At 72.1% G+C, this 57,113-nt stretch carries 50 protein-coding genes and 1 pseudogene; 27 read left to right on the plus strand and 24 right to left on the minus strand.

What is annotated here, in order from left to right:
- A partial coding sequence (locus tag Asi02nite_RS23515; RefSeq protein WP_203716121.1) for an SMP-30/gluconolactonase/LRE family protein occupies positions 1-316 on the minus strand: 316 nt, incomplete at its 3' end.
- 66 nt (positions 317-382) lie between these two features.
- Here Asi02nite_RS23515 and Asi02nite_RS23520 point away from each other — a divergent pair.
- Both Asi02nite_RS23520 and Asi02nite_RS23525 read left to right on the plus strand, forming a co-directional pair.
- Positions 383-817 carry an Lrp/AsnC family transcriptional regulator gene (locus Asi02nite_RS23520; protein WP_203716065.1) on the plus strand — a complete coding sequence of 145 codons (435 nt, stop codon included), beginning with the start codon at positions 383-385 and terminating at the stop codon, positions 815-817.
- Between the two features lie 50 nt (positions 818-867).
- Positions 868-2,193, plus strand: coding sequence for a hypothetical protein (locus Asi02nite_RS23525; protein ID WP_203716066.1), 1,326 nt, complete (start codon positions 868-870; stop codon positions 2,191-2,193).
- Positions 2,194-2,518: 325 nt separating this feature from the next.
- On the opposite strand, the gene Asi02nite_RS23530 is transcribed toward Asi02nite_RS23525, so the two are convergent.
- Both Asi02nite_RS23530 and Asi02nite_RS23535 read right to left on the minus strand, forming a co-directional pair.
- A complete protein-coding gene (locus tag Asi02nite_RS23530) occupies positions 2,519-3,562 on the minus strand; it encodes an SRPBCC family protein (RefSeq protein WP_239126979.1) in 1,044 nt (347 codons plus the stop codon).
- Positions 3,559-3,900 (minus strand): hypothetical protein, encoded by a 342-nt coding sequence (locus Asi02nite_RS23535; RefSeq protein ID WP_203716067.1) that lies wholly within the window; start codon positions 3,898-3,900, stop codon positions 3,559-3,561. The genes Asi02nite_RS23530 and Asi02nite_RS23535 overlap by 4 nt, the downstream gene beginning before the upstream one ends.
- A 133-nt stretch (positions 3,901-4,033) precedes the next feature.
- On the opposite strand from Asi02nite_RS23535, the gene Asi02nite_RS23540 reads away from it, so the two are divergent.
- On the plus strand, positions 4,034-4,693 hold the full coding sequence (locus Asi02nite_RS23540; protein WP_239126981.1) for an HAD family hydrolase: 660 nt from the start codon (positions 4,034-4,036) through the stop codon (positions 4,691-4,693).
- Here the strand turns inward: Asi02nite_RS23540 and Asi02nite_RS23545 are convergent.
- Positions 4,665-5,144, minus strand: a complete 480-nt coding sequence (locus Asi02nite_RS23545) for an NUDIX domain-containing protein (RefSeq protein ID WP_203716069.1) — start codon at positions 5,142-5,144, stop codon at positions 4,665-4,667. The genes Asi02nite_RS23540 and Asi02nite_RS23545 overlap by 29 nt on opposite strands.
- Positions 5,145-5,262: 118 nt before the next feature.
- On the opposite strand from Asi02nite_RS23545, the gene Asi02nite_RS23550 reads away from it, so the two are divergent.
- The 3 genes from Asi02nite_RS23550 to Asi02nite_RS23560 all read left to right on the plus strand — a co-directional run bounded on the left by Asi02nite_RS23550 (position 5,263) and on the right by Asi02nite_RS23560 (position 9,217).
- Positions 5,263-6,894, plus strand: a complete 1,632-nt coding sequence (locus Asi02nite_RS23550; RefSeq protein ID WP_203716070.1) for a chitinase — start codon at positions 5,263-5,265, stop codon at positions 6,892-6,894.
- A gap of 105 nt (positions 6,895-6,999) precedes the next feature.
- On the plus strand, positions 7,000-8,703 hold the full coding sequence (locus Asi02nite_RS23555; RefSeq protein ID WP_203716071.1) for a PHP domain-containing protein: 1,704 nt from the start codon (positions 7,000-7,002) through the stop codon (positions 8,701-8,703).
- 4 nt (positions 8,704-8,707) lie between these two features.
- On the plus strand, positions 8,708-9,217 hold the full coding sequence (locus tag Asi02nite_RS23560) for a hypothetical protein (RefSeq protein ID WP_203716072.1): 510 nt from the start codon (positions 8,708-8,710) through the stop codon (positions 9,215-9,217).
- On the opposite strand, the gene Asi02nite_RS23565 is transcribed toward Asi02nite_RS23560, so the two are convergent.
- The 5 genes from Asi02nite_RS23565 to Asi02nite_RS23585 all read right to left on the minus strand — a co-directional run bounded on the left by Asi02nite_RS23565 (position 9,214) and on the right by Asi02nite_RS23585 (position 16,241).
- Positions 9,214-12,312: a hypothetical protein gene (locus Asi02nite_RS23565; protein ID WP_203716073.1), complete on the minus strand. Its 3,099-nt coding sequence runs from the start codon at positions 12,310-12,312 to the stop codon at positions 9,214-9,216. The two genes, Asi02nite_RS23560 and Asi02nite_RS23565, sit on opposite strands and share 4 nt — an antisense overlap.
- Positions 12,309-13,454, minus strand: coding sequence for a VWA domain-containing protein (locus tag Asi02nite_RS23570; RefSeq protein ID WP_203716074.1), 1,146 nt, complete (start codon positions 13,452-13,454; stop codon positions 12,309-12,311). The genes Asi02nite_RS23565 and Asi02nite_RS23570 overlap by 4 nt, the downstream gene beginning before the upstream one ends.
- Positions 13,451-14,206: an AAA family ATPase gene (locus Asi02nite_RS23575; RefSeq protein WP_203716075.1), complete on the minus strand. Its 756-nt coding sequence runs from the start codon at positions 14,204-14,206 to the stop codon at positions 13,451-13,453. Before Asi02nite_RS23575 ends, Asi02nite_RS23570 begins: the two co-directional genes overlap by 4 nt.
- Before the next feature lie 180 nt (positions 14,207-14,386).
- Positions 14,387-15,331, minus strand: coding sequence for a hypothetical protein (locus Asi02nite_RS23580; RefSeq protein WP_203716076.1), 945 nt, complete (start codon positions 15,329-15,331; stop codon positions 14,387-14,389).
- The gene (locus Asi02nite_RS23585) at positions 15,321-16,241 is read right to left on the minus strand and encodes a 5'-methylthioadenosine/S-adenosylhomocysteine nucleosidase family protein (RefSeq protein WP_203716077.1); all 921 of its coding nucleotides are present in this window, start codon (positions 16,239-16,241) and stop codon (positions 15,321-15,323) included. The genes Asi02nite_RS23580 and Asi02nite_RS23585 overlap by 11 nt, the downstream gene beginning before the upstream one ends.
- 110 nt (positions 16,242-16,351) lie before the next feature.
- Here Asi02nite_RS23585 and Asi02nite_RS23590 point away from each other — a divergent pair, with 110 nt between their 5' ends.
- The 5 genes and pseudogenes from Asi02nite_RS23590 to Asi02nite_RS23610 all read left to right on the plus strand — a co-directional run bounded on the left by Asi02nite_RS23590 (position 16,352) and on the right by Asi02nite_RS23610 (position 20,356).
- Entirely contained in the window at positions 16,352-16,915 is a 564-nt protein-coding gene (locus Asi02nite_RS23590) for a hypothetical protein (protein ID WP_203716078.1), read from the plus strand.
- An 81-nt stretch (positions 16,916-16,996) separates the two neighbouring features.
- Positions 16,997-17,734: pseudogene (locus Asi02nite_RS23595) on the plus strand (ABC transporter ATP-binding protein); the annotation flags it as partial.
- Positions 17,730-18,473 (plus strand): ABC transporter permease, encoded by a 744-nt coding sequence (locus Asi02nite_RS23600; RefSeq protein WP_203716080.1) that lies wholly within the window; start codon positions 17,730-17,732, stop codon positions 18,471-18,473. The pseudogene Asi02nite_RS23595 and the gene Asi02nite_RS23600, both read left to right, overlap by 5 nt.
- 9 nt (positions 18,474-18,482) lie before the next feature.
- Entirely contained in the window at positions 18,483-19,730 is a 1,248-nt protein-coding gene (locus tag Asi02nite_RS23605; protein WP_203716081.1) for a sensor histidine kinase, read from the plus strand.
- The gene (locus Asi02nite_RS23610; protein ID WP_203716082.1) at positions 19,727-20,356 is read left to right on the plus strand and encodes a response regulator; all 630 of its coding nucleotides are present in this window, start codon (positions 19,727-19,729) and stop codon (positions 20,354-20,356) included. The genes Asi02nite_RS23605 and Asi02nite_RS23610 overlap by 4 nt, the downstream gene beginning before the upstream one ends.
- Positions 20,357-20,453: 97 nt before the next feature.
- On the opposite strand, the gene Asi02nite_RS23615 is transcribed toward Asi02nite_RS23610, so the two are convergent.
- From Asi02nite_RS23615 to Asi02nite_RS23650, 8 genes are all read right to left on the minus strand, one after another.
- On the minus strand, positions 20,454-20,819 hold the full coding sequence (locus Asi02nite_RS23615) for a DsrE family protein (RefSeq protein WP_203716083.1): 366 nt from the start codon (positions 20,817-20,819) through the stop codon (positions 20,454-20,456).
- A gap of 38 nt (positions 20,820-20,857) precedes the next feature.
- On the minus strand, positions 20,858-23,443 hold the full coding sequence (locus tag Asi02nite_RS23620) for an ATP-binding protein (RefSeq protein ID WP_203716084.1): 2,586 nt from the start codon (positions 23,441-23,443) through the stop codon (positions 20,858-20,860).
- A 78-nt stretch (positions 23,444-23,521) separates the two neighbouring features.
- The gene (locus Asi02nite_RS23625; protein WP_203716085.1) at positions 23,522-24,067 is read right to left on the minus strand and encodes a hypothetical protein; all 546 of its coding nucleotides are present in this window, start codon (positions 24,065-24,067) and stop codon (positions 23,522-23,524) included.
- A gap of 25 nt (positions 24,068-24,092) precedes the next feature.
- Positions 24,093-24,704, minus strand: coding sequence for a hypothetical protein (locus Asi02nite_RS23630; protein ID WP_203716086.1), 612 nt, complete (start codon positions 24,702-24,704; stop codon positions 24,093-24,095).
- A complete protein-coding gene (locus Asi02nite_RS23635) occupies positions 24,701-25,462 on the minus strand; it encodes a carbohydrate ABC transporter permease (protein WP_239126991.1) in 762 nt (253 codons plus the stop codon). The genes Asi02nite_RS23630 and Asi02nite_RS23635 overlap by 4 nt, the downstream gene beginning before the upstream one ends.
- Positions 25,463-25,545: 83 nt before the next feature.
- A complete protein-coding gene (locus tag Asi02nite_RS23640) occupies positions 25,546-26,529 on the minus strand; it encodes a carbohydrate ABC transporter permease (RefSeq protein ID WP_203716087.1) in 984 nt (327 codons plus the stop codon).
- A gap of 3 nt (positions 26,530-26,532) precedes the next feature.
- The gene (locus Asi02nite_RS23645) at positions 26,533-27,891 is read right to left on the minus strand and encodes an ABC transporter substrate-binding protein (RefSeq protein WP_203716088.1); all 1,359 of its coding nucleotides are present in this window, start codon (positions 27,889-27,891) and stop codon (positions 26,533-26,535) included.
- Between the two features lie 6 nt (positions 27,892-27,897).
- The gene (locus Asi02nite_RS23650; protein ID WP_203716089.1) at positions 27,898-28,950 is read right to left on the minus strand and encodes a LacI family DNA-binding transcriptional regulator; all 1,053 of its coding nucleotides are present in this window, start codon (positions 28,948-28,950) and stop codon (positions 27,898-27,900) included.
- 238 nt (positions 28,951-29,188) lie between these two features.
- Between Asi02nite_RS23650 and Asi02nite_RS23655 the strand changes: the two genes are divergently transcribed.
- The 11 genes from Asi02nite_RS23655 to Asi02nite_RS23705 all read left to right on the plus strand — a co-directional run bounded on the left by Asi02nite_RS23655 (position 29,189) and on the right by Asi02nite_RS23705 (position 44,815).
- Positions 29,189-30,499 (plus strand): Gfo/Idh/MocA family protein, encoded by a 1,311-nt coding sequence (locus tag Asi02nite_RS23655; RefSeq protein WP_203716090.1) that lies wholly within the window; start codon positions 29,189-29,191, stop codon positions 30,497-30,499.
- A gap of 14 nt (positions 30,500-30,513) precedes the next feature.
- Positions 30,514-31,920 carry a glucuronate isomerase gene (gene uxaC, locus Asi02nite_RS23660; RefSeq protein WP_203716091.1) on the plus strand — a complete coding sequence of 469 codons (1,407 nt, stop codon included), beginning with the start codon at positions 30,514-30,516 and terminating at the stop codon, positions 31,918-31,920.
- Entirely contained in the window at positions 31,917-33,206 is a 1,290-nt protein-coding gene (locus tag Asi02nite_RS23665; RefSeq protein ID WP_203716092.1) for an enolase C-terminal domain-like protein, read from the plus strand. Before uxaC ends, Asi02nite_RS23665 begins: the two co-directional genes overlap by 4 nt.
- Entirely contained in the window at positions 33,203-34,669 is a 1,467-nt protein-coding gene (locus Asi02nite_RS23670) for a mannitol dehydrogenase family protein (RefSeq protein WP_203716093.1), read from the plus strand. Before Asi02nite_RS23665 ends, Asi02nite_RS23670 begins: the two co-directional genes overlap by 4 nt.
- A complete protein-coding gene (locus Asi02nite_RS23675) occupies positions 34,666-35,895 on the plus strand; it encodes a Gfo/Idh/MocA family protein (RefSeq protein ID WP_203716094.1) in 1,230 nt (409 codons plus the stop codon). Before Asi02nite_RS23670 ends, Asi02nite_RS23675 begins: the two co-directional genes overlap by 4 nt.
- A 155-nt stretch (positions 35,896-36,050) precedes the next feature.
- Positions 36,051-37,361: a pectate lyase family protein gene (locus Asi02nite_RS23680; RefSeq protein ID WP_203716095.1), complete on the plus strand. Its 1,311-nt coding sequence runs from the start codon at positions 36,051-36,053 to the stop codon at positions 37,359-37,361.
- Between the two features lie 9 nt (positions 37,362-37,370).
- Positions 37,371-38,942: a pectate lyase family protein gene (locus Asi02nite_RS23685; protein ID WP_203716096.1), complete on the plus strand. Its 1,572-nt coding sequence runs from the start codon at positions 37,371-37,373 to the stop codon at positions 38,940-38,942.
- Positions 38,943-39,063: 121 nt separating this feature from the next.
- Positions 39,064-40,674, plus strand: coding sequence for a pectate lyase family protein (locus Asi02nite_RS23690; protein ID WP_239126983.1), 1,611 nt, complete (start codon positions 39,064-39,066; stop codon positions 40,672-40,674).
- 11 nt (positions 40,675-40,685) lie between these two features.
- Positions 40,686-42,236, plus strand: coding sequence for a pectate lyase family protein (locus Asi02nite_RS23695; protein ID WP_203716097.1), 1,551 nt, complete (start codon positions 40,686-40,688; stop codon positions 42,234-42,236).
- 57 nt (positions 42,237-42,293) lie between these two features.
- Positions 42,294-43,835: a pectate lyase family protein gene (locus Asi02nite_RS41780; protein ID WP_239126985.1), complete on the plus strand. Its 1,542-nt coding sequence runs from the start codon at positions 42,294-42,296 to the stop codon at positions 43,833-43,835.
- Positions 43,835-44,815 carry a pectate lyase family protein gene (locus Asi02nite_RS23705; protein WP_239126986.1) on the plus strand — a complete coding sequence of 327 codons (981 nt, stop codon included), beginning with the start codon at positions 43,835-43,837 and terminating at the stop codon, positions 44,813-44,815. The genes Asi02nite_RS41780 and Asi02nite_RS23705 overlap by 1 nt, the downstream gene beginning before the upstream one ends.
- On the opposite strand, the gene Asi02nite_RS23710 is transcribed toward Asi02nite_RS23705, so the two are convergent.
- The 4 genes from Asi02nite_RS23710 to Asi02nite_RS23725 are packed head-to-tail and all read right to left on the minus strand — an operon-like array spanning position 44,812 to position 48,678.
- Positions 44,812-45,600: a DUF6807 domain-containing protein gene (locus Asi02nite_RS23710; RefSeq protein ID WP_203716098.1), complete on the minus strand. Its 789-nt coding sequence runs from the start codon at positions 45,598-45,600 to the stop codon at positions 44,812-44,814. The genes Asi02nite_RS23705 and Asi02nite_RS23710 overlap by 4 nt on opposite strands.
- Positions 45,597-46,403 carry a sugar phosphate isomerase/epimerase family protein gene (locus tag Asi02nite_RS23715; protein WP_203716099.1) on the minus strand — a complete coding sequence of 269 codons (807 nt, stop codon included), beginning with the start codon at positions 46,401-46,403 and terminating at the stop codon, positions 45,597-45,599. Before Asi02nite_RS23715 ends, Asi02nite_RS23710 begins: the two co-directional genes overlap by 4 nt.
- The gene (locus tag Asi02nite_RS23720) at positions 46,400-47,530 is read right to left on the minus strand and encodes a dihydrodipicolinate synthase family protein (protein ID WP_203716100.1); all 1,131 of its coding nucleotides are present in this window, start codon (positions 47,528-47,530) and stop codon (positions 46,400-46,402) included. Before Asi02nite_RS23720 ends, Asi02nite_RS23715 begins: the two co-directional genes overlap by 4 nt.
- On the minus strand, positions 47,527-48,678 hold the full coding sequence (locus Asi02nite_RS23725; RefSeq protein ID WP_203716101.1) for a Gfo/Idh/MocA family protein: 1,152 nt from the start codon (positions 48,676-48,678) through the stop codon (positions 47,527-47,529). Before Asi02nite_RS23725 ends, Asi02nite_RS23720 begins: the two co-directional genes overlap by 4 nt.
- Positions 48,679-48,803: 125 nt before the next feature.
- On the opposite strand from Asi02nite_RS23725, the gene Asi02nite_RS23730 reads away from it, so the two are divergent.
- From Asi02nite_RS23730 to Asi02nite_RS23740, 3 genes are all read left to right on the plus strand, one after another.
- A complete protein-coding gene (locus tag Asi02nite_RS23730) occupies positions 48,804-49,802 on the plus strand; it encodes a LacI family DNA-binding transcriptional regulator (RefSeq protein WP_203716102.1) in 999 nt (332 codons plus the stop codon).
- Positions 49,803-49,807: 5 nt separating this feature from the next.
- Entirely contained in the window at positions 49,808-50,329 is a 522-nt protein-coding gene (locus tag Asi02nite_RS23735) for a hypothetical protein (protein WP_203716103.1), read from the plus strand.
- A 425-nt stretch (positions 50,330-50,754) separates the two neighbouring features.
- The gene (locus Asi02nite_RS23740; RefSeq protein WP_203716104.1) at positions 50,755-50,919 is read left to right on the plus strand and encodes a hypothetical protein; all 165 of its coding nucleotides are present in this window, start codon (positions 50,755-50,757) and stop codon (positions 50,917-50,919) included.
- Positions 50,920-50,928: 9 nt separating this feature from the next.
- On the opposite strand, the gene Asi02nite_RS23745 is transcribed toward Asi02nite_RS23740, so the two are convergent.
- The 3 genes from Asi02nite_RS23745 to Asi02nite_RS23755 form a co-directional block, all read right to left on the minus strand.
- The gene (locus Asi02nite_RS23745) at positions 50,929-51,558 is read right to left on the minus strand and encodes a fasciclin domain-containing protein (RefSeq protein WP_203716105.1); all 630 of its coding nucleotides are present in this window, start codon (positions 51,556-51,558) and stop codon (positions 50,929-50,931) included.
- Between the two features lie 91 nt (positions 51,559-51,649).
- Positions 51,650-53,686, minus strand: coding sequence for a M14 family zinc carboxypeptidase (locus Asi02nite_RS23750; protein ID WP_239126987.1), 2,037 nt, complete (start codon positions 53,684-53,686; stop codon positions 51,650-51,652).
- A 254-nt stretch (positions 53,687-53,940) separates the two neighbouring features.
- The gene (locus Asi02nite_RS23755; protein WP_203716107.1) at positions 53,941-55,368 is read right to left on the minus strand and encodes a GGDEF domain-containing protein; all 1,428 of its coding nucleotides are present in this window, start codon (positions 55,366-55,368) and stop codon (positions 53,941-53,943) included.
- Positions 55,369-55,604: 236 nt separating this feature from the next.
- Between Asi02nite_RS23755 and Asi02nite_RS23760 the strand changes: the two genes are divergently transcribed.
- The gene (locus Asi02nite_RS23760; RefSeq protein ID WP_373312319.1) at positions 55,605-55,838 is read left to right on the plus strand and encodes a DUF397 domain-containing protein; all 234 of its coding nucleotides are present in this window, start codon (positions 55,605-55,607) and stop codon (positions 55,836-55,838) included.
- An 88-nt stretch (positions 55,839-55,926) separates the two neighbouring features.
- Positions 55,927-56,790 (plus strand): Sco1979 family transcriptional regulator, encoded by an 864-nt coding sequence (locus Asi02nite_RS23765; RefSeq protein WP_203716108.1) that lies wholly within the window; start codon positions 55,927-55,929, stop codon positions 56,788-56,790.
- Positions 56,791-57,113: the final 323 nt, after the last annotated feature.

Below are 57,113 nucleotides of genomic sequence, written 5' to 3' on the forward strand. Positions count from 1 at the left end.
TCACCCGGCGGTTGCCCTGCTCGCAGCTGACCAACCGGCCGGTGCGGTCGACCGTGTGGCCGTTGGTGTAGCCGGCGGGCTGGCGCAGCGCGCCGACTGCGCCCGTGGTCTCGTCCCAGCGCAGCAGCCGGTCGTTGGGGATGTCGCTGAACACCAGGTAGCGGCCCGCGGGGAAGTAGGCCGGGCCCTCGGTCCACCGGCCGTTGCCGAACAGCCGCTCGAGGAACGCGTCGCCGTCGGTGCGGCCGAACCGCTCGTCGAGGGACTCGAACCGGGCCGGGACCTGATCGACGTCACGTCGAACGTCGTGTGGCATCAGCATGGTCGTACCGTATCCTGTTCGGTGTTGGGTGGGAAACCCCGGATGGGAGTCGGAAGCCGGATGGACCAGGCGGATGCGATCCTGCTCGCCGAGCTGCAGCGTGACGCGGCGCAGCCCTACGCGGCGCTCGCGGCGGCCGCCGGGTTGTCAACGGCGGCGACCCACGAGCGGGTACGCAAGCTGCGCGAACGAGGGGTCATCCGGCGCACCACGATCGAGGTCGATCCCGCCGCCGTCGGCGCCCCGGTGCTGGCGTTCGTGCTGGTCCGCAGCGAGCGCTGGGTGGGCGACTCCCGCGCGGAGCTGGCGGAGATCGAGGAGATCGAGGAAGCTCACGTGATCGCCGGCACGGCCTCGCTGCTGCTCAAGATCCGCACGGCCGGGACGGTGGAGCTGCAGGACGTGCTGCGCCGGCTGCACGGGGTGGGCAGCACGGAGACGATCGTGGTGCTGGAATCGTTCTTCGCGCGCCCCGTCCGCATCACCCGTCCCTAGCTGGGCCGAAGCGGGTGTGCGGTGGGGTGCACCCCTGAAATGCTGAAATCATGGCAGAAAATGGGGTAAGCCCGGCTTCGCCCAACGGCCAGGAGCCGAACGGGAACGGGCACCGGCAGGCTCCCATCAGCGGCCAGGAGGACGTGTTCCTCGACGTGCCGCAGCTCGAGATCGACAAGATCGAGATCAAAGTGGCCAACCTGCGGGCCCGGGTGTCGTTGAACGCCGAGGTGCTCCAACTGCTGAAGCTGAACGTGGGCGTGGACGCCTCGATCGACGAGGTGCAGCTGCTCATCCAGGGCGTGGGCGCGCAGGCGCAGCTGAAGGTCAGGTTGGAGAACGTCGCCCACATCATCGACAGCGTGCTCGGCACGATCGACAACCACCCGGAGATCATCACGCCGCTGATCCAGGGCGCGGGCCAGGCGATCGAGGGCGCGGGGCGCGGCCTGGAGTCGGCGGTGACCGACGTGGGCGGCGGCGCGAGCGACGCGGTCCGCGAGGTGGGCAGCGGCGCCGGGGGCGCGGTCAAAGAGGTCGGCGGCGGCGCGGGCGAGGCGGTCAAGGACGTGGGCGGCGGCGCGGGCGAGGCCGTCAAGGACGTGGGCGGCGGCGCGGGCGATGCGGTCCGCGACGTGGGCGGCGGCACGGGCGAGGCCGTCAAGGACGTGGGCGGCGGCGCCGGCGAGGCGACCCGCGAGGTCGGCGGGGGTGCCGGTGAAGCGGCGCGCGAGGTCGGTGGCGGCGCGGGCGAAGCGACCCGCCAGGTCGGCGGCGGCGCCGGTGAGGCGACGCGCGAGGTCGGCGGCGGCGCCGGTGAGGCGACGCGCGAGGTCGGAGGCGGCGCGGGCGAGGCGGCGCGTGACGTTGGCGGCGGCGCGGGCGAGGCGGCCGGGTCGGCGGGCAAGGGCGCGGGCGAAGCGACCCGATCCGCCGGCGAGGGCGCCGGCGCGGCAGCCGGAAAGGCCGGCGGCGCCGCGGGCGAAGCAGCCGGCAAGGCCGGTGAGGCCGCGGGTGGTGCCGCGGGCGAGGCAGCCGGCAAGGCCGGTGAGGCCGCGGGTGGCGCCGCGGGCGGTGCGGCCGGCAAGGCCGGTGAGGCCGCTGGTGGCGCGGCGAAGGACGGGGGCGGTGCGGCCGGCGATGCCGAAGACGACCGGTTCAGCGACCTGGTCGGCGAGGGCGCGGGCGACGAGGCCGGGGACGCGGCTGACGGCGCCGGTAGGCAGGTGACCGAGCACGCCGCCGAGGCCGACGTGGGCGACGACGATGAGCCCGACATCTCGGCGCAGTCGACGGTCGCCAAGGATCACGAGGAGGAGCGGCCCCGCCCGCGCCGCAACAGGGGCCTACCGCGGCGCAAGCCACGGGAGTGGTGACGATCTAGCCCGGCCGTGGCTCGCGGTCCGCGGCATGCGTTGGGCGGCCTTCGTGGCCGCCCTTCGCGTTCTGGCAGGACGTTACCTTCGCCTTTCACCGGCACGCCCCGCTGACGCGGTCCGAGGCACAGCGCCGACCTCGCGGCCACACGCCTCGCTGACCCGGTCCGAGGCACGGCGCCGACCTCGCGGCCACGCGACCTTGCGGGACCGCCCGCCCGCTGCGGCCGTTCTGTCGAGCCTGGACTCGCCGGTCACCGCTTGCCGCAGAGGACGAAAGCCAAGGCGCGCCGCGAGCGGTTGGTCGCCGCGCTTTCGGCGGGCGTCAGCGGCGTGAGGTGGCCCTGGCGGCCTTGCGGGGCGCGGCCTTCTTGGCCGCCTTCGCGGCCTTGGCCGGCTTGTCGTCCTCCGCGTCTTCGTCCTGGTCGCCTTCGTCCTCGTCGCCCGTGTCGTCGTCCGTGGCGTCCTCGGGTTGCTGGTCCTCGGCCTGGGCGTTCTCGCCCCCGTCGCCCTCGTCCCCGTTGCCCTCGTCGTCGCGGTCGTCCTCCGCTACCACCTCGCCGTCGCGGATTTCGCCGCGCCAGCCCTTTACGTCGTCCGGGTTGAGGATCGTGTCGCGCATGACGTGGCGGACGAAGTGCTTGAGCTCCAGGCGGGCCCGCCGCCCGGGTGCGCGCCACAGGTTGCCCGTGCGTTCGACGAAGCCCTGCGGGTGATATTCCAGGACCACCAGGATCCGGGTCAGGTCCTGGGTCACCTCGTGGAACGTCACCGTGCCGTCGACGGAGCCCTTGTCGCCCTTCGAGGTCCAGACGATCCGCTCGTCCGGCACCTGCTCCGAGATCGTCGACTCCCAGGTGCGGTGCGACCAGAAGACCTGGGCCTTCCACTTCATCTTCTCGTCGGACTCCTGCTCGATGTCCTCGACCTTCTTCATGAAGCTGGGGAACTGCTTGAACTCGGTCCACTGGTTGTAGGCGACCGAAACCGGCACCCCGACCTCGATCGACTCGACGATGTTGGTGACCTTGAGGTCGTTCTTGCTCTTTCCGTCACCGTTTCCGCCGCCGCCGAAGGCCTGCTTGACCTGCTCCTTACCGCCTTCCAGGCCGGCGCCCATCACCGCCTTCACGGGTGACTGGCCCTCCTTGAGGCCCTGCAGGCCCTTGGCCAGCGCGGCCTGCCGCGGACCGCCCTCGCCGCCGGCCTCGGTGAGCCGGTCGGTCAGGTCGCCGAGCCGCTCGTTGAGGGTGGCCATGGCGCGGTCGGCCATCGCGCCGGCGATGTCCTGCAGGCCGGAGACCAGCTTGCCGGTGACGGACGCACTGCCGCCGTTGCCGTTACCGTTGCCGTTCGTACCCTGACTCACTTGTCTTCCTTCCCGGAGCCGCCTCCCCGCATCGACGCCGCGCGCTCGGTGAGGCGCTCACCGAGGCGGTCGGCGGAGCGGGTGAGCACGCCGATCGCGGCCGTCTTCCCGGCGCCGCCGAGCTTGCCGACCAGGCCGCCGCTCGACGGCTTGGCACCGCCGCCCTGCGCCTCGTCGCCGCCCTGACCGCCCTGCTGGTCGCCGCCCTGCTGCCTGCGGGCGGCCATCCGCCCGCCGGCCGCGGCCGCGCCGAGCATGAGTGCCGTGCGCAGCTTGTGCTGCCGGCCGAGCACGTATCCGACGCCGATCGCCAGCGCCGCACTCCCACCAGGCTTCATGACGTTTCCCTTCCTCTCCGGGAGTCCATTGATGCCGTCTACCCGCAGGGCCTGCGGCGAAACGCGGCTTACGTCACGAAGGCCACGTTTGTCGATTCCCGTCGATCTCTGTGGCGACGATAGAGTCCTGGGAGTGCCGCATACCGCCGTTGTCTTTGACCTGTTCAACACACTCGTTCCGGGCGGCGACGGTGCCCGCGACCGGGTGCTCGAGGAGATGGCGGCAGTCGTCGGGGTCGATCCCGCGGCGTTCGTCCGCGCCCACCACCGCAGCTGGCGGGACAGGCTGGTCCGCCGGGACCCCGCGGCCACGATCCGGATCATCGCGGGGCAGCTCGGTGCCCGGCCGACCGACGCCGAGGTCGCCCGCGCGCTGGCCCTGCGGTGTGCGATCGGCGCCCGCCTGCTCGCCGACGTCACCCCGGTGACCCTGGCCGCCCTCGACGCATTGCGGGCGGCCGGCTTCCGGCTCGCGCTGGCCAGCAACACCACGGCCGAGACCGTCGGCCTCTGGCCCGCCGGCCCCCTGGCGGCGCGTTTCGACGCCGTGGCCCTGTCGCCCGAGGTCGGCGCGGCCAAGCCCGATCCGCGGATCTACCTCGCCGCCGCCGCGCGCCTGGGCGTGCGGCCCGACCAGTGCTGGTTCGTCGGCGACGGCGCCGACGGCGAGCTCGCGGGCGCGGCGGCCGTGGGCATGGCGGTGATCCGCACGACCGAGTTCCAGGACACCGACCCGGCCTGGCCGGGCGCGCCGATCACGGCGCTCACGGAGCTGGTGGCCCGCTTGGGGTGAGGTCCGGCACCGCGATGTGGTCGAGGAAGCGCGACTGGTCGAGCCAGCTCGTACGCAGCAGCGGGCCGGCCTCGGCCAGCGGCACGAACCGGCAGGCGACGGGCAACCCGGTGTCCCAGGCGGCCGGATCGCCGATCATCGTGTGCGTCCAGGCATCGCGCGGCTCGTCGGTGCGCAGGTGGAAGTAGAGCGAGATGAACGGGGATCCGTTGCCGTAGCGGCCCATCTCGGTGCCGAGCAGGCCGGCGAGGGTGAGCGGGCCGGCGATGCCGGTCTCCTCGACCACCTCGCGCACGGCACCGTGGTCGGGTCGTTCGCCTTCGTCGACACCGCCGCCGGGGACGTGGACGCCTTCGTCCGGCAGCTCGGCGTAGTGGAAGACCAGCAGCTCCGGCCCCGTCGGACCGGTGCGGGTCACATAGGACGCCGCCCGTACGCGCGGTTTCTCCATCGGTCGGGTCTATCGCGCCGCGGCCGTACACGGCAATCCGGTTTCCCCGGACGAGGGTCTGGACAGCAACAGTTAACAGTCTTAATAATTGGGCATCCATCGATATGTGGAGGCCCGCATGCGTCGTACCAGATCGATCGTCATGGGTGTGGTCGCGGTCCTGGCCGCCGCCGGCGGCGCCATCGCGGTCGCCGGCAGCGCCTCGGCCGCCGGACCGACCGCCACGTTCACCAAGGTGTCCGACTGGGGCAGCGGCTGGGAGGGGCGCTGGACGGTCAGCAACGGCGGCACGACCGCGCTGACCTCGTGGGCGGTCGCCTTCGACCTGCCGGCCGGCGCCAACGTCACCACGTTCTGGGACGCCGACCTGACGCGGTCCGGGCAGCGCTTCACCTTCCGCAACAAGTCGTGGAACGGCTCGGTCGCGCCCGGCGCCTCGGTCTCCTTCGGTTTCAACGGATCGGGTACGGCGACGCCGAGCAACTGCACGTTGAACGGCGCCTCCTGCGGCGGTGGCGCGCCGACCGGCACCGTCACCGGCTACCGGGTCTACGAGGGCAGCGCGGTGCGGGCCACGGTCACCGGGACCAGCGCCACGATCGGCGGCCTGGGTGCGAGCACGACGCACACCTATGCCGTCGCCGCGTACAACAGCGTCGGTGAGGGTGCCCGCAGCGCGACCGTGACCGGCACGACCAACGGGACCACCCCGCCGCCGACCGGTCTGCCGAAGCACGCGCTGATCGGCTACCTGCACGCCAGCTTCGCCAACGGCTCCGGCTACCTGCGGATGGCCGACGTGCCCGCCGACTGGGACATCATCAACCTGGCGTTCGGCGAGCCGACCAGCGTCACCTCGGGCGACATCCGGTTCCAGCTCTGCCCGGCGGCCGAATGCCCCGGTGTGGAGACCGAGGCCGAGTTCATCGCGGCGATCCGGGCCAAGCAGGCGGCCGGCAAGAAGGTGCTCATCTCGATCGGTGGCCAGAACGGCCAGGTGCAGCTCACCACGACCGCGGCCCGCGACCGGTTCGTCAGCTCCGTCGCCGCCATCATCGACCGGTACGGCCTCGACGGGCTCGACATCGACTTCGAGGGTCACTCGCTGTCGCTCAACACGGGCGACACCGACTTCCGGAACCCGACCACGCCGGTGATCGTCAACCTCATCTCCGCGGTGCGCACGCTCAAGCAGCGGTACGGGTCGCGGTTCGTGCTCACGATGGCGCCGGAGACGTTCTTCGTCCAGCTCGGCTACCAGTACTACGGCTCCGGGCCGTGGGGCGGGCAGGATCCGCGCGCCGGCTCGTACCTGCCGGTCATCCACGCCCTGCGCGACGACATCACCGTGCTGCACGTGCAGGACTACAACTCCGGGCCCATCATGGGGCTGGACAACCAGTACCACACCATGGGCGGCGCCGACTTCCACATCGCGATGACCGACATGCTGCTGGCGGGCTTCCCGGTCGCGGGCAACACGGCCAACGTGTTCCCGCCGCTGCGCGAGGACCAGATCGCGTTCGGCACGCCGTCGTCGGTCAGCGCCGGCAACGGGTACGTGGCGCCGGCGGGTGTGCAGCAGGCGGTCAACTGCCTCGTCCGCGGCCAGAGCTGTGGTTCCTATACGCCGCGCAGCGGGACGAACCCGAACTTCCGGGGTTTGATGACGTGGTCGATCAACTGGGACAGGTTCTACAACTGGGAGTTCCGCCTCGCTCACGAGCCGTTCCTGAACTCGTTGCCATAGCTAACTATGTTGAACTGTTCATGTAAGGAGCGCCCAGGGAACACGTGACGTTTCCCGTCCTCCGTGATGTTGCGCTCGGCACGCCATTCACCAGGAGGACACCACATGGGACCCCACCATGGGCATCACCACCACCACGACGAGGTCGAGATCGGCGGCAGTGACCTGCCCGCCGCTCTCGACCTGTCGACCCCCGACGAGGAGCTTCGTCCCGAGGACCGCAGCCGGCGCAGCTTCCTGCGTCGGGCCGGTCTGCTGGGTGCCGGCGTAGCCGCTGCCGGGGCGTTCGCGGGTGCGGGCGCGGGTGCCGCGCCGGCCGCCGCGCACGGCAAGGACGAGGACAAGAAGGACAACGGCGACTTCAAGTGGCTCGCCGGTGACCACCACATCCACACGCACTACAGCGATGACGGCCTCTACCGGGTCATCGACCAGGTGCAGCACGGCCGGGCGTACGGCCTGGACTGGATGGTCATCACCGACCACGGCAGCAACGCGCACGCCAAGATCGGTGTCGACAAGGTCAACCCGGAGATCCTCGCAGCCCGTGAGGCGCTCAAGGACACCCTGATCTTCCAGGGCCTCGAGTGGAACATCCCCGGCGCCGAGCACGGCACCGTGTTCGTGCACCCCGGCAGGAACGAGCTGTCGGTGCTCAAGAAGTTCGAGAACGACTACGACGCCAACGTCAACGGCACGGGCGCGTCGACCCCGGCCAACGAGGCGTTGGCCATCGCCGGCCTGAACTTCCTGTCGGACCAGGTCAAGCGGGGCAAGGTCGAGCACGCGCTGTTCCTGGCCAACCACCCGGCCCGCAACGGCATCGACTCGCCGCACGAGATCCGCAACTGGCGCGACGCCGCCCCCGGCATCGCGATCGGCATGGAGGGCGCGCCGGGTCACCAGGCCGGCGGCATCTCCAAGGACAACGGCGGCCCGGGCGCGTTCCGCGGCTCGTACGGCAACAGCCCGTCCGCCAACTCGTTCCCGTACCCGCTGGAGAGCTACCGCACCTGGGGCGGCTTCGACTGGTTCACCTCGACGGTCGGCGGCCTCTGGGACAGCCTGCTCGCCGAGGGCAAGGCGTGGTGGATCACCGCGAACTCCGACGCGCACACCGTGTTCCTGGAGACCGCGGTCCGCGGCAACAAGGACTTCAACGAGCTGGGCTACTGGGCCGACCCGGTGCACGGCGGCAAGGTCACGTCGTCCTACGTGGACTTCTTCCCGGGCTACTACAGCCGGACCCACGTCGGCGCCAAGACCGACTCGTACCTCGCGGTGATGGACGGCCTGCGCCTCGGCCGCGTCTTCGTCGATCACGGCGGCCTGATCGCCGGCCTCGACATGCGCGTCCGCAAGGCCGGCGACCGCGACGGCGGCACCCCGCTCGGCGGCACCCTGAGCGTCAAGAAGGGCACCGCGCTGGAGCTGGTCGTCTCCGTGGACCTGGCGACGCTGCCCAACTGGGCGTCGTTCATCCCGCGCCTGGCCCGGGTCGACGTGATCCGCGGCAAGGTGACCGGCAAGCCGGCCGACAAGGACGCCTTCACCGCCCCGAACACCCGGGTGGAGAAGTCGTTCGAGGTGGGCACGGGCCAGAAGAAGGCCACGTTCACCTACAACCTGGGCCGGGTCGACCACTCGTACTACGTGCGGGTGCGCGGCACCGACGGCAACCGCCAGTCGCCAGGCTACCTCGGCGCCTCGGCGGACCCGCACGGCCCGTCGATCGACGTGCAGGGCGCCACCGACCCGTGGACGGACCTGTGGTTCTACACGAACCCCATCTTCGTCGAGGCGCGCTGATCCGATGACCGTCCACGTCGGATTCGACCGCGGTGACAGTGACGTGCGGGCGGCGGAGCACTGGTTCGCCGAGCTGTTGGGCGACCAACGGGACCGCGTCGTCGCCTGCACCCATCTGTTGCGCGTACCGAGCCCGCACGTGGCGTTCAGCGTCGCGCTGCCGTCGGGGTTGTCGGTGGATCTGCCGCCAACCCCCGCGGAACTCGCGGAAGCGGCTTCCCTGGCCCGGGAGGAACACCTCTCGGGCCAGGGCGGCCGGGCCTTCGCCTACCCGGGGCGGGACGCTCTGGTGGGTGAGCTGAGCGTCGCGGACCTGCTGTCGGTGAGCGCCGTCGACCGGGTGACGGTGATGGGCGGCGCGCCGGCCACACCGGACACGATCGTCGAGACCCGGGACCATGTCCGTCCGCTGTGGATGGACGGCCGGCTGACGCTGGTCACCCTCCCACACGGGGGCGGACGGATCGCCCCGTTCGAGATGCCGGAAGAGATCCCCTGCTGCGCCCTGCACTAGGAAAGGCGGCGGAGCACGGCCAACGCGAACCGCGCGGCCGCCTCCGCCGCATACGGTCCCCAGTTCTCAAGGGTGGATTCGTTCGGCAATCCGGCGATGCCCCGGACGACGAGGAAGCCTACGCCCGAGTGGGCCGCGACGCGGATCTCGGTTCCGTCCATCGGCGCCATCGCCAGTGCGCCGGGCCACTCGAAGCCGGTCCAACGGAGAGGTGCGTTCGGATCGGTGGCGATGGTCCCCCCGATTCGGGCTGTCGGCCAGTGTCCCGTCGCGGGTAGGCGGGTTCGGATGTCCGGCAACCATTCGTCAGGCTGGACGCTCTCAGCGATGGCAAGAAGCTCCGGGTCCGGCTGGTAGGTGACCGGGTCGGGGGTGAGGACGTCGGTCGCGCGGGACACGACGACATCGCCCAGCCGGGCCGGAGAGCCGGGCGGCGCGACCGCTGTACCCACAAAGAGAATATGTCGGGGCTTGAGCCGCGCGATCGTGGACCCGATGGTGATACGCGGGTCGCCGAGCGGCGCGTCATCCGGTTTGGTCACGACGACGATGCGGTCGCCGACCGCCGTGAACAGGTTGAGTCGGTCGTCGTCGATGTGGAACACCGTCGGCGGCAGGACATCGGCGGCCGCGTCCGCCTCCACGCCGCGCGCCACCGCGACCAGGACATCGCCACGGGCCAGCGTGGACAGCATCGCATCCTGCACCGCCTGGGTGATCGACAACTCGGCTCGTGGATCGTCGAGACGGACGAGCCCACGGTCGACCAGGTCTCTGACCTCCGCGGCGCGGGATCCGAGCACGTCGATCGGAAACCGTCGCCGGCGCTGCAACCCGATCAGACTCATCAGGCGGTGGGCCGGTTCGGCCAGGCTTTCCAGTGCCAGCCAGGTGGTCTCCTCCGCGAGGAAGGTGCCGAGCCCGCCGAGCGTCTCGCTTCTCGACCGCATCAACCCGGCGACAAGATCGACTACCTGCGGTGTCTCGCACCCCCTGGCAACCTCGGCCGGGAGCAGGTGGGCGAAGTCCGCGGGATAGAACTCGATCTCGATCGGGTGGACCCTTTGTCGCGCGTTGGTGGAGGTCAACAGCCAGGTCGAACGACCCGTCACGTCGCTCGGTCGGGCGTCGTCAACGATGATCAGCGGCCGTGCCATTCCGTCTGACTGCTGGATGGCATCGGCGCGGCCGGCGAGCACGGTGTCGAGCGCCTCGCCCTCCGCGTCCAGCCACCACACGCCGTCGAACTCGTCGCCGAACCGGTGCGCGAACTCCGTGGCGACCTGTGTCTTGCCGATGCCGGAAGAGCCGTGCAGGGCGATCACGGGAGCTGTGCCCAGGCGGTCGTTGATCTCGGCCAGGGTGGCCTCGTGCCCGACGAAGTCCGGGTTGCGGGACGGAACGTTGTCCCAGACCGCCGGCGGCGGCACCCGGTACGCGGCGACCAGGCCGCCGCGGCGCTGGTAGTCGGCCGCGGCCCCGGTCTCCCCGAGGTCCTCCAGCGCGTCGGCCAGGTCCAGGAAGAACTCCTCGATCTGGTGAGAGCGGCGGTCGCTCAGCGAACCGAGCAGGCCGGCGGCCGGCGACGGCAGCGGCGCGTCGAGGTCGATCTCCTCGATGGCCCGCGCGACCGTGCTGATGTGATCCGGGCCCAGCAACAGGGCCATGACGAGCGACAGGTTGACGGTCTGGCCAGGATCGCGGCCGACCGCGAACCCTCGGCGGAAGCCGTTGACGAAGGCGGCCAGCGCGTCGACCGCGAGGTGCGCGGTCCGGTCGGCGAACTCGTCCGGCGCGCTCCGCGCGGCGGAGGTCGAGCGCCACGGATCCCGGACGTAGCCGACCAGCCCGACGTCGAACGAGCTGATGAGGGTCTTCAACCGGCGCACGTCGTCGCGGGTGATGCCCGGGAGGTCGGCGCTCATCGCGTCCCGCAGGCGATCGTCGTCGAGCCTCCCGAGTTCGACGACCGGGCCGGCGTATCCCGGCAGCACGGCGGCGGCGTTGATGAAGCGGCTACCGGCCGGGATGTAGCGCTCGCCGACCTCCTCGAACTCGTCGATCAACACGACGAGGCGACCGCCGCGCCGACTCTCCTGGCGCACGGACAGCACGCCGGCTCCGCGCATCGGATGGCCGACCGGGAGCAGGGCGAGGAACGCCGGAAGCTCCTGTTCGAGCAGGCGCAGGATGAAGGTCTTGCCCGAGCCCGCCGGGCCGACCAGACCCAGCACCGCCCCGTTCGACGTCAGCAGCCAGGTCAGCGTCTCGCGCAACCCGTACCGGATCGTTTCGTCATCGGGCATGGGGAACAGGTCGATGAGCGCCGCGAGCCCGTCGTCCGCCACCTCCGGCCGGGGCTCCGGCTGTTCCCGCGCGGGTAGGCGCCGTAACGCGGCGGTCGCCTGGCCGCGCTCCTGGGCCGAGCCGGTCGCGACGACGGCGCGGAGTGCCTCGACCGCCGGAGCCGGGTCGGTGCCCGGCAGGGCGCCGATGGCGCCGACCGCCCGCACCGCCGCCGTCCGGCCGCCCGCCGGCGCGGCCGAGAGGCGGCCGATCGCCGCGGTGAGCGCGTCGTCCAGGGTCGCCCCCGCGTCCGGTTGGGTGTCGAGGTGGCCGCGCATCGCGACGTGCCACGAGCCGCCCAGGTCCGCCTCGGTGCCCGTGGCCGCCGAAGCCAGCCAGGCCTCGGCCCGCGCTCGGTCGATGACGTGCAGGGCCGTCAGGCGTTGGGCGTAGGCCAGTTCCGGGTGGTCGTCCCAGGCCAGGCTGTGTTCCGTGTAGCTCTCCAGGAGCAGGGCCACCTGCCGCACGCGGTCGGGGCCGAAGCGGGTGTTCAAGCCCGTCAGCAGGATCGTCCGCAGCTCCGGCTCGATCTCGTACAGGCCCTCGCCCAGCTCGCGGAACAGCGGCGACAGCAGGAGCCGGGCCTCGATCTCGTACGGCAGGTCGTCCAGGAAGTTGACGCGCAGCAGGTGCAGCAGGTCGACGTCGATCGCCACCGGGAGGGCCGCGTGGTAGGCCAGCTCCACCGCCCGGTCCGGGAGCGTACGCCAGACGCTGTCCAGGCGGTTCGTCGCCGCCGCACTGGTCACAGTGGACGCTCCACCACCGGGTGGCGGCCGCGGAGGGCGTCGACCGCGCGGTACATGCCGGGCAGGTCCAACGCGTGCATCGGCACGTGGCGGGCTATCAGGGCCGCCGTCGTGCGGCGCCAGCGCGCCCGGGGCACCGGGTTCAGCCAGGCCAACGTCGCGCGGCGCTGGGTCACCGCCTTGGCCAGGGCCACCACGTCGAGCAGGCGGGTCGTGTCCAGCGAGCCGCGGGCCGCCCCGGCGTCGCTGACCACCGCGACCGCGGTCGTCGGCGTGACCCGTTCCAGCAACGCGGCCAGGTCGACCGGCTCGGCCAGCGCCGGGTCCGCGTAGACCGTGCCGCCGACCAGCGGCTCGACGCGGGGGAGCACCGCGTCCAGATGGGCGGTGTCGGGGGCCGTGTCGGCCAGCACCGCGCGGTCGCCGTGGCCGGGCACGTCGTGGAAGTAGACCACCGTCAGCACGTCGAGGCGGGCCGCGTGGCGGATCGCCCGGGTCACGTGGTCCACGTAGCCGTGGTAGGGCGCCATCGAGCCGTCGCGGTCCACGAGCAGGAGCAGGCGGGCCGCGTTGCGGCGCGGCGGCACCAGGACCGGGGCGACCGCCACGCCGGTGCGGGCCCGGCGGTCGACCGTGGCCGTCACGTCCAGCACCGTGGCCGGACCCGAGCGGACCCGGCGGCGCAGGCGGCGCCAGACCTGGGCGACGGCCCGTTCGCTGACCGGGTACTGCGGGACCAGCAGCAGCGCCGGATCCCGCGAGCCGCTGCGCGGTGGCGCGCCGGCGGCGGTGCCGGTCACCGGCCGCAGAAGCGGTGGCGGCGGCGGTTCCGGGTCGAGGGGCGGCGGACCGGCTGGCACCACCGGGTCACCCGGCGCGGGATCGACCGGTAAGACCCCCGTCGACAGGCGGGCTGTCCACACCGGAATCCGGGTGCGGGCGAAGACCGCGCGTACCGTCGCCGCCTCTTCGGGCGACTTCGCCCACAGGCTGACGCACAGCTCCTGGAACGCCTCGGTCGAGCTCAGCCCGAAGCCGGCCAGCAGCGCCACCCGCAGGTCCTGCAGGTCGTCGACGCCGAGCGGCAGGCCCCGCCGGCGCAGGGCCTGGACCAGTGGGGGTACGAACGACGGCAGCGTCATGGGGTCCGGAGCCAGCGCTCCACCCGTTCCTGGTCGCCGCGCTGCTTCACGAGCGCACCGGCGTGCGGCACGGCGGCCAGGTCCTCGACCCGGGCCGAGGTCGCGGCGAGATAGCCGATCCAGTCGAGCAGCTCGCTCAGGCCGGGGCGCTTGGCCAGGTCCAGCTCGCGCAGCGAGAGCAGCACCGTGACCGCCGCGGCCGTCAGGTCCGGACGGTCGACGCCGTGCAGCGCGACGATCCGGCCCAGCTCGTCGGGATCGGCGGGGAACTCGACGTAGTGGAAGACGCACCGCCGCAGGAACGCGTCCGGCAGCGTCTTCTCCTCGTTGTTCGTCACGACCACGAGTGGCCGCAGGTGCAGGTGCTCCGTCGGCACCCGGAACCCCATCCCCGGCACCTCGGCGACGTCGAACGCCAGCTCTTCCAGCTCGTACAACAGGTCGTTCGGGAAGTCCAGGTCCGCCTTGTCGATCTCGTCGATCAGCACCACCGACGGGCGCCCGGACGACGCCCGCGCGATCGCCCGGCCCAGCGGCCCGAGGGTCACGTAGTCGCGCGCGGTCGGCCGCCGCCCGCCGTCCGAGGGCGCCTGCACGTCGTAGAGCCGGCGGACCGCGTCGAACGTGTAGAGCAGGTCCCGGCCCTGGCTCGTCGACCGGATGACGGCCAGTTCGAGGGGCCGACCCAGGGCGTACGCGACGGCGTGCGCGAGCCGCGTCTTGCCCGCACCGGGATCGCCCTGCAGCAGCAACGGCCGCCCGAGTGCCAGCGCCAGGTTGACCGCGTCCGCGAGCCGCGCGATGCGCGGTAGGGCTCCCGCGGCACCTCCACCGGAACGGACTCCCCGGCCAGCACGCCCGCGTCGATCACCCGCGTCCCGGGCAGGTCCGCGGCGCGGTCGAAGCGCACGCTGGTGTCGATGCGGTGCCGGCTACGCATACCCGCTCGCCTCCCGGAGAGTTGCCGCGAAGAAGTCGAAATCTGACCGCAGGTCCTGGATGTGGCTGTCCATGGACTCGAACACCCGCCGCGGGTCGAGGGCGTCGTCCTCCTCGGCGGCGTGCGCACAGATCAGCTCCGCCCAGACCCGCCAGGCGTCGGGGACGCCGACGTCGCGGTTGGCCAGCGTCAGCACGTCCAGCGCCCAGTTCTCGATGTCGTCGCGGGCCATCCGGGGCCGCGGCAGGAGGCGCATCCCCGGCGGGGTCGCGACGCCGGGCCGGACGGTGACGAGCAGGACGAGGCGATGGGCGTGGTCGCCGAGCTCGGTGCCGAGCCGGTCCGCGAGAGTCGTGAGCGCCTCGACCGGCGCCCGGGTGGCGTCGATGTGCCGCGCGACGTCCTGTCTCGACAGTTCCTGCCTGTGCCGCAGCACGGCGCCGACCACGGAGTCCGCTGTGGACACCAGCGCGCCCACGCTCAGCTTCTGCTTGCGGCTGATGGGGTGGTACCACTCCTCCAGCCAGTCGACCAGCTTGTCGCCGACGCTCGCGTCATGGTGCGGTATCGCGAACAGCAGCAGCGCCGAGCGCTCGTACCGGGCCGCCTTCAAGGGCCTGCGCAGTGGTTCGAGGTCGAAGTTGACGCTGTTGAAGGTGCCGTGGTCGCGCGGCACCCCGTTGCGGGCACCGCCGTCCAGCTCGGTGACGATCTCCAGCCAGCCCAGCGCGACGATGGCGCCGCGCAGCTCGGACAGGCGACCCCGGGCCGCCAACCAGTCCCAGACGAGGTTGATCGCGTCGAGCGTGGGCGCCCATTCGTACTCGTGCCGGGGGATCTCGAAGTAGGCGGGCAGTTGTCTCCAGGCGACCAGCGCCAGCTTCTGGCAGATCACCACCCGGACCGGCCCGGGGTAGAGCGCGGCTTCAGCGTGCATCGCGCAGCTCCGCGGTCAGGTCGGCCCGGCCGATGAAGTCCAGCGCGTCCGGCAGCTCCCGCAACCGCTGCCGGGCGACGAGCCAGTCCCACACCCCGTCCGGGCCCGGGCCTCGGGCGAACGCCGCCCGCTCGTACGCCGGGATGTCGAAGTAGATCGCCAGCCGCTGCCAGTCGCCGACCAGGCGCTGGCAGACCAGCAGCCGCACCGAACCGGGCACCTCGAGGTCGCCCGCGGCCGCCGCCAGCCGGCGCAGCAGCGCGAGCGTGAACCGGGCGGCGGCGTCGGCCGCGTGCCCGCGCCACCGGTCGTCCTTGCCGGCGTCGGCCAGATCGCTGACGCCCTTCACCATCAGGAAGCCGCCACCGGCGCGATAAGCGGCGAGCGCGGTCCCCAGACTCTCCATCTCGACGCCGACCGCCCGCGGCCAGCCCGCCCGCAGCTCGTCGAGCACCTCGCGGGAGGCGATCACCTTCTCGCCGCTGAGCACCGTGCCGACGTGCACCGGCCGCGCCGGCGCCCAGTCGGCCGGTCGCACCGCCCGCGCGGCGGTCAACAGCGTGAAGTCCGGCCGGTAGACCTCGGGCCGGCGCAGCACGCCGTCGTCGCGGACCTTGCCGCTCTCGTATCCGACGATCTGGTCGGGCACGAGCACGTCACCGAAACCCACCCCGGCGGCGCCGATCCCGCCCGCGATCCCGACGAGCAGGAGCCGCCGCGCGCCCCACCGGGCCAGCACGGTCCCGCCGCTGCCGGCCGCGCCCGGGTTGCCCATGCCGTGCAGTGACTCGACCGCGACGCGCAGGCCGTCGACGACGGCGGTGCCGGACGGCACGTCGCCGAGCACGGCGAGCACCGCGTCCTGCTCCTCCGCCAGCGCGGTCACGATCACCACGTCCGCCCTTGCCACGGTCACACCGTGCCACAGATCGGGTGGGATGCCCGATCTCCGTGTCTGTTTTCCGTCAACGGGGGAACAACCTTTGCCCGTCCGTACCACCGCTGTCGATGATGGACGGCGTGGCGGACTCCGAGGTCAGCAGAGAGCAGCTCTGGCTCGTCGAGTACGAACGGCTCAAGGACGAGCAGAAGACCCGGATCGGGTTCCGCGACAACCTGGTCTACGCCACGCTGGCGGCGATGGCCGGCGTGATCGCCGCGACGCTGTCCGCCAAGGGCCACGCCAACCTGCTGCTCCTGCTGCCGCCCGTGAGCACCGTGCTCGGGTGGACCTACCTCGTCAACGACGAGAAGGTCTCGGCGATCGGGCGCTACGTCGACGACGTGCTGCGGCCGCGCCTGGCGAAGGGCGCCGAGGACGTGTTCGGGTGGGAGGTCGCGCACCGGGCCGACCGGCGCCGCCGCAGCCGCAAGCTCATGCAGCTCGCGGTCGACCTCGGCACGTTCTGCGCGCCGGCGCTGAGCGCGATCGTCGTCTACTGGGTCAACGGCCCGTGGACCGCCGCGTTCCTCGCCGTCTCGGCCGTCGAGTGCGCGGTCGTGCTCGCCCTGGCCGTGCAGATCGTCGGGTACGCCGACCTCGGCGTGCGGCGGCGGCGGAGGGTCGATCCACCGATCGGTTGACCGGCGGAATCCACCGCGGCCGGGCCGGCCGTCGCCGGCTGGTCGGTGCCCCACGGGCGCCGCGGTTGCGACCGTTTGAGCATGACAACGGTCATCGAGGTTCAGGATCTACACAAGCGGTACGGGCCGAAGGTCGCCGTCGACGGCATCTCGTTCCAGGTGGACGAGGGGGAGATCTTCGGGATCCTCGGGTCGAACGGCGCGGGCAAGACCACCACGGTCGAGTGCGTCGAAGGGTTGCGCCGAGCCGATCGCGGCAGCATCCGGGTGCTCGGGCTCGACCCCGTGCGCGACCACGCGGAGCTGACCCAGCGGGTCGGCGCCCAGCTCCAGGAGGCCCAGCTCCCCGAGAAGCTGCGGGTCGGCGAGGCGCTCTCCCTCTACGCGTCGTTCTACCGGCGGCCGGCGGACCCGGCGGCGCTGGTCGCGGCGCTCGGGCTCGAGGACATCCGCTCGACCCGGTTCGGCAAGCTCTCCGGCGGCCAGCGGCAGCGGGTCTCGATCGCGTTGGCGCTGATCGGCAACCCCCGGGTGGCCGTGCTCGACGAGTTGACGACGGGGCTCGACCCGCGCGCCCGGCGGGAGACCTGGCGGCTGATCGAGGAGGTCCGGGCCGGCGGGGTCACCATCCTGCTGGTCACCCACTTCATGGACGAGGCGGAGCGGCTCTGTGACCGCGTCGCGGTGTTCGACCGGGGCCGGGTGGTCGCGATCGACACCCCCGCCGCACTGACCAAGCGGGCCGCGGCGCAGCTCGGCGTCGAGCGGGCCACGCTGGAGGACGCCTACGTGGCGCTGACCGGGGAGAGCACCGATGTCTGAAGCACTGCTGCGGCTGACCGCCACCGAGTTCACCCTGTTCCTGCGCGACAAGGTCGGCCCGATCTTCGGGCTGTTCTTCCCGACCGCGCTGCTCTGCGTGTTCGGCAACATCGACTTCTTCACCGACCCGGCCAACGGCGTCGACGGGCAGCCCTTGCTCTACACGTACACGCCGATCCTGGTGGGTTTCGTGCTCGCCATGCTGGCGATCAACACGCTCCCGCCCACCCTGGCGAGCTACCGGGAGCAGGGCGTGCTGCGCCGGCTGCGGACCACCCCGATCGGCCCGGCCCAGGTGCTCGGCGCCCAGTTCGCGATCTGTCTCGCCACGGCGCTGGTCTCGGTCGTCCTGCTGCTCGCGGTCGCCCGGCTCGCGTTCGACGTGCCACTGCCCCGGCAGCCCTTCGCGTTCGCATTGAGCGCGCTGCTCGCCGCGCTCGCGCTGATCGGCATCGCGGTGGTGGTGGCCGCGGTCACGCCGACCGCGAGGGCGGCCAACGCGATCGGCTCCGTGCTCTTCTACGTGATGATGTTCTTCGCCGGTCTGTGGCTGCCGATCGAGGCGATGCCACCGGTGCTGCGGCACGTGAGCGAGGCCACACCGCTGGGCGCGGCGGTCCAGGCGCTGAGCGAGGCGACGGCGGGCGACTGGCCCTCGGCGTGGCGGCTGCCGCTGCTCGCGGGCTATGTGGTGGTCACCGCGCTGGCCGGTATCCGGCTCTTCCGGTGGGAGTAGGTTCCAACCATGCCGAACGCGATGCCGTGGGAGCTCGCCGACGAGGGCACTCTGCGCTGGATGCGGTACGCCAACCTCGCGCCGTACGCGCTGCTGGTGATCCTGGCCGCGGTCAGCCCGCTGCTGACCGAGTCGACCGACGAGACGTGGACGATCCTCGGGCTGTGCCTGCTCGCCGCGGTCTGGGTGTTCGGCCTCTACTCCCTGCGACCCGCGTGGCGCGTACGGCCGGCATTGATGGCGGTGTTCTTCGTCGGGTTCTACGTGCTCCTGCTCCTGCTGATCCTGGAAGCGCCCTGGTTCGGGTTCCTCACGCCGGCCGGCTACTTCTTCGCCTTCGGTGTGCTGCGGTGGCCGTGGCGGATCCCGGGCGTCGCCGCGGTCGCGGTCGCGGCCGGCATCGCCCAGGCCTCGGGCATCTCGTTCGACTCCGGGCAGGCGATCGGCTGGTACGCCGCGATCATCCTGGTCAACGCCGCGCCGATGTGCGCGTTCGCCTGGATCGACTGGCACACCGACCTGCAGGCCGTGGAGCGCGACCGGGCCCTGGCCGAGCTGAGCGAGGCCAACCGGCGGCTGGAGGCCACGCTCGCCGAGAACGCCGCCCTGCACGAGCGGCTGGTGACCCAGGCCCGCGAGGCCGGGGTGCACGACGAGCGGCAGCGGATGGCCGGCGAGATCCACGACACGCTGGCGCAGGGGCTGACCGGGATCATCACCCAGCTCCAGGCGGCCGAGCAGGCTTCCGGAGAGTCCGACCGGTGGCGGCGGCACCTGTCCGCCGCCACCGACCTGGCCCGCGAGAGCCTGCGGGAGGCCCGGCGCTCGGTGCACGCCCTGCGCCCGGAGCCCTTGCGCGACGCCCGGTTGGCCGAGGCGCTGGCCGGCGTCGCCCAGCGGTGGTCGGCCCGGCACGGCATCCCGGTCGAGGTGACCACGACCGGCACCGAGCGGCCGATGTCGCCGGACGTGGAGCTGGCTCTGCTCCGCACGGCCCAGGAGGCGCTGGCCAACGTCGCGGCGCACGCCGGCGCCGGGCGGGTCGGCCTGACATTGTCCTATCTAGACGGTGAGGTGGCGTTGGACGTGCGGGACGACGGGTGCGGCTTCGATCCGGCGGCACCGCCGGAGTCCGCGAAGGGCGGCGGTTACGGCCTGTTCGCGATGCGGCAGCGGATCGAGGGTGTCTCGGGGACGCTGCAGGTCGAGTCCGAGCCGCACACCGGCACGGCGATCTCGGCGGCGGTGCCCGCATGATCAGCCTGCTGGTGGTCGACGACCATCCGGTCGTCCGCAACGGACTGACGGGGATGTTCGCCAGTGACCCCGACTTCGAGGTGGTCGGCGAGGCCGGCGACGGCGCCGAGGCCGTGCGGCTCGCCCGCGCGCTGCGGCCCGACGTGATCCTGATGGACCTGCGGATGCCCGGCACCGACGGGGTGACCGCGATCGGCGAGCTCGTCAAGCTCGGGGTGCCGAGCCACGTGCTGGTGCTGACGACCTACGACACCGACAGCTACGTCGTGCCGGCGATCGAGGCCGGCGCGACCGGCTACCTGCTCAAGGACGCGCCGCGCGACGAGTTGCTGCGGGCGGTGCGGGCGGCGGCCCGGGGCGAGTCGGTGCTCGCGCCCGCGGTGGCCGGCCGGTTGATGAACCGGGTCCGCACGCCCGGCGCGGGGCCGCTGAGCCAGCGGGAGCTCGCGGTGCTGGAGCTGGTGGCATCCGGAAAGAACAACCGGGAGGCGGCCGCGGCGCTGTTCATCAGCGAGGCCACGGTCAAGACACACCTGCTCAACATCTATTCGAAGCTGGGCGTGGGCGACCGGGCGGCGGCGGTCGCCGAGGCGTTCCACCGCGGCCTGCTCACCCCGAACGGATAGCCGCCGCCCCCTGGGGGAGGGGCGGCGGCCAGATGGTCGCTCGGCTTCTGCGGAGAGAAGCGACCATCCATGGGTACGGGCGGGCGCCCTCGCCGGTTCAGTAGCTGAAGGTCGTCGCGCCCTCGTCGCCGATCCACTGCCACATCGGCACCGTGCCGCCGAGTTCCGCGTTGTCGACCAGGTCGCCCTTGTCGAGCTTGCGGGCGTCGAAGCAGATCGGGCAGACGAGCAGCTTGCCGCCGGCCGCCGCGTACCGCCGGGTCAGGTCGGTCAGCGGCGGGCAGCCCTCGCAGGCCGTCCCAGTCGCGACGCCGTCCGTGGCCAGCCGCACGGCCTCCTTCGTCAGGAACATGAGCGTCGGTCGGCCCTGCTCGGCCGCGCCCACGGCGACCAGGAACGCGACGGTGACCTTCTCCGGGTCCTCGAGCCCCGTGGTCAGGCTGACCACTGCTTTTCCGGGCATGATGTGTCCCCCCTCGGGTTGTGATCCTGGCTTACACGCTAGGTAGCCGGACCGTTCGAGGAATGGGGAGAAATCCCTAACTTGTGTGCCCGGGCTGCCGCCTGGCCGCGGCTGGTCACGCCGAGCCGGGCGAGCACCGCCGACACGTGGTGGTCGACGGTCTTCGGCGCCAGCCGCAGCCGCGTCGCGATGTCCGCGTTGGACAGTCCGTCGGCGAGCAGGCTCAACACCTCCGCCTGGCGCCGCGTCAGGCCGGCCGGGTGGGTGGCGGTGGTCCGGCGGGGGCCGCGCGGGACGCCGCCGATGCCGCGCCGGCGTAGGTCGGCCCGGAGCGCGGTCGCGGCCTGGGTCGCGCCGAGCGCGTCCAGCCCGCGCAGGGCCTCGGTCGCCGCCGCCCGGTCACCCAGGGCCAGCGCTTCGAGCCGCAGGAAGTGCCCGCCGCGACGCTGCCACTCGTCGGCGGCCGCGCGCCAGTCACCGTCGATCATCCAGCGATACGGGGCGAGCGCGTCGACAGGAGCATGGGCACCGCCGCCCGCCTGCCAGAGCCGGAACGCGAGCTCGCCCGAGTGCGGCGGCGCGTGCTCACGGGTGGCCCGGTCCAGCGCGTGCGGCACCTCCCGCGCCGCGCGCTGCGGGTCGCCGTACCAGCGGAAGTGCTCGGCCCTGGCGCTCTTGGCCGGGCCGACCCACTGCAGCTCGCGTGACGGGCCGGCGTGCCGGTCGGCCTCGTCGAGGTGCGCCCGGGCGACCGCGCGCTCGCCGCGGGCACCGTGGACGCGGCCGAGCACCACCAGCGCCGGCACCCGCCCGATGCCGCCCTGCGCGGGCAGCCGCAGCGACTCCTCGGCGTCGGCGACCGCGCCGGCCCAGTCGCCGGCCTGGAACCTGACCGTCGCCCGGGTGCCGAGCAGGCACTGGAGGTAGCCGGCGAGGTCCTGCTCGCGGGCGTAGGCCACGGCCCGGTCGAGGGCCGGCGTCGACTCGGTGAACTCCGCCCGCTCGGCGAGGACGCCCGCGATGTTGAGCAGTGCCCGGGTCGCCTGGTCGGCGTAGCCCGCTGCGGCCGCCGCCGCCTGGGCGGCCTCCAGCGCCGCCCGCGCGCCGGGGCGGCCGAGTTGCATCGCGGACGTGCCGACGCTGATCGCGGCGTGCACGGCGGTCTCGGGGTCGCCGAACTCCTCGGCCAGGGTGCGGGCCCGCTCGCCCAGCTCGATGGACTCGGCGAACGCGTAGTCGAACATCCGCAGGCCCGCCTGGTTGCTGTAGGCCATCGCCAGCTCGCGGCCCGGTGGCTGGGTGCCGAGGATCTCCACCGCGCGGTCGCCCGCGGTGCGGGCCAGGGTCCCGTCGCCCGACCACCAGGCGACCCGGGAGAGCCAGCGCCAGGCGGAGCCGGTCGGCACCGGGTCGCCCACCTCCTGCCGGATCCCGATCGCCGCGCGCAGCGGCGCCAGGCCGTCGGCGGCGACACCGGCCAGGTAGGCGGCGACGCCGTAGCGCTCGAGCAGCTCCGCCCGCTCCCGCCGCGGCAGGCGGTCGGCGTGGGCGGCGGCGGCCCGGTAGTGCTCGGCGGCCTCGCGCCGGGCCCTCTGCCGGGCGGCGGCGGCCGCGGCGACCCGGCCCCAGTGCAGCACCGCGTCGGGGTCGCCGGCGCCGCGCGCGTGGTGCACGAGCCGGCCGGGGTCGGCGTCGACGGCGGCCAGCGTCGCCAGCGCGGTGGCGTGCAGGGCCGCCCGCCGGCGCGGTTCCAGCGCGTCCTCGACGGCGGTGCGCAGCAGCTCGTGCCGGTAGGCGACACCGTCCGCGGTGGCGACGAGGACGCCGCCGGCCACGCAGGCGTCGACCTGGTCGTCGCGGCCGGCGAGCAGCGCCTTGTCAGCGCGGGTCGGCATGACGGCGACGAGGTGGGCCAGCTCGCGGGCCCGGTCCGGGAGGGCGCGGATCCGGTCGAGGATCAGGCCGCGTACGCCCGCCGGGGCCCGGTCGTCCTTCGCGTCGAGCAGTTCGGTGAGCAGCAGCGGGTTGCCGCCGGTCAGCGCGAGCACGGACGCCGCGTCACGGCCGGCCCGGGTGGCCTCGTGGGCGACGCGGTCGGGGGACAGTGGCGTGAGGGCGATCCGGGTGCCGCGCAGGGCGGCCAGCACGCGGTGCAGGGGGTGGTCGGCGCCGATCTCGTCGTCGCGGTAGGTGACGACGAGCAACGCCGGACGCTGGTTGATCCGCCGGCCGAGCAGCACGAGCAGGTCGAGTGTGGCCTCGTCGGCCCAGTGGGCGTCCTCGACGACGAGCACCGGCCGCGTGCGGGGGTGATCGAGCTGGTCGAGCAGCGCGGCGAGGATCTGGTCGGGTGGCGCGCCGTTCACGAGGTGGTCGGCGAGCGGCCCGCCGCTGCGCCGGGCGATGTCGTGCACGGGCCCGAGCGCGCGCGGGGTGACCAGCGGGTCGCACCATCCCCAGTGGAACCGGGCCCGCGCGCCGGCCCGCCGGGCGAACTCGGTCACGAGCGCGGACTTGCCGACACCGGCCTCACCGGCGACCAGCGCGACCCGGCCGCCGGTCGCACTGACCCGCAGCAGGTCGTCGAGCACACCCAGGGGCGCGGCCCGCTCCCACAGCTCCACGTGCCGATGGTCCCACCGCACGGCACCGTGAACCCATGGCCGAACGGCTGGACGATCGCGGAGACGCGGCGCCGGAGGTCACGCGGGTGACGAGGTGTCCTCGGTGAGCTGCAGCAGGCCGTGGGTGAACCAGAGTCGGTGCCGGTCGGTCTCGACGAGCCAGCGGGTCGGCACGTCGGGGTCGATCTGGCGGGCGTCGGGCCAGCGCTCCCGGGTGTCGGCCACGACGCAGGACCAGGGTTCCGGGTTCTCGGGCAGCCGGGGCCTGGGCGCGCCGGGGGCGCGGACCAGGGTCGTGTCGATCACCGCGTTGGCGGCGCCGATGATCGCCTGCCAGCGCAGGTCCGGCCAGAGGGGGAGGCGCCAGTGTGCGACGCCGGCGGTCACGTCGCCGATGCGGACGCTCTCGCGATGGTCCTCGGGGCCGAGCACCGCGACCAGGAGGTCGAGCCCGCCCGGCGCGCGGCGCGAGTGCTGCATGGTCTGCCAGCGGTTGAAGGCCTTGAGATAGTCGGCCTTCGTGGCGCCCAGGCGGGTGTACGCGGCCTTGACCAGATCCGGCTGGTAGTCGGCCATGCGGCGCAGCAGCGTGAGGGTGAACTCCCGGCGCGCGAACCCGTACACGCGGTCGACGGTACCGCCCGGCCCGTCAGGCGGAACGGGTGGCCGGGGCGGGCGCGAGCCGGCGGCCGACCACGTGCAGCGCGTAGAGCGCGTAGCCGACCAGGCAGGCGGCCAGGATCGGATGCACCAGCACGGCCAGCAGGCCGGCCAGGCCGACCACGCCGGTCGCGGCCGCGACGGCACCGGGCCGGGCACCGGCGGCACCCCTGGCCGCCGCCCGCCACCAGCCGGACCCGCCGGGCTCGGCCGTGCGGGCGGCGAGGGTGCCGAGGGTGACCAGCGCCAGCGCCGCGTAGCCCGCCGCCGCGGCGGCGATCACCGCCGTCACGCCCAGCAGCACGGCACCGCCGGGGACCGTGCCGCTCGCCACTGCGCGCAGGTCGAGGACGAGCAGCCAGATCACCGCCACCGCGACCACGGTCGCCACCGCGCCGGGCAGCAGAGCGCGGCGGAAGACCGGCCACAGCGCGCGGGGGCGCGGCCAGCGGTCGTGGGTCAGGAAATGGTCGACCGCGAAGCTGGCCGTGGCGAACGTCGCGCCGGTCGTGAGGACCGGCAGCGACGCCGCCACCATGAGCAGGCCGAGGAGCGCGACGTCGGTGGCGACGCGTACCGTGTCGCGCCAGTCGGGTCTCATCCCTTGAGGCCGCTCGTGTTGATGCCCTCCACCAGCAGGCGTTGGAAGGCCACGAAGAACAGGAACACCGGCACCAGCGACAGCAGCGACATCGCGAACATCGGGCCCACCGCGCTCTCGCTCGTGGAGTCGATGAACAGCGTCAACGCCACCGGGACCGTGTAGTCCTGCAGGTCGGACAGGAAGACCAGTTGGCGGAAGAAGTCGTTCCACGTCCAGATGAACGAGAAGATCGCCGTGGTCACCAACGCGGGCCGGCTCAGGGGCACGATCACATGGCGGAACACCGTGTACGGCGACGCCCCGTCGATCTTCGCGGCCTCGTCCAGCTCGTACGGGATGCCGCGCATGAACTGGACCATCAGGAAGACGAAGAACGCCTCCGTGGCGAGGAACTGGGGCACCAGCAGCGGCAGGTACGGCCACGGCTCACCCACCCAGCCGAGCTGCTTGAACAGCACGTACTGCGGGATGATCAGCACGTGCCCCGGCAGCAGCAGCGTGCCGATCATGATGGCGAACCAGATCTTCCGCAGCCGGAACCGCAGGCGGGCGAACGCGTACGCGGCCAGCAGGCAGGAGATCGCGTTGCCCACCACGGTCAGCAGGGCCACCATCGCGCTGTTGGCGAAGAACCGCCCGAAGCTCACGTCGAAGTTCTGCCACCCCGCCCGGAAGTTCCCGGGCGTGAACACGTCGGGCCACAGGCCGATGTTGGTGGCGATCTCCTCGCGCGACTTCAGCGACGTGCCGATCATCCACAGTAGCGGGTAGAGCACCACGGCCAGGATCAGGACGAGAACCACCAGCCGGACCACGGCACGGGTACGAGATGAACGCGTCACCGGTCCTCCCCGTCCGCGTAGTGGACCCAGAACCGGCCCGTGCTGAACAGCACCACCGTGATCAGCGCGATCGCCACCAGGAACACCCACGCCAGCGCGGACGCGTACCCCATCTGCAGCTCGGTGAAGCCCTTGATGTAGAGGTTGAGCGTGTACATGAGGGTCGAGTCGACCGGCCCGCCGGTGCCGTTGCTCAGCACGAACGCGGCCGTGAAGCCCTGGAAGCCGTTGATCGTCTCCAGCACCAGGTTGAAGAAGATGACCGGCGAGAGCATCGGCAGCGTCACCGCCCGGAACTGGCGCCAGGCGTTGGCGCCGTCGACGGACGCCGCCTCGTAGAGCTCGACCGGGATCTGCTTCAGCCCCGCCAGGAAGATCACCATCGGGGCGCCGAACTGCCAGATCGCCAGCGCCATCAACGTCTCCAGCGACCACCGCGGGTCGTTGACCCACGGCGCCCCCTCGACCCCGAACAGGCCGAGCAGCGAGTTGAACGCGCCGTCCCGATTGAACATGTTGACCCAGACGATCGCCAGCGCCACGCTCCCGCCGAGCAGCGACGGGAGATAGAACAGGCCGCGGAACAGGCCGACGCCCCGGAACGCCCGGTTGAGCAGCAGCGCGACGCCGAGCGCGGCGGCCAGCTTGAGCGGCACCGCGATCAGCGCGAACGTCACCGTCACCTCGACCGCGTGCCAGAACGACGGGTCGGAGGTGAACATCGTGCGGTAGTTGTCGAGCCCGATCCACTCGACCTCGGAGAACGGGCTGAGCGCGTCGTAGTTGGTGAAGCTCAGGTAGAGCGACAGCAGCATAGGGATAGCGGTGATCCCCATGAGACCCAGCAACCACGGTGAGAGGAACACGTAGCCGGCGAGGTTCTCCCGGCGGCGCGGGCCACCCCGGCCCCGCCGACTGGCGGGACCGGGGGAGGCGGGGCCGGTCGGCAGGGCGGCCGGCGGCGCGGTGCTGATGGCCAACGGTCAGGCCCCGATCGCGGCCTGGCAGGCGGCGAAGTACGCCTTGGCGGCCTCGGCCGGGCTCTGGCGGCCGAACTGCACCTCTTCGGCTGCCTTGATCAGCTCGGAGCGCACCTTGCTGTGCCCCTTGAGCGGCACCTGCGGCGAGGCGCCGAACTTGGCCCCCAGCTCGGTCTGCACCGCGATGGACTGCTTCATGTTGGCGTCGGACACCGTCTCGGAGACCGCCTTGCGGATGTCCAGGTTGGACGGCAGGCCGCGGTCGGTGCCGAGGACCTTGGCGGCCTCGGGGTCGTTCGACAGGAAGTTGATGACGTCGACCGCGATGTCCTTGTGCTCGGTGCCCCGGAACACCGAGAAGTACATCGACGCCCGCGCCCACTGCGCGCTCGGGTCACCCGGGTACGCGACGACGCCCAGCTCGTCCTTGGTGTTCTTCTTGAGCTCCGGCATCTGGTTGGCCCACACCCACGACGTGCCGGCCTTGCCGGTCACCACGAGCTGCTTGCTGATGTCGGTGACGTTGCCCTCGTGGATCACGTCGGGGGTCGGGGTCGCGCCGGCGGTGCGGGCGCCCTGCCACAGCGTGAACCAGCCGGCCACGTCCTGCTCGGTGAAGCCGAGCGCCTTGTCCTTGTAGAGGTCCTTGCCCTGCTGCCGCAGCCAGACCCAGAAGGCCTTGTAGTCGGCGCTCGGGTCCTGGGTGCCGGGCACCTTGGCGGTCTTGGACACGTTGGCCGCCCAGGCGATGTGCTCGTCCCAGCTCTGCCCGGTGGTCGGCACGGGCAGCTTGAACTTGTCGAGCAGCGTCTTGTTGAACACCAGGCCCTGGGTGTTCTCGCCGAACGCGACACCGGCCAGCTTGCCGTCGACCACGCCGTAGTTCCACAGGCTCTCGGGGAACTTCGAGACGTCGAGCTTGCCACTGTCCTTGTAGGACATGAGATCGAGGGTCACGTTGCGCGACGCGTACTCGGTGAGGTAGTTGTCGTCGATCTGGAAGATGTCGGGCGCGTCGCCGCCGGCGGTCAGCGTCGCCAGCTTGTCGAAGTAGCCCTGGTTGGCCTGCCAGGTCTTCTTGAACGTCACGTTCGGGTGCTTCTTGGTGTAGAGGGCCAGCGCTTCCTCGGTCAGCTTCGCGCGACCCTCGGCGCCCCACCAGAAGATGGACAGTTCGACCGGCTTGTTCGGGTCGGCCGCGGCACCGCCGCCGCCGTCGTCACCGCAGGCCGCGGCGGCCAGCGCGAGGGGCACGGCGACCAGGGCGGCCAGCAGGCGTCGTCGCAGGCCAGACGCCGGAAAGGCGGTACGGTGGTGGCGCGTGGTCGGCTCGACCGCACGCGGGGATGGTGCGGGGTGCATGTGCGCTCACTCCTTGGCGTAGGAGGCGACATCTCCGAGGGCGGTGGCGACCACGCCGCCCGGGTCCGCATGGCTGTGCGGACCCGGGCCCGGCCCCGTCGAGTCGCGGATGACCAACTCGGTCTGCAGGGTTATCTGTGCGGTGGTGCGGCGGTCGTCGCCGTGTGCGAGGAGCATGTCGACGGCCGCCCGTCCGGCGGCGGCGGTTGGGGTCGCCACCGTCGTCAGCTTGGGGCGGGTGAGGCGGCTCAGCGCGATGTCGTCGATGCCGACGACACTGACGTCCTCCGGGACCCGCTGGCCCTGTGCGGTGAGGCCCTCGATCAGACCGATGGCCATGAGGTCGTTGTAGGCGAGCACGGCGGTGACGCCGGCCCGGACGATCTGTTCGGCGACGGCCATGCCGCCGTCCTCGGTGGGCTGGTTGGGCCCGATGACGGTGAGGTCGGCGTCGCCGGCCCGCGCCGCCGACATGGCCGAGCGGCGGATCTCCCGGCTGGTCCACGACCCGCGCGGGCCGGCGACCAGGGCGATCCGGCGGTGCCCGAGCCCGTTGAGGTGGTCGATCGCCAGCCGGGCGCCCTGGGCGACGTCCATCACGACGGTCGGCAGGCCGGTGAGCTGACGGTTGACCACGACCAGCGGCACCTCGCGGCTGAGCTGCTCGATCAGGCTGTTGCTCATCCGCGGGCTGCACAGCAGGACGCCGTCGACCTGCTTGGCCAGCGCGCGGACGAGATCCTCCTCGACGCTCGCGTCCTCGTTGGTGTCGGTGACGAAGATGTGGTAGTCCCGCTGGCGGGCCTGGCTCTCGGCGGCCTTGATCAGCGGGGGGAAGAACGGGTTGGCGATGTCGGCCACGATCAGGCCGATGTTGTGCGTACGCCCGGTGATCAGCGCCCGGGCCGCGCGGTTGGGCCGGTAGCCCAGGTGCTCGGCGCAGGCCAGCACGCGGCTGCGGGTCTCGGCGTTGACCAGGTGCGGCGCCGAGAACGTGCGCGAGACCGTGGAGATGTGCACTCCGGACTCACGCGCGACGTCGCGGATGGTGGCTGGCACGCGCTCGTCCCTTCCGCTCACGGGCCTGTCGGCTGTGGTGGCCGTCACTCAAGTGCGCCAATTAATGCAAACGGTTGCGCCACTGTCAACGGTCCGTTGTTGCGACTCGGTTGCGGGCGCGCTCCCGTAGGGTCAATCCAGCCGGCATAAGCGGTTATAACGGTCAGGACATTGACGAGTCCCGTGGTCGTATGGATAGTTTCGTGCAAACGTTTGCACAGCGCGAAGGGGTTGATCGATGCGACGTCGCTACGCGTTGGTCGGTGCCGGAGCGCGGGCCGGGATGTTCCTGCGCGCGCTCGCCGTCGACCACGCCGACCGCGCGGAGGTCGTGGCGCTGGCCGACGTCAACCACGCCCGGATGGCGGCGCACAACCGCTGGCTGCGCGACCTCGGCGCACCGGAGGCGAAGACCTGGGCCGCCGCCGACTTCACCACGATGCTCACTGTCGAACGGGTCGACGAGGTGCTGGTCACCAGCGTCGACGCCACCCACGCCGACTACATCGTGGCGGCGCTGCGGGCCGGCTGCGACGTGGTCACCGAGAAGCCGATGACGACCGACGCGGCGGGCTGCCGGCGGATCCTGGCCGCCGTCGAGGAGACCGGGCACCGGGTCCAGGTCGCGTTCAACTACCGCTACAACCCGTTGCACGAGGCCTTCCGTGACCTGCTCGCCGGCGGCGAGATCGGCGAGATCGGCTCCGTCCACTTCGAGTGGTTGCTCGACGTGCGGCACGGCGCCGACTACTTCCGCCGCTGGCACCGCGACGCGGCCAACTCCGGCGGCCTGCTCGTGCACAAGTCCGGTCACCACTTCGACCTGGTCAACTGGTGGCTCGACGCGACTCCCGAGACCGTCTTCGCGCAGGGCCGGCGGTTCTTCTACGGCCCCGACGGGCGCAGGCACGGCTACGCCCGCGACTACGCGCGCGGCCACGGTGCCCCCGAGGCCAAGGACGACCCGTTCGCCCTCCAACTCGCCGACAACCCGCAGCTGCGCGCCCTCTACCTCGACGCCGAGGAGGAGGACGGCTACCTGCGCGACCAGAACGTGTTCGCGCCAGGGGTCACCATCGACGACGACATGGCCGTGCTGGTCCGCTACGACACGGGCGCGACGATGACCTACCACCTCACCGCGTACGCGCCGTGGGAGGGTTACCGGGTCATGGTCAACGGCAGCCGCGGCCGGCTCGAGCTCGAGGTCGTGGAGAGCGACCACGTGAGCCCGGCCGGCGCGAGCGAGGTCAAGGGAGCCGCCGTGCACGGCGAGGTCGCCGCGGCCGAGCGGGGCCGGGCCCGGCTGACCGTCCACCCGTTCTGGGCGCCGCCCCGCGAGATCCCGGTGCCCGGTTACGCCCGCGGCGGCCACGGCGGCGCCGACGCCCGGATGACCGCCGTCCTGTTCGGCGGCGCGACCGACCCGATGGACCGCTCCGCCACGGCCCGCGACGGCGCCCTGGCGCTGCTCACCGGCCTGGCCGCCAACCGTTCGATGGCGACCGGCGCGCCGGTCACCGCCACCGACCTGCTCGATCCGACCTGACCGCGAGGAAGTGCATGTCCGACCTGCTGTTTCCGGCCGAGCCGGGTCAACGGGCGATCGCGCGCGAGCTCTACGGGCTCGCCCGCGACCTGCCGCTGATCTCGCCGCACGGCCATGTCGACCCCGCCGTGCTGGCGGACGACGAGCCGTTCCCCGACCCCGCCCGGCTGATCATCGTGCCGGACCACTACCTGACCCGGATGCTGCTCAGCCAGGGCATCCCGCCGGCCCGCCTGGGGGTCCCGGGCCGCGCCGGCGAGCCCGGCGAGACCGACGGCCGGGCCATCTGGCGTCTGTTCGCCGCGCACTGGCACCTGTTCCGGGGCACGCCGTCGCGGCTCTGGCTGGAGCGCACGTTCGAGACCGTCTTCGGCGTCACCACCCGGCTGGCGCCGGAGACGGCCGACGAGGTGTACGACGCGATCGCGGCCAAGCTCGACGACCCGACGTTCCGGCCCCGCGCCCTGTTCGAGCGCTTCAACATCGAGGTGCTGGCCACCACCGAGTCGCCGCTCGACGAGCTGCACGCGCACGCGAAGCTCGGAGCCGACGGCTGGGGCGGCCGGGTGATCACCACGTTCCGCCCCGACGACGTGGTCGACATGGAGTTCGAGGGCTGGGCCGACCGGGTCGGCCGGCTCGGTGAGCTGGCCGGGGAGGACACCGGCACCTACCGCGGCTACCTGGCCGCGCTGCGGTCCCGCCGCGAGGCGTTCATCGCGGCCGGCGCGACGTCCAGCGACCACGGCCACCCGACCGCCCGCACCCTGCGCCTGACCCCCGCCGAGGCGGCGTCGCTGTTCGCCCGCGGGCTGCGCGGCGAGGCCGACGCGGCCGACGCCGAGGCGTTCCGGGCCCACATGCTGGTCGAGTTCGCCCGGATGTCCATCGAGGACGGTCTCGTGATGCAGCTGCACCCCGGCGCCGTGCGCAACCACAACCGGTGGCTGCACGCGACGCACGGCCGGGACGTGGGCGGCGACATCCCGCAGGCGACCGAATACCTGCACGCGCTGACGCCACTGCTCGACGCGTACGGCAACGACCCGCGGCTGCGGGTGGTCGTCTACACCCTCGACGAGTACACGTTCACCCGGGAGCTCGCCCCGATCGCCGGTGGCTACGCCGCGATCTACCTCGGCGCGCCCTGGTGGTTCCTGGACTCGCCCGAGGTGCTGCGCCGGTTCCGCGAGGCGGTCACCGAGAGCGCGGGCTTCTACAACACCGCCGGCTTCGTCGACGACACCCGGGCGTTCTGCTCGATCCCGGTGCGGCACGACGTGGCCCGCCGGGTCGACGCCGGCTTCCTCGCCCGGCTGGTCGCCGAGCACCGGCTGTCGTTCGACGAGGCCGCCGAGACCATCGTGGACCTCGCGTACCGGCTGCCGAAGCGCGTCTTCCGCCTGGACGGTGCCGCATGACGACGATCGTGGCCGCCGACGTGCACGACGTGCGGTTCCCGACCGCCGCCGCGGGCGACGGCTCCGACGCCATCAACCGGGGCGACTACTCGGCGACCTATGTGGAGCTGCGCACCGACGACGCCGCCCTCGCGGGCGCCGGCTTCACCTTCACCAACGGCCGCGGCAACGAGATCACCTGCGCCGCGGTCCGCGCCCTCGCGCACCACGTGGTCGGCCGGTCGCTGGCGGAGATCGCGGCCGAGCCCGTCGCCTTCTGGCGGTCGCTGACCGCCGACCCGCAGCTGCGCTGGCTCGGCCCGGAGAAGGGCGTCATCCACATGGCGACCGGTGCGCTGGTCAACGCGGTCTGGGATCTGCGGGCCAAGGCCGCCGGCCAACCGCTCTGGCGGCTGCTCGCTGAGATGCCGACCGAGGAGCTCGTCGCCAACGTCGACTTCCACCACATCACCGACGCGCTCACCCCCGGCGACGCGGCGGCCATCCTCGACAAGGGACGGCAGGGGTACGCGCAGCGGCTGGCCGTCGTCGAACGGGACGGCTTCCCGTCGTACACGACCTCGGTGGGCTGGTTGGGTTATCCGGACGAGAAGGTCCGGGCGCTGACCCGCGCCGCGTACGCGCAGGGTTGGCGCGCGATGAAGATGAAGGTCGGCGGCGACCTCGACGACGACGTCCGGCGGGCAAGGATCATCCGCGCGGAGATCGGCCCGGACGCGCTGCTGATGATGGACGCCAACCAGGTGTGGGACGTCGACCAGGCGATCGCGGCGATGGCCCGGCTGGCCGAGGTCGACCCTTACTGGATCGAGGAGCCGACGCACGCCGACGACGTGCTCGGCCACGCCCGCATCCAGCGCGAGGTCGCGCCGGTCCGGGTGGCCACCGGCGAGGTCGCGGCCAACCGGGTGATCTTCAAGCAGCTCCTGCAGGCCGAGGCGATCGGCGTCATGCAGATCGACGCGTGCCGGGTCGGCGGCGTCAACGAGGTGCTCGCCGAGCTGCTGCTGGCCGCGAAGTTCGGGGTGCCGGTCTGCCCGCACGCCGGCGGCGTCGGCCTCTGCGAGCTCGTGCAGCACCTGGCCTTCTTCGACTACCTGCGGGTCGGCACCTCGCTGGACGGACGGATGGTGGAGTACGTGGATCACCTGCACGAGCACTTCGTCGACCCGGTGCGCACGCGCGAGGGGCGCTACCTCCTGCCGACCGCACCGGGCTACAGCGCCTCGATGAAGCCCGGATCGGTCGCGGAGTTCTCCTTCCCGGACGGGCCGGTGTGGCGATGAACCCGCTGCTCGGCCTCGGCTCGCTGCGCCGGGTGCCCACCGAGAGCCGCCCGCTGGTGCGGCCCGGCACGGTGCCCGCCGGCATCGTGCACATCGGACTCGGCGCGTTCCACCGCGCGCACCAGGCGGTCTACACCGAGGAGGCGGTCGCGGCCGCCGGCGGCGACTGGGGGATCGTCGGCGTCGCGCCCCGGTCGACCGCGGTGGTCGCCGCGCTCCAGGCGCAGGACCTGCTGTTCAGCGTCAGCGACGTGTCGGCGGCGGGCACCACCGCCCGGGTGATCGGGGCGTTCGCCGGCGCGCGGGCCGCCTCCGCCGACCCGGACGCCGTCGTGGCCCTGCTGGCCGACCCGGCGATCCGGGTGGTGACGCTGTGCGTCACGGAGAAGGGCTACCGGCTCGACCCGGCGACCGGCCGGCTGCTCGACGACCCCGCGCTGGACGCGGACCTGCGCGGCGACCGGCCGCCGACCACGGTGCCGGGGATGCTGTTCCGGGGCCTGGTCGCCCGGTCCCGGGCCGACGCCGGCCCGATCGCGGTCGTGAGCTGCGACAACTTCTCAGCGAACGGGCGCCGCACCAGCGGCATGCTCGAGGCGGCGTTCGCCCGCGCCGGGCAGGACGACGCCTGGCTGCGCGCCAACGTGCGCTGCCCCGGCACGATGGTCGACCGGATCGTCCCGGCCTCGACCGACGCCAGCCGGGCCGCGGCGGCCGCCGTGCTGGGTGTGCGGGACGAGGCCGCTGTCTACGGCGAGCCGTACCGGCAGTGGGTGATCGAGGACGACTACCCCGCCGGGCGGCCGGCCTGGGAAGCGGCGGGCGCGGTGCTCACCGACGACGCCGGGCCGTGGGAGCGGCTGAAGCTGCGCGCCCTCAACGGGGTCCACTCGGGCATGGCCTACGTCGGCGTGCTGACCGGCCGGGCGACGATCGCCGACGCGTACCGGATGCCGGGGGTGGCCGACGCCATGCGCCGGTTCGTCGCCGAGGACATCGCGCCGAGCTTCACGCCGCCGGACGGTGTCTCCGTCGTGGACTACGGCGATTCGACGCTGGAGCGGTTCGCGAACCCGGCTATCGCCCACCGCACGATCCAGGTCGCGATGGACGGTTCGCAGAAGCTGCCGCAGCGGGTGCTGGAGACGATCCGGGACCGGCGGGCGGCCGGCGCCGCACCCCGCTGGGCGGCGCTGGTGGTGGCGGCCTGGATGCGGTACGCCCGCGGGGTCGCCGACGACGGCCGGGCGCTCGACCTGGACGACCCGCTGGCCGCGGAGATCCGGGCCGCCGTCGCGGCCGCGCCGCCCACCCCGGAGGGTCTCGCGGGCGCGCTGTTCGGCCTGACCGCGATCTTCCCCGCGGAGATGGCGGCCGACGAGACGGTCCGGGACCTGGTCGTCGACTGGCTGACCGACTTCGACAAGCACGGCGTCGAGGCCACCCTGGCCGGCATCGGATGACCGTCCGGGTCGCGCTGATCGGTGCCAACGGCCACGGCCGCTGGCACCGGCGGCGGCTGGGGCCCCGGCACGGGTCCGGCGCGATCGCCTTCGTCGGCATCGCCGAGCCGAACCCGCTCGACCCGGACCCGCCGGTGCCGCCCGAGACGCGGATCTTCCCCGACCACCACGCGCTGCTCGCCGAGACCAGGCCCGACGTCGCGATCATCTGTACGCCGCCCGGGACCCACCTGCCGATCGCGCTCGACGCCCTGGCGGCCGGCTGTGACCTGCTGCTGGAGAAGCCCCCGCTGCTGTCCCTGGCCGACCACGCCCGTCTGGTCGGGGCGCTGGCCGAGGCCGGCCGGTCGTGCCAGGTGGGCTTCCAGGCGCTGGCGTCGGCCGCCTTCGACGAGTTGTGCGCGGCCGCGCTGGGTGGCGCGCTCGGCACGGTCACCGGCATCTCGGCGGTCGCCTCCTGGCAACGCGACGACGCCTACTACGCCCGCTCGCCCTGGGCCGGCCGGCGCGCGGTGGACGGCGCCCTGATCAACCCACTCGGTCACGCCGTGATGCAGACCCTCGCCCTCTCTGACCGCCTTTGCTCTGCACCCATATCCGCACCACCCCCGCTGACCTGCGGTGCGGATATGGGTGCAGAGCAAAGCCCGGTGAAGGGCCTGTTCGGGCGGCTCGAAGTGGAGCGTTACCGGACCCGGCCGATCGAGAGCGATGACACCGCTGTGCTGCGGCTGACCGGCCGGGGGCGGCCACCGCTGGTCGTCGCTGTCACGCTGGCCGGCGAGGAGTTCATTCCCGGCGAGATCACCGTTGCCGGGACGCGGGGGACCGCGACGCTGGAATACCCGACCGATCGTCTCAAGCTGCCCGGTGATCCCGGGTTGCGCGAGGTGCCCGGCCGGGTCGATCTGCTCGACAACCTGCTCGCGCATCGCGCCGACCGGGCCGGCGTGCCGCTGCGGGCAGGCCTGGCGGCGACCGCGGGCTTCACCGCGGTGGTCGAGGCGCTCGGACACGCACCCGTGCCGGTGGCCCTCGGCGACGGCGTCGTCGACGACATCGGCGCCGGGCCCGGGCGCATCCGCCGCATCCGCGGCATCAACGCGGTGCTCCGCCGGGCCGCCGGGGAGCACGCGCTGCCGTCGGAGATCGGGGTGGCCTGGGCACACCCACCGCACACGGAAAACCGGCTGCAAACAACCGGGACCAGCACCGCCGGAAATTAGGGCAATCAGCCGCCTACCCGACCGTTACGACGGTCGGGCCATTCGTCATTTCCGCGTTTCGCTGCAACATTCCTGCATATTGACAGTATTGACACTCACAATGACCGATACCTATGTTTCAGAATAGGTTTCCAGGTTGCGATCGGAGTGTCTCAATGCGATTTCGAGGTATCGCCGCCGGCGCGGTCGGCGTGCTTGTCGTCGCCCTCACGGCACCCGCCGCGGCGGCATCGGTGCCGGTCAGCGAGTGGGTCGGCCGTCAGGTATTGCCGGCCGGCGACGGTTGGGCGGCGGAGGGCGCCGGCACCACCGGCGGTTCCGCGGCCACGCCGGAAAACGTGTTCCACGTGACCAACCGCGATCAACTGGCCGCCGCCGTCGCCGGCGCCGACCCCGCGATCATATTCGTCCGCGGCACCGTCCACGGAAATGCCGACGCCGCCGGGGCGCCGTTGTCGTGCGACCAGTTCGCCGACCCTGCGTACTCGCTGGACGCCTTTCTCGCGGCCTATGACCCGGCGGTCTGGGGTCGGGTGGCGCCCAGCGGACCGCTGGAAGAGGCCCGGGTGCGCTCGGCCGCCAACCAGAGCGCCCGGGTGCGGGTCAACGTCGGCTCCAACAAGACCATCATCGGCCTCGGCGACGCCCGCCTGAACGGCGTCTTCCTGCGCCTCGACGGCAGTTCCAACGTGATCATCCGCAACCTCACCCACGAGGACAGTCGCGACTGCTTCCCGGTCTGGTCCCCGACCGATGGCGAGACCGGCAACTGGAACGCGGCGTACGACAACATCTGGATCCGGAACTCGCACCACGTCTGGGTCGACCACAACACGTTCACCGACGCCGACAACCCGGACTCGGCGCAGCCGATCCACTTCGGACGGCCGTTCCAGGTGCACGACGGGCAGGTCGACATCACCAACGGCAGCAACTACGTGACGGTGTCCTGGAACCGGTTCACCAACCACGACAAGACGATGCTGATCGGCTCGACGAACACGCCCGGCGCCGACGTGGGCGCGCTCAAGGTGACGCTGCACCACAACGAGTACGACGGCAGCGTGCAGCGGGCGCCGCGGGTGCGGTTCGGCCAGGTCGACGTCTACAACAACCTCTACCGGGTGCCGGTCGCCGAGCCCTACGAGTACAGCTGGGGCGTCGGCGTGCAGTCCGCGATCTACGCCGAGAACAACTACGTCGCCCTCGGCGCCGCCGTCGCGCCGGAGGCCTTCGTCTTCGACTGGGGCGGCACGGTGCTGACCGAGAAGGGCACGTGGGTCCGGCAGGGCCGGTCGCTGCCCAGGCCGGCCAGCCTGCTCGCCGCCTACAACGCGACGCACGACCCCGACCTCGCCCCGGACGCCGGCTGGACGCCCAGCCTGCGCGCCGGTCCCGTACTGCCCGCGCCGGCCGCCGCGCTGCTCGTCGAGCTGTGCGCGGGGGCCCGCCGGCTCGCCATCTAGGAGGAGATGATGCGACGACGTCTCGCCATCGCGGCCGCCGCGGTCGCCCTGGCTCTACCGCTGAGCGTAGCCGGGGTGAACCTGGCCTTCGCCGAGGCCCTGTTCGGCGACACGTTCGACGACGGCAACGCCAACGGCTGGTCCCGGTCCGGCGGAAGCTGGTCCGTGGTGAGCGGCGCGTTCCGGCAGTCGAGCACCGGGGCCAACGCGCGGGCACTGGCCGGCACCACCTCCTGGACCGACTACACGGTGAGCGCGCGGGTCACGCCGATCGCGTTCGGCTCGACCGCCCGGACGGTCGGCGTGGCGGCCCGGGTGCAGAGCTCCAGCAACTACTACGCCCTGGTGCTCACCGGCGGCGGGTCCGTGCAGCTGCAGCGGATCTCGGGCGGCAGCGCCACCTCGCTCGGGTCCGCCGCCCTCGGCGTGACGACGGGTACGACCTACACCGTGAGCCTGCGGGTGGTGGGCGGCCTACTTTCCGGCGCCGTCAACGGCGCGACCCTGGTCCAGGCCACGGACTCCGCGTTCGTTGCCGGCCGCGTCGGTCTGGTGGCTTCCTATGCGAGCGCCGGCTTCGACGACGTCACCGTCGACACCGCCGCCGGTCCCGGCCCGGACCCGACCACGCCGCCGACGACCCCGCCGCCGACCGGCACCTGCCGGGTCAGCGGGTCGCCCAGCGGCTTCGCGGCGGTGAACGCCTGGGGCCAGGCGACCACCACCGGCGGCGCCGGCGGGGCGACGGTTGCCGTCGACACGGCCGCCGAGCTGCTCGCCGCCATCGGAACCAGCGGTCCACTGACGGTCTGCGTGCACGGCACGATCGCGGTGCCCGCGGGGATGCACAACGTGACCAGCGACAAGTCGATCGTCGGCGTCGGCGGCACGGCCGGCATCACCGGCGGCGGGTTCAACATCGGTGGCCCGGTCTCCGACGCCACCTCGCCGCCGGCCGACGCGGTGCACAACGTGATCATCCAGAACCTGTCGTTCCGCAACGCCAGCGATGACTCGATCAACGTGCAGATGTTCGCCCACCACGTCTGGATCGACCACAGCGACCTGGCGCAGGGCTACGACGGGCTGATCGACGTCAAGCGCGGATCGTCCTATGTGACCGTCTCGTGGAACCACACCCACCACCACACCAAGAACATGCTGCTGGGCCACGACGACGCCAACGGCGCGCAGGACGTCGGCCGGCTGAAGGTGAGCTACCACCACAACTGGTTCGACGCGACGCCGCAGCGCAACCCGCGGGTGCGGTTCGGCGAGCCGGTGCACGTCTACAACAACTACTTCTTCTACAACACCGACACCGGAGTGGCGTGCCAGGCCGACGCCGGCTGTGTGGTGGAGGGCAACTACTACGAGAACGTCGAGGAGCCGGTCACCAACGCGTACGCCGGCCCACGCGGGCGGTGCGTCGCGCGGTCCAACTTCTTTGGCGGCGAGTCCGGCGCGGCCGAGTGCTCCGGCAGCGTGCAGGAGCCCAGCGCGTACTACGCGTACACCCTCGACAACGCTTCGGCGGTCAAAGCGCTCGTGACCGCCGGCGCCGGGGTCGGCAAGGTCTGATCCCCGGCGGGGTGCCGGCAGGTCGTGGCGGCCTGCCGGCACCGCGGGGGCACAGGAGGCGTTTCCAGCCCGGGTCTCCTGTGCCTTAAAAGATCGACAAACATCGATCAAAGGAGGATCCGTGCAATCCAACCCAGCCTGGCGATCACGTCGCCGCGGCCTGCTGCTGGCCCTCGGGGCCGGCGTAGCCGCCGCGGCGCTGGTCCTCGGCATGACCACCACCGGAGCCAGCGCGGCCACGCTGTTCGCCGACGACTTCGAGGACGGCAACTCGTCCGGGTGGACCACCAACGGCGGCACCTGGTCGGTGAGCAGTGACGGCTCCCGCGTGCTCCGCCAGAGCGGCACCAGCAGCGACGCCCGCGCCCTGGCCGGCAGCACGACCTGGACCGACTACTCGGTGCAGGCCCGGGTGAAGCCGTTGGCCTTCAACGGCAGCAACCGGTTCGTCGCCGTGCTCGCCCGGGTGCAGAGCAGCACCAGCTACTACTACCTGGCGCTGCGCTCCAACAACACCGTCGAGCTCAAGCGTCTGGTCGGCGGCTCGTCGACCACACTGGACACCGCCTCCGTCGGCGTGAGCGCGGGCTCCTGGCACACGCTGCGGCTCGACGTCAGCGGCTCGACCCTGCGCGGCTACGTCAACGGCACCCTGCTCACCGAAGCCAGCGACAGCCGGTTCAGCGGCGGGCGGGTCGGCGTGGCCACGTTCTACACGACGGCGAGCTTCGACGACGTCGCGGTGACCACGAGCGGCGGCGGCCCGGACCCGACGCCGACTCCCACAACGGAGCCGACCACCGGCCCGACGAACCCGCCGCAGCCCAACGTTGCGGACGGCTGGGCCTCCGTGAACGCCTGGGGCCAGAACGGCACCAGCGGCGGCGCCGGCGGCCCGACCGTGACGGTCACCAGCGCGTCGGCGTTCCTGTCGGCGATCGCCACGGCCGGCCCGCGGGTCATCCAGGTGCAGGGCATGCTCACATTGCCCGGCCCGATGCACGACGTGACGTCCGACAAGACGATCGTCGGGCTCGGCTCCGGCTCCGGTCTCACCGGCGGCGGGCTCAACATCGGCCTGCCGATCGACGACGACATCACGGCGCCGCCGTCGAACGCCGTACACAACGTGATCATCCGGAACCTGAACTTCCGCGGTTGGCCCGACGACGCCATCAACGTGCAGATGTTCAGTCACCACGTCTGGATCGACCACAACACCTGGACGACCGGGTCCGACGGCGGCGTCGACGTCAAGCGGGGCTCGTCGTACGTGACGATCTCCTACAACCACGCCGACGGCACCGACAAGAACATGCTGCTCGGCCACGACGACGAGAACGGCGCGCAGGACACCGGGCGGCTCAAGGTGAGCTACCACCACAACTGGTTCGACAGCACGAACCAGCGCAACCCGCGCGTCCGGTTCGGCGACCAGGTGCACGTCTACAACAACTACTACAACGACACCGGCAACTACGGCGTCGCGTCCACGGAGAACGCCGGCGTGATCGTCGAGGGCAACGCCTTCGTCAACGTCGACGACCCGTTCCACTTGGGCGAGGCCTCGTCGGGTCCGGGCCGCATCGTCGCCCGGAGCAACTGCTTCACCAACTCGGGTACGGGCGAGGCGGGCGGCAGCGTCTCCGCCGTCCCGTACGCGTACACCCTGCTGCCCTGTGCCCAGGTGCAGTCGACCGTCAGCGCGCAGGCCGGCGCGGGCCGGATCTGAGGAGGAATCACATGACAAGCACGGCACGCCGGGGGCTCGTCGCGGTCGTCGCGGCCGCCCTGGCCGCGATCGTCGTCGCGTTCGGACTCGCCGGCACGGCCCAGGCCGCGACGATCTTCTCCGACGACTTCAACGACGGCAACGCCAGCGGCTGGTCCAAGTCCGGCGGCGACTGGGCGGTGGCGACCGACGGCTCGCCGACGTTCACCCAGTCCAAAGCGGACAGTGAGCTGGCCCGCCAGTTCGCCGGGCAGACGAGCTGGACCGCGTACTCGGTGCAGGCCCGGGTCAAGCCGCTCGCGTTCAGCGGCAGCAACCGGCTCGTGGCCCTGGCGGCACGGTCCTCGTCGGCGACCAAGATGTACCGCCTGGCACTGACCAACGCGAACCGCGCCGAGCTCCAGGCGGTCGACGGCTCGTCGGTCACGGTGATCGGCTCGGCGTCCCTGACGGTGTCGACCGGCACCTGGTACACGCTGCGGATCGACGCCAACGGCAGCACCATCTCCGGCTTCGTCAACGGCACCCGGATCGGCTCGGGCAGCAACAGCGCGCACAGCGCCGGCCGCGTCGGCCTGGTGACCGTGTTCGCCTCGGCCCGCTTCGACGACGTGGTGGTCAGCAGCGACGGCTCCACCAACCCGACCGACCCGCCGACGGGGAACCCGACCACGCCGCCGCCGACCGGCGGCCCGACCACCCCGCCGCAGACCGGCCTGGTCGGCTGGGCCACCCAGAACGGCGGCACCAGCGGCGGCGGCAGCGCGTCGGCCACGACGGTCACCAGCGCCTCCGCGCTGACCAGCGCGGTCGGGGCGAGCGGCGCCGCGGTGATCCGGGTCAGCGGCACGATCTCCTGCTCCGGGATGATCCGGGTACGGTCCAACAAGACCATCCTCGGCAACTCCGGCGCGACGATCTCGGGCTGCGGCTTCACCGTCAACGGCGACCGCAACGTCATCATCCGCAACCTGACGTTCCGCGCCTGGGACGACGACGCCATCAACGTCGAGCAGTCGGCGACCAACATCTGGGTCGACCACAACAGCTTCACCGACGGGTACGACGGCGCGGTCGACATCAAGCGCGGCTCCGACTTCGTCACGGTCTCGTGGAACCGGGTCTTCGGCCACGACAAGTCCATGTTGCTCGGTCACTCCGACGACAACGCGTCGCAGGACGTCGGGCACCTGCGGGTCTCGTACCACCACAACTGGTTCGACGGCTCGGGCACCCGGCACCCGCGGGTGCGCTTCGGCAACCCGGTGCACGTCTACAACAACTACTACTACAACAACGAGTACGGCGTGGCGTCCACGATGAACGCCGGCGTGCTGGTCGAGGGCAACTACTTCGAGGGCGTGGACGAGCCGACGCTGGTCGGCTACGCGGACTCGGACCCGGGCACCCTCGTGCAGCGCAACAACGTCTTCGTCGGCTCCGGCTCACCGCAGAGCAGCGGCTCCACGGCCGGGATCCCGTACTCGTACCAGCTCGACAACGCGAACAACGTGAAGTCGATCGTCACCTCGGGTGCCGGCGCCGGCCGGATCAACCCCTGACCTAGCGCGTGCGCGGGGCGGCCGGACCGGTCGCCCCGCGCACCGTCTGGAGGACGCATGCGCACCCTTCCGCTCGTGGCGACGGCCGCCGCCGTCGCCCTGGTCGCGACCGTCGCGTTGACCGCTCCGGCGGCCGCGGCCACCCTGTTCAGCGACGACTTCGCCGACGGCAACGCGTCCGGCTGGTCGACCTCCGGCGGCTCGTGGGCGGTGGCCACCGACGGCACGCCGGCCTACCGGCAGTCGAGCACCGCCGCGGACGCCAAGGCACAGGCCGGCTCGACGGCGTGGACCGACTACGCGGTGCGGGCCCGGGTCAAGCCGGTCGCGTTCGGCTCGTCCGCGCGGTCGGCCGGCATCGTCGCCCGGGCCCAGAACACGACGTCGTTCTACGCGCTGGTGCTCGTCGGGGCCGGCCGGGTGGAACTGCGCCGGTCCACCACGGTGCTCGCGTCGGCGCCGGTCACGGTGACGCCGGGCGCCTGGCACGAGCTGACGCTCACGGTGGCGGGATCGTCGCTGCGCGGGGCGGTCGGCGGCCAGCCGCTGGTGACGGCGACCGACGGAGCGTTCGCGCGGGGCCGGGTCGGACTGGTCGCCTCCTACGCGAGCGCGGTGTTCGACGACGTGTCGGTGTTCACCGGCGGCGGGCCGGATCCGACGCCCAGTCCGACCGCGACTCCCACCGCCACGCCTGGGCCGCCGCCCCTGCCCGGTCAGCCGGACGGTTTCGCGAGCGTCGCGGGGCTCGGGTTGTCCGGCACCACCGGCGGCGCTGGCGGGCCCACCGTCACGGTCACCACGGCCGCGGCGCTGGCGCAGTACGCGGGGGCGCCGACGCCGTACACGATCCTGGTCTCGGGCCGGATCGCGGTGTCCGACATGGTCACCGTGGTGGCCGACAAGAGCATCATCGGTGTGGGCTCGACGGCCGAGATCACCGGCGGTGGGCTGCAACTCGGCACCACGACCCGGCCGGGCAACAACGTGATCATCCGGAACATCCGGTTCAGCGACGCGTCCGACGACTCGATCAGCGTCACGAACGGCGCGCACCACGTGTGGATCGACCACAACGAGTTCCTGCCGGGCTTCGACGGCTCGGTCGACGTCAAGCGGCAGTCGACGTTCGTGACGGTGTCGTGGAACCGGTTCTCGGGCACCGACAAGTCGATGCTGCTCGGCCACTCCGACTCGTACCCGGCGGACGTGGGATATCTCAAGGTGACCTACCACCACAACCTGTTCGACGGCTCGAACCAACGGCATCCGCGGGCGCGCTTCGGCGAGCCGGTGCACGTCTACAACAACTACTACCGAAACATCGGCCTGTACGGCGTCGCGTCGACCGAGAACGCCGGCCTGGTGGTGGAGAACAACTACTTCGAGAACGTGGCGTTCCCGTGCCACTCGGTCGGCGGCTACGCGGAGAGCGGTCCGGGCCGCCTGGTCCAGCGGGGCAACGCGTTCGTCAACTCGGGCCTGTGCGAGGCCGGAGGAGCGGTCCGGGAACCGTCGGACTTCTACGCGTACGCCCTGAGCCCGGCCACGTCCGTCCCCTCGGCAGTGACCGCCGGCGCGGGAGTGGGGAGGCTGTGATGCGACTCGATCCGTTGTGGACGGCGTTGCCGGCGTCCGTCATGGCCATGGTCCTGGTGGCAAGTTCCGCTGGTTCGGCCGCCCAGCCGAGCGACGGCTTCGCCGCTGCCGCCGACGGGTTCGCCTCCGTGGCCGCCCTCGGTCTGTCCGGGACGACCGGCGGGGCCGGCGGGCCGACCGTGGTGGTCGACACGAGCGACGAGCTGCTCGAGACGATCGACACCATCGGACCCATGACCATCCAGGTGTCGGGGCGGATCACGATCAGCAGCAAGCAGGGCGTCCGGCCGCACAAGACGATCGTCGGCGTCGGCGCGGCGCCGACCATCGCGGGCGGTGGCTTCGACCTCTACCGCTCGTACAACGTGATCGTCCGGAACCTCACGTTCGTCGACGCGGAGGACGACGCCATCAACGTCGGTCGCGAGTCGCACCACGTGTGGATCGACCACAACACGTTCGTCTCGCCCGTCGACGGGTCGATCGACGTCGTGCGCGGCGCCGACTACGTCACCGTGTCGTGGAACCACTTCGCCACCACCGACAAGAGCATGTTGATCAGCCACTCGGACGGGGCCGCGTCGACCGACGTCGGGCACCTCAAGGTGACCATCCACCACAACTTCTTCGACCGGTCGCGCCAGCGCCACCCGCGGGTGCGGTTCGGCGAGCCGGTGCACGTCTACAACAACTACTTCCTCGACAACGCGCTCTACGGCGTGGCGTCGACGATGAACGGCGGCGTGCTCGTCGAGGGCAACTACTTCTCGGGTGTGCCGTTCCCGTGCTTCTCGGCGAGCGGATACGCGGACAGCGGCCCGGGCCGCCTCGTCCAGCGCGATAACCTGTTCGTCGGCTCGGGCCCGTGCGAGGTGGCGGGATCGGTGGCCGAGCCGCGCGTCTGGTACGCGTACACCATGGACAGTGCCGCGGTCGTCCCCGCGCGGGTGACCGCGGGTGCGGGGGCCGGCCGGCTCTAGGCGATCTGCTCCCGGGTGAGCAGGCCGTCGGCGACCAGCACGCGGAGGCGTCGGGTGACCGGCGCCTCCGGCGTCACCACCAGCGGGCGGTCGAAGGCCAGCGCGGCGCACACACCCGGGTAGATGCCGGTTCGCACGAACCACCGGTCGTCGTCCGCGAGGCCCCGGAACACCAGTGTGTACGGCGTCTCCCCGCGGGTCAGCGCCAGCCACGGCGCCGCGCTGCCGTTGACCTGGTCCTCGCCCTCTGCGTCGGCGGTGAACACCTGGGTCTCGCCCGGCGCGGCCCGCCAGAAGAAGCCGCCGTAGCCCGCGCCGTCCGGGCGGCCGTTGGTGGCCGGGCTGCCCAGCGGGATCTCCCGCCGGGCGGTCAACGTGAAGTCGACCGACAGCTCCCAACCCCGTCGGGCCCGAGCCGCCCGCAGGTGCCGTTCCTCCGTCAGCAGCACGCCGCCGTCCCTGTCGCGCCACTCCATCCGGTGCCGCAGCCCCTCGATCGCCGGGAGCCAGCCGGTGTGCACGATCGCGCCGTGGTCGTCGCGCCAGGTGTAGCCCTCGTCGCGGACGTAGGTGCGCCCGCCCCACAGGTTGGTGCCCGCGACGTCCTGCATCGCGACCGAGACGCCCAGGTGCCAGACGTGGTCGTCGGGCGCGCAGTCGGTGACCGCGGTGCCGTGCAGGGTGCGCACCGGGTGCAGGTAGGGCCGCACGCCCTGGATCGCGTCGACGGCAGGGGTGACCACATAGGACGCGACCGTCACCCCGTCGACGGCGAGCTGGGTCACCCCTCCACCGTCTCGCGGTAGCCGCGCAGCGCCGCATCGAGCACCTCGTCACCCGGCCGGGCCCAGACCTCCGCCGAGAACACCTCGACCTCGACCGGGCCGGCGAAGCCGGCGGCGTCGACCGCGCGGCGGAAGCGGCGGTTGTCGACGCAGCCGTCGCCTGGCAGGCCCCGGCCGAGCAGCACGCCTGCCGGCAGCGGGGTGACCCAGTCGGCGACCTGGAAGCAGGCGATCCGGCGCTGGCGGCCCGCCCGGTCGATCTGGGCCCAGACCTGGTCGTCCCACCACAGGTGGTAGGTGTCGACCACGACGCCGACCGCGTCGACCGGGTGCGCCGCGGCCAGGTCGAGTGCCTGGCCCAGGGTCGAGACCACGCAGCGGTCGGCGGCGAACATCGGGTGCAGGGGCTCGATCGCCAGCTTCACGCCCGCCGCGAGGGCGTCCGGGACGAGGCGGCCGATCGCCTCGCCCACGTGCGCGCGGGCGGCGTCGATGTCGCGGCTGCCCGGCGGCAGACCGCCGGAGACGAGCACCAGGACCGGTGCGCCGAGCGTCGCCGCCTCCTCGATGGCGCGCCGGTTGTCGTCGTACCAGTCGGGGTCGTTGAAGAAACCACCGCGGCACAGCGAGGTGACCGCGAGGCCCGCGTCGCGTACCAGCGTGGCGGTCTTGTCGAGGCCGAACGCGGCGGTCTCCTCGCGCCACAGGCCGACGTTCTTCACGCCCGCGCGGACGCAACCAGCGACGAGGTCGGGCAGCGGCCAGTGCTTGGTGGTGGCCGAGTTGAGCGCGAACCGGGTCACTGGGCCACCCCCGCCGTCGCGAAGAACGCCCGGGCGCGGGCCGCGGCGAGGTCGGCGTCGGGCAGGACGCCCGCCGCGTCGGCCAGCCGGACCAGCGTGCCGAGGTGGGCGGGGGAGCGCCCGCTCTGCAGGCCGCCGACCATCGTGAAATGGCTCTGGTGGCCGGCCAGCCAGGCCAGGAAGACGATGCCGGTCTTGTAGTAGAAGGTGGGCGTGCCGAAGACGTGCCGCGCCAGCGGGACGGTCGGCGCGAAGATCTCGTCATAGCTCGCGGTGTCGCCGGCGTCCAGCGCCCGCAGCGCGGCGGCCGCCGGCGGGGCGATCGCGGCGAAGATGCCCAGCAGCGCGTGGGAAAAGCCCTCGGCGTCGCCCTTCACGAGTCGCGGATAGTGGAAGTCGTCGCCCGTGTAGAGCTTCACGCCCGCGGGGAGCCGGCGGCGCAGGTCGACCTCGAACGCCTCGTCGAGCAGCGAGACCTTGATGCCGTCGACCTTGGCGGTGTGCTCCCCGATCAGGGTTAGCACGGTGCCGACCGCGTCGTCGCCCCAGTAGCCGGCGAGCGCCGGGTCGAACATCTCGCCGAGCCAGTGCAACACGACCGAGCCGTCGGCCTGGCGCAACAGGTCTCCGTAGACCTCGAGGTAGTCGTCGGCCGTCTTCGCGCTCGCGGCCAGGTGGCGGCTGCACATCAGCACCGGCGTAGCACCCGTCGCCTGGACGTCGCCGAGCTGTTCCGCGTACGCGGCGCGGACGTCGTCGAGGCTCGCCGGGCCCGGCGGCAGGTGGTCGGTGGCGACGCCCGCGACGATCGGACCCGTGGCCTCGGTCGCGCTGCGCCGGATCAGCTCCTTCGTGGCCGTGTAGTCGAGGCCCATGCCGCGCTGGGCGGTGTCCATCGCCTCCGCGACGCCGAAGCCGTGCGACCACAGGTGGTGCCGGAAGGCGAGGGTGGCGTCCCAGTCGAGCGTGGCCGGCCGGCCGGGGGTGTTGTCGGCGGCCGGGTCGGCGACGACGTGCGCGGCCGCGTACGCGATGCGGCTCGTGAATCTCGCCGTGCCGGGCGTGGCGAAAGCGCGGCCCGCTCCGCTGAACGTGAACGGCCCGTCGGGGAGGTTGACGGTGGTCACGGCGCCAGCTCCGGGATCTCCATACGCCGGCCTTCGCGCGCGGATCGGGCGCCCAGCTCGGCGAGTTGCACGCCGCGGGCGCCGGCCCAGAGATCCCACGTGTACGGGGCGTCCTGCGCCACGTGCCGCAGGAACAGTTCCCACTGCTCCTGGAAGCCGTTGCGGAACTCCTCGTTGTCGGGCACGAGCTGCCACTGGTCGCGGAAGCGCTCGGTGGCCGGCAGGTCGGGGTTCCAGACGGGCTTGGGCGTCGTCGACCGGTGCTGGACGCGGCACTCGCGTAGCCCCGCGACCGCGCTGCCCTCGGTGCCGTCGACCTGGAACTCGACGAGCTCGTCGCGGTAGACGCGGACCGCCCAGGACGAGTTGATCTGCGCGACGACACCGCCGGCGAGCTCGAAGATGCCGTACGCGGCGTCGTCGGCGGTCGCTTCGTAGGCGTGGCCTTTCTCGTCCCAGCGCTGGGGGATGTGGGTCGTGACGTGCGCGGTGACCGCCTCGACCGGCCCGAAGATCTGCTCCAGCACGTAGTGCCAGTGCGGGAACATGTCGACGGTGATGCCGCCGCCGTCGGCGGTGCGGTAGTTCCACGATGGACGCTGGGCCGGCTGCCAGTCACCCTCGAAGACCCAGTAGCCGAACTCGCCGCGGACGCTGAGCACGCGGCCGAAGAAGCCGCCCTTGACGAGGCGGTCGAGCTTGCGCAGGCCGGGCAGGAAGAGCTTGTCCTGCACGACGCCGTGCTTGACGCCGGCCGCGTCGGCCAGCTTGGCCAGCTCGACGGCGCCGGCCAGGTCGCCGGCCGTGGGCTTCTCGGTGTAGACGTGCTTGCCGGCGGCGACGGCCGCGCGGATCGCCTTCTCGCGGGCGTTGGTCACCTGGGCGTCGAAGTAGATCTCGACGTCCGGTCGCGCCAGGGCCTCGTTGAGGTCGGTGGTCCACTCGGTGAGGCCGTGCCGCTGGGCGATCGCCGCCAGCTTGGCGTCGTCGCGGCCGACCAGGATCGGCTCGGGCCAGAGCGTCGTGCCGTCGCCGAGGGTGAGGCCGCCGGCTTCGCGGATCGCCAGGAGCGAGCGGACCAGATGCTGGCGGTAGCCCATCCGCCCCGTGACGCCGTTGAGGATGATTCCCATGGTTCTGCGATCCACGACTTGCCCTCCCGGTTTTGTGCCGACCGTCGGTCCAGGCGCCACTGGCAGCAAGGTAAGCGCTTTCCTGGGAAAGGTATCGAGCAGGATGGTTGTAGGCAAGGGCTTGCCCGTATGATCTCGACGTGGCCACGCTGGACGACGTCGCGCGCCGGGCGGGCGTCTCGACGGCGACCGCATCGCGCATCATCAACGGCAGCAGCAAGCCCGTCAGCGCCCAGCTGCGCGACCGGGTGGAGGCCGCCGTGGCCGACCTCCACTACGTGCCGAACGCGCACGCCCGCCAGCTCGCCCGCTCCGAGCGCACCGCCGTCGGGGTGGTCGTGCACGACGTCTCCGACCCGTACTTCGCCGAGATCACCCGCGGCCTGCAGCGGGTCGCGACCACCGACGGCCGGCTGGTCATCATCTGCAACACCTACCGCGACCCGGCCCGCGAGCTCGACTACGTCGAGTTGCTCCGCGCGCACCAGGTGGCGGCGATGGTGCTGGCGGGTTCGGGCTACCACGACCCGGGCTTCGCCCGGGCGCTGCGCGGCAAGCTACGGGCCTACGAGCTGTCGGGCGGCCGGGTGGCGGTGATCGGCCGCCACGACCGCACGGGCGACGCGGTGGTGCCCGACAACGAGTCGGGCGGCTTCCTGGCGGGGGAGCATCTCTACGCGCTGGGCCACCGCGACATCGGCGTCATCGCGGGCCCGCGCAACCTGACGACGACGACCGACCGGCTGACGGGCATCCGGCGTGCGGCCCGGGCGCACCGCCGCCCACCACCGAAGGTGGTCTACGCCGACTTCGACCGCGACAGCGGCGCGGCCGCGACCGCGGACCTGCTCGCCGCCCACCCGCGCGTGACGGCGATCGCGGCGCTGAACGACTCGATGGCGGTGGGCGCGCTGGCCCACCTCCGCGCCGTTGGTCGCCGCGTCAGCGTGATCGGCTTCGACGACATGCCGATCGCCCGCGACGTCACACCGGCCCTGACCACGATCCGCCTACCCCTGGCCGACATGGGCGCGCTCGCGATGTCGCTGGCCCTGTCGGCCCCGTCCCCGAGCCCCCGCGTCGAACGCGTCCCGGCGGAACTGGTGCGGCGCGAGAGCACGTTCCCGCCGGAAGAGTGATCGGGATGCGGCTGGCCCGGCTCGTGCCGTTGCTGCTGGTCGCCGGCTGCACCAGCGCTCCGTCGCCGCCTTCCCCGCCGCCTTCGTCGTTTTCCGCCGCGCCGTCGCCCGATGCGCTCCGCGACTGCGAGAGCTCGGTCAAGATCGGCGCGGCTCCGGTGGGGCTCGTGCGGGCGGGGCCGGTCGCACTCGTGCCGCTGGACTACCGCTTCGGCTCTCCGCTGTCGCCGCCGGCCCGCGACCCCGACCCCGACGGCTACCGCCGGTTCAAGATCGCCCTCCTGCTCCGCGCGGGCACGGCGGCGACGCTCACGATTCCGGGGCCTTACCGCGACCGGGCGAAGCTCACCTACGCGAACGGCAGCGACCACACCGTGCGCTTCGCCGCCTGCCCGCAATCTCCGGACGGCGACTCGGACTTCGCGGGCGGCTTCGCGATCCGCGAGCCGCTCTGCCTACCGCTCGACATCACCTCGAACGGACAGACCTGGCACCTCCGCCTCGAGTTCGGCGCGGACACCTGCTGAACGGCGTGTCGACGTCCTCGTGTCGCTTTCGCGGTGCGACTCCGCGCGTCCTGTCCGGGGATGCCTGGTCGGGAGGGCGTTGGCCAGCCGCTGTTCGTTCTCGTCGGACACCGACCACGCGGTCCTGGTCCGCCCCTGTCCGTCAGGAAGGAAGAGGAATGTCAGCGACACGGGGAATCATCGGGAGAGGCCATGCTTCGTACGGACATCGCAAAGGCCATCGAGTCGGTTCCGCCGAGGATCCGTCAACAGCTCGACGGGACGGGAGCGGCCGCGCTCGCGCTGCTCAACGAGCATCTCGCCGCGGGCGAGGTGGTGGAGGCGGTTTCGAGCGCGTCGCCGGTTCACGACGGGCCGCCGAACAGCGTGCTCGCGATCACCGATCGACGGCTGGTCTTCGTCGCCCCGGCGCCGCAGGCGGTGGCGTGGCGGTTGGCGTCCCTGACGAAGACCCAGCTCAACCTCGCTACTTCTTCGTCAACGGCGACGCGGGCGACTACTCGCTCGGCATGCTCGACGACGACTGGGGCCGCGCGTTCGTCGCCGAGGTGAAGAAGGCCATCACGGTCGCGGTCATCTCGGGCCGCTGAGCCGCCTGCTCAGTGGCCGGAGTCGCCCTGGCCCGCGGTGGTGGGGAGGTTGCCCAGGACGTGGTTGATGACGTGGATCCGGCCGTTGGCCATGCGGTAGTCCGCGCAGACCGTCACCGCTTCTCCGATGCTCGCCATCGCGTCCGACGGCTTGATCGTGACCGCCGTGCCGTCGAGGGTGCGGAGTGTGTCCGCGTCGCGTAGGTCCGCCAGGCTCAGCGAGCCGTCGATGATGTGCGCGCGCAGCAGCGTACGCAGCGTTTCCTTGTCTTTGATCATCAGCTGGTCGAGGTTGTCCTGCGAGAACTTCGTGCCGAACGCGTCGTCCGTCGGCGCCAGCACCGTGATGGCCGGCTTGCCCGCGAGCTCCGGCAGCAGGTCCGACGCGCGCAGCGCGCCCTCGAACGTGGTCAGCACCGTGATCCACTTCAGCGCCTCACCCAGCGGCTGACTGGCCAGGGCGTTGGGGTTGCCGGGGGCGTCGCCGGTCGGCAGCTCGGCGCAGAGCGGCCCCGACACGCCGCCACCCGCTCCGGCGGCGGCCGTCCCGCGGGAGGGCTCGTCGGCGGCCGCGCCCGTGCAGCCGGTCGTCAGCAGTGCGGCGGCCAGGGCGGCGGCGGCGAGCAGGCGGGTGCGCATGAGGGACCTCCCGGAAAGGGTGCGTGCCAGCGGGCCGGGCTTCCCGGTCCGGCCCGCTGGCACGACAGTGTCACATCGTTGGATCAGTGGATCAAAGGGTGGCGCACTGGCCGCCGCGCGGGCCGTTGACCTTGTTGGCGACCTCGAGGTTGGTCGGGGCCGGGGCGTTGCCGGAGCAGTTCAGCGGGCCGCTGACACTGTTGCCGGCGACGTACGGCGCCGCACCGCCCTTGTTGTTGACCAGGTTGACCGGGCCCGACACGTTGGTGCCGATGACCGAGACCGGGCCGTTGGTGTTGGCGACCTGCAGCGGGCCGCGCACCGTGCTGTCACCGAAGAACACACCGGCGGCGGAGGCCGCGTTGACCGGGCCGCTGATCGTGGTGTTGGTGGCGACCAGCGTCGCACCGGCGCGGAGGTTGACCGGGCCGTTGACGGTGGCGCCCGACAGGCAGGCGAAGCCCGAGACGGTCAGCGGGCCGTTGTGACGACCGGTGAACGTCGGGTAGACCCGCTCGCCGCTGACCCACTCCTCCTCGGCCTGCTCGTCCAGCAGCAGCGGGATCAGGCCCCGCTCCGGCTGGGCCAGCGGCACGATGTAACCGTCCGCGACCTTGACGACCTTCCAGCCGTGGGCCGCGATCCGCTCGGCGACCGTGGCGCCGACGTCGTTGGGACCGTCGGTACGGGCACCGTTGTACTGCGCCTCCGTGAGCTTGTAGGCGCACGGCGCGTTGTCGAGGATCATGTCCGGCGTCGGCAGGTCCTCGCGCGGGCCGGCCTCACCCGGGTGCGGCGCCGGGTGCAGCGGGATCACCCGCGAGCCCCGGAAGACCAGGCGGCCGTTGTTGCCGGCCTGGAACTCGATCGCCTCGCCGCGGGCCGTCTTGATCTCGCCGACCTGGGCGTGGTGGTAGTCCATGAACTGGTTGAACGTCCACAGCGCCGAGAAGGTCTTGCGGCGGCGGTTGTTCGCGGTGTTGCCCTCGTCCGGCCGGGTCGCGCCGCCGGAGCTGCGCAGCTCCAGGAGCGAGTTGACCGTGTTCTTCAGGCCGAGGGTGTTGCGCAGGATGGTCTCCTCGGACAGGCCGACACCGCTGCCGTTCGCGCAGCCGTACGGGCAGGCCCACCAACCGTCCTTGGCGCCCTCGACGTACATGTGGTTCTCGATCATGTCGAGCGACTCGTCGAAGATCTGCTGGGCCACGTTCTGGTGGCGCGGCGGCAGCATCGGCAGGTCACCCGCCTGGCTGTTGCCGTACTCGTGGCCGTCGTAGCCCGCCACGGGCCGGTAGTCGCGCAGCATCCGCACGTACGCCGCGGTCTCCGGCTGGCGGATCAGCGAGTAGTCGCGGTTGAGGTCCTGCCCGGTGGTGTTGCCCCGGGTGTTGGCCGCGCGGCCGTCACCGTTGATCGTCGGGACGATCAGGACGGTGGTCTTCCGGAGCAGGTCGAGCGTACGGGCGTCGTTGCTGAACGCGAGCTGGCGAGCCATGATCAGGCAGGCCTCGCGGTCGCCCGGCTCGTTGCCGTGCACGTTGCAGTTGACCGCCAGCGGCGACGTCGCGGCCACCGCGGCCGGGGTCGCCGGCGGGGTCGGGTAGCCGATGACGAACATGTTGATCGGGCGGTTCTGGACGGTACGGCCGATCTCGACCACCCGGACCCGCTCGCTGAGCTGGTCGACGGCCGCCGTGTAGGCGTACTCCTCGACATCGCTCGTGTACTGCGCGGCCTGCGTGGTCTCCCACTGCGTCCGCAGGTTCTGGCCGGCGACGGCCGGGTCACCCCACGGCGCCTTGGTCGTGCCGGTGACGGGCGTCGAGTACGGCTGCTCGGTCGTACCGATCCGGGCCCGGACCCGCCACTGGAACCGGTCGCCCGGGTTGAACCCGGCGTCCGCGAAGGTGGGGGACTCGTTGTTGACCTGGCGGTTGGGCCGCCATACGCCGACGACGCGCGCGGTGTCGGTCGGCGTGCCGGCGGCGTCGACCGCCGTGCGCTCGATCTGGTAGTCGGTGGCTCCGTCGACAGGGGTCCAGGCGACGGTGGCGAAACCGTCGGCCTGGGTGACGGAAAGGTCGGTGACCTGGTTTGCTTCAGCCGCGAACGCCGAGGTGGACGTCACGACGGGGGAAAGCGTGGCAGCGAGCAAGGCGGAAAGTCCGACGACTAGCGACCGCCGATGTTTCAACTGGACCTCCAGGTTGGGGGAACCTGTCTCGAAACAAGACATCGGTGCCCGTCAGCCTGACTGTCCTCATGGTCCATCGCAACGATCTTGAGTAAGTCTTGAGCGTTTCCGAATGTTCGGTGGGGTGCACATGGAAGGGCTCCCACGCCAGCCCGTACGGGCGTGCGGGTTGTCAGATGACAATTCGGTTACGGAAGTGGGCTCAGTTCGATCTCGCGCGGCGGTGCGGCCGCGGGCCGCTGTGCCGGCGGCTCGTACGCGGCGACGCCGCCACCGCGGCGCTTGGCCACGTACATCGCGATGTCGGCGGTGCGCAGCAACTCGCCGGAGCCGTTGTGGGACAGGTGCGTGCCGGTCACGCCGATGCTGACGCCCAACCGGATCTGGGTCTCGCCGAGGTGCGACGGGCAGGTGACCGCGACGTGGATCCGCCAGGCCAGGTCGGCCGCCTCGGCCAGGGAGGCGCCGGGCAGCAGGATGGCGAACTCGTCGCCGCCCAGCCGGGCCAGCACCTGCTGCGGCGTCAGCACGACCTTGATGCGGTCGGCGGTCTGCGCGAGCACCTGGTCGCCGGCGGCGTGCCCGATGCTGTCGTTGACCTCCTTGAACCCGTCGAGGTCGAGCAGCAGCAGGGAGGCGGGCCCGGCCAGCGCGTCGAGGTGCTCGTAGAGCGCCCGCCGGTTGGGCAGCCCGGTCAGGTCGTCGGTGCGCGCCTGCTGGTGGACGTCGCGCAGGTCGCGCAACTCCCGGAAGGTCAGGCTGGCGCGGCCGAACGCCGCGAGCACGCAGGCCGCGGCGAGCACACCGCTCCAGGCCGGCAGCCGGCCCGACTGGCCGATGGCCAGCAGGAGCACGCTGCTGACGGCGAAGAACGCCGGCACGGACAGCATCGCCCAGCCCACGATGGACGGAGCGGAGCGCTTATCGGACCGGCGGCGCTGCGGAGCCGCCGCGGGGGCGAACGCCAGCAGGGTCGGTAGCGCGAGGGAGAGCACCAGCGGGAAGCCAGGCTCCGCGAGCGCGCCGCCGGAGTGACCGGGCATCGACAGCCCGTCTGCGCTGCCGGCGGCGGCGAACCCGGCCACCACCAGCAGAAGGGTGCGGTCGAGGCGGCGCCCGCCGAGCGTGCCGCCGATGACCACGAGGAGGATCAGGACCAGGAAGACCAGCAGGCCGGCGAGGTGGACGCCGAGGCCGCGCTGGCCCGGGGTGCCGAGGCTGGCCAGCGCCGCGATGCCGAGCCCGGCGACGACGCCGTCGAGCCAGATGCCGTCGTTGAAGACCGGCCGGTCGGAGCGCAGCAGCAGGCCGACGAAGAGATAGAGCAGCACGAAGCTGAGCACCGAGAGGATGTCGGTCACCGGGCTGTGCGCCGGCTCGCCCGTGGCCCACACCTCACCGAGGCCGGCCGTGGTCATCGCGAGCCCGGCGACGGCCCAGGCCGCCCGCCGGGGCCGGCCACCGCGGGACCGCCGCAGGCAGAGGGCCGCGCAGGCCGCGTAGGGGATCGCGATCAGCACCGCGGACAGGGGCGACGGCGCGCCGCTGCCGAGCGTCGTCACCAGCCCCAACACCGGTAGGGCGGCGACGGCGGAGGCGCGGAGAGCGCGTTCCACGCGGCACATATAGAGCATCTTCCTCGCGTGCACGCGGAACCCGCAAGAGCAAATGCACGTGCAAATGCGCTTGGTCGCAGCCGGTTCACCGCGATGGCCAGCTAGGCACCAGCTGCGAATGTAGACATTCCACCCAGGACAGTCGCGCGAACGTGCATCTTCCCGTGAGAATGCACGTGCATTAGGCTCTCGGCCGGCGGGCGTGACCCGCCGCACCCGTACTCCGGAAGGTGATCATGAAGATCCACAATGGTGTCGCGGCTCCCGACCTGGGCGACGTGACCTGGGTGAAGAGCCGCTACAGCGGCGCGCAGGGCAACTGCGTCGAGCTGGCCCGGCTGACCGGCGGCGCGGTCGCGGTCCGCAACTCGCGCGACCCGCGGGGCCCGGCGCTGGTGTTCACTCCCGCCGAGATCACGGCGATGTTCGCCGGCGTGCGCGACGGCGAGTTCGACCACCTGATCGACTAGGGCCTGTCCTGGACAGTGGACATGGACCGGTAACCGCGGCGTCACGTACGCTACGGGTCGATCAACGATCGCCAACCCGAGGAACCAGATGACCGCCCCGGACGCCGTCGGCCCCACGGCCCGGCGCATCGCCGTCGGCGCGCAGCTGCGCCGGCTCCGCGAAGCCGCCGGGGTGTCCAGAGAGGACGCCGGCTACCACGTCCGCGGCTCCGCCTCGAAGATCTCCCGCATGGAGCTCGGGCGGGTCGGCTTCAAGGAACGCGACGTCGCCGACCTCCTGACGTTGTACGGCGTGGCCGATGAGTCCCGGCGCGAGGCGTTGCTGGCGCTGGCCCGCGACTCGCGCACCGATGGCTGGTGGCACCGCTACGACGACGTCCTGGAGAGCTGGTTCGGCACCTACGTCGGCCTGGAGGAGGCCGCGAGCACGATCCGCGCGTACGAGGTGCAGTTCGTGCCCGGCCTGCTCCAGGTCGCCGACTACACCCGCGGTGTGGTGGTCTCGGGCCTCCCGGAGACGCCGGCGGCCGAGGTCGACAAGCGGGTCAAGCTGCGCCTCGAGCGGCAGCGCATCCTCGACCGCGTCCCGCCGGCCACCTACTGGGTGGTGATGGACGAGGCGGCCCTGCGCCGCCCGGTCGGCGGCCGCCCGGTCATGCGCCAGCAGCTCGCGCACCTGCTCGAGATCTCCGAACGCCCGAACATCACGATGCAGGTGATGCCGCTCGCCCGCGGCACGCACACGGCCGACGGCGGCGCGTTCAGCATGCTGCGGTTCGCCGACCCGGACATCCCCGACATCGTCTACGTGGAGCAGCTGGTGAGCGCGCTCTACCTGGACAAGCCGGAACACGTGGAGCGCTACCGCCAGGCGATGGAACGCCTCACGGTCGCCGCACTGTCCCCTTCGGACACCACCGATTACCTGGCGAAGCTGCTCGAATCGACCTGACCCGCCGCTAGCCGGAACGGCCATCCGCCGCGCGACGTGCGGCCAGGTGCATGATCATACGTTCGGACGAAGTTTCGTAGCGCACGGTGACCGCCGGTTGTCGCGTTCCGTGATAAGCCGAGCCAGGGCAGCGCGCCGGTCCGGTTACCGAACCGCCTTCCGGCCCTGTTGCGCAGTGCGCAAAGCATCCAACGATCTGCATCCGGCTATATGCTCCCGCCAACTGGTGCCGGGAGATCATCCCGCACCGCCGACTGCGGGGGAGTCGCCTTGTCCGGATGGACGCGCTTTGCCGTGCCTGGCTTCGGGACGGGCCTGGCCAC

Source organism: Asanoa siamensis (assembly GCF_016862555.1).
In the GTDB taxonomy this organism is placed as follows: domain Bacteria; phylum Actinomycetota; class Actinomycetes; order Mycobacteriales; family Micromonosporaceae; genus Asanoa; species Asanoa siamensis.

What these genes read in the sequence shown, in the direction of transcription:
- Asi02nite_RS23520 (WP_203716065.1), top strand. Translation starts at nt 383, where the DNA reads ATGGACCAGGCGGATGCGATCCTGCTCGCCGAGCTGCAGCGTGACGCG.
- Asi02nite_RS23525 (WP_203716066.1), top strand. Translation starts at nt 868, where the DNA reads ATGGCAGAAAATGGGGTAAGCCCGGCTTCGCCCAACGGCCAGGAGCCG.
- Asi02nite_RS23535 (WP_203716067.1), bottom strand. Translation starts at nt 3,900, where the DNA reads ATGAAGCCTGGTGGGAGTGCGGCGCTGGCGATCGGCGTCGGATACGTG.
- Asi02nite_RS23545 (WP_203716069.1), bottom strand. Translation starts at nt 5,144, where the DNA reads ATGGAGAAACCGCGCGTACGGGCGGCGTCCTATGTGACCCGCACCGGT.
- Asi02nite_RS23550 (WP_203716070.1), top strand. Translation starts at nt 5,263, where the DNA reads ATGCGTCGTACCAGATCGATCGTCATGGGTGTGGTCGCGGTCCTGGCC.
- Asi02nite_RS23555 (WP_203716071.1), top strand. Translation starts at nt 7,000, where the DNA reads ATGGGACCCCACCATGGGCATCACCACCACCACGACGAGGTCGAGATC.
- Asi02nite_RS23560 (WP_203716072.1), top strand. Translation starts at nt 8,708, where the DNA reads ATGACCGTCCACGTCGGATTCGACCGCGGTGACAGTGACGTGCGGGCG.
- Asi02nite_RS23570 (WP_203716074.1), bottom strand. Translation starts at nt 13,454, where the DNA reads ATGACGCTGCCGTCGTTCGTACCCCCACTGGTCCAGGCCCTGCGCCGG.
- Asi02nite_RS23580 (WP_203716076.1), bottom strand. Translation starts at nt 15,331, where the DNA reads ATGCACGCTGAAGCCGCGCTCTACCCCGGGCCGGTCCGGGTGGTGATC.
- Asi02nite_RS23600 (WP_203716080.1), top strand. Translation starts at nt 17,730, where the DNA reads ATGTCTGAAGCACTGCTGCGGCTGACCGCCACCGAGTTCACCCTGTTC.
- Asi02nite_RS23605 (WP_203716081.1), top strand. Translation starts at nt 18,483, where the DNA reads ATGCCGAACGCGATGCCGTGGGAGCTCGCCGACGAGGGCACTCTGCGC.
- Asi02nite_RS23610 (WP_203716082.1), top strand. Translation starts at nt 19,727, where the DNA reads ATGATCAGCCTGCTGGTGGTCGACGACCATCCGGTCGTCCGCAACGGA.
- Asi02nite_RS23615 (WP_203716083.1), bottom strand. Translation starts at nt 20,819, where the DNA reads ATGCCCGGAAAAGCAGTGGTCAGCCTGACCACGGGGCTCGAGGACCCG.
- Asi02nite_RS23630 (WP_203716086.1), bottom strand. Translation starts at nt 24,704, where the DNA reads ATGAGACCCGACTGGCGCGACACGGTACGCGTCGCCACCGACGTCGCG.
- Asi02nite_RS23635 (WP_239126991.1), bottom strand. Translation starts at nt 25,462, where the DNA reads ATGATCGGCACGTCGCTGAAGTCGCGCGAGGAGATCGCCACCAACATC.
- Asi02nite_RS23645 (WP_203716088.1), bottom strand. Translation starts at nt 27,891, where the DNA reads ATGCACCCCGCACCATCCCCGCGTGCGGTCGAGCCGACCACGCGCCAC.
- Asi02nite_RS23655 (WP_203716090.1), top strand. Translation starts at nt 29,189, where the DNA reads ATGCGACGTCGCTACGCGTTGGTCGGTGCCGGAGCGCGGGCCGGGATG.
- uxaC (WP_203716091.1), top strand. Translation starts at nt 30,514, where the DNA reads ATGTCCGACCTGCTGTTTCCGGCCGAGCCGGGTCAACGGGCGATCGCG.
- Asi02nite_RS23665 (WP_203716092.1), top strand. Translation starts at nt 31,917, where the DNA reads ATGACGACGATCGTGGCCGCCGACGTGCACGACGTGCGGTTCCCGACC.
- Asi02nite_RS23670 (WP_203716093.1), top strand. Translation starts at nt 33,203, where the DNA reads ATGAACCCGCTGCTCGGCCTCGGCTCGCTGCGCCGGGTGCCCACCGAG.
- Asi02nite_RS23675 (WP_203716094.1), top strand. Translation starts at nt 34,666, where the DNA reads ATGACCGTCCGGGTCGCGCTGATCGGTGCCAACGGCCACGGCCGCTGG.
- Asi02nite_RS23680 (WP_203716095.1), top strand. Translation starts at nt 36,051, where the DNA reads ATGCGATTTCGAGGTATCGCCGCCGGCGCGGTCGGCGTGCTTGTCGTC.
- Asi02nite_RS23685 (WP_203716096.1), top strand. Translation starts at nt 37,371, where the DNA reads ATGCGACGACGTCTCGCCATCGCGGCCGCCGCGGTCGCCCTGGCTCTA.
- Asi02nite_RS23695 (WP_203716097.1), top strand. Translation starts at nt 40,686, where the DNA reads ATGACAAGCACGGCACGCCGGGGGCTCGTCGCGGTCGTCGCGGCCGCC.
- Asi02nite_RS41780 (WP_239126985.1), top strand. Translation starts at nt 42,294, where the DNA reads ATGCGCACCCTTCCGCTCGTGGCGACGGCCGCCGCCGTCGCCCTGGTC.
- Asi02nite_RS23705 (WP_239126986.1), top strand. Translation starts at nt 43,835, where the DNA reads ATGCGACTCGATCCGTTGTGGACGGCGTTGCCGGCGTCCGTCATGGCC.
- Asi02nite_RS23735 (WP_203716103.1), top strand. Translation starts at nt 49,808, where the DNA reads ATGCGGCTGGCCCGGCTCGTGCCGTTGCTGCTGGTCGCCGGCTGCACC.
- Asi02nite_RS23745 (WP_203716105.1), bottom strand. Translation starts at nt 51,558, where the DNA reads ATGCGCACCCGCCTGCTCGCCGCCGCCGCCCTGGCCGCCGCACTGCTG.
- Asi02nite_RS23760 (WP_373312319.1), top strand. Translation starts at nt 55,605, where the DNA reads ATGAAGATCCACAATGGTGTCGCGGCTCCCGACCTGGGCGACGTGACC.
- Asi02nite_RS23765 (WP_203716108.1), top strand. Translation starts at nt 55,927, where the DNA reads ATGACCGCCCCGGACGCCGTCGGCCCCACGGCCCGGCGCATCGCCGTC.